Here is a 57,671-nt window from a genome sequence, read left to right on the forward strand (position 1 = left end):
AACGTCGCACGCCAGCCGAAGTGGCTGCCGATCCACGCACCGAGCGGCACGCCGAGCGCGACGGCGATCGTGATCCCGCCATGGACGGTCGCGAGCGCGCGCCCCCTGCGCTCGGGCGGCACGAGCGAGCCGGCGAGCGCATTCGCGCTCGGCATGTACAGGCCGGCCGACACGGCCAGCAGCACGCGCGCGGCCAGCAGCGACAGATAGCCGGGCGACGCGCAAGCGGCGAAATTGGCGGCGGTGAAGCACAGCAGCGCGATGATCAGAAAGCGCCGCCGATTGACGCCCGCGCTGACCGTCGTCAGGATCGGCGAGCTGATCGCATAGGAAAGCGAAAAGACGGTGACGAGCTGGCCCGCGGCCGCGAGGCTGATGGACAGATCCTTCGCGATGATCGGCAGCAGCCCCGCGAGCATGAATCCTTCGGTGCCGATCGCGAAGGCGCCCAGCGCCAGAAAATACAGCGATGCGTTCTGTTTCAGTTCGGCGGCTGACGCCATGAAATCGTCTCCCTGCTGATGAATCCGGAAAATGGGCGCGCGCCCGCCTGCCTCTTGCGCGAGCGCGCGCCGGGCGCGTTGCTTCAGCGCGCGGTCGACGGGCTGAACACGTCCTGGCCCGTCTGTACGTGGCTCCACGTGAACTGCGCGTTCGATTGCGCGAAATGCCACAGCGCGGTGATGGTCGGCACCTGGTTCTGCGTGCGGCACAGACCCGACCACGACGTCACCGAGCCGTAGCCGCCCCAGTTCACCGCGAACGACACCAGCGTGACGTTGTCCTGGCCGTTCTGCGCCGGCGCGGTGTTAGTCCAGCCGACCAGCGGGAATTGCTGGCCGCTCGTACCGGACGGCGACCGGTAGGTGCCGGCGATCGCGCCCGTCACCGGATCGACCGACTGGATGTTCATCGTCGAGCCAAGCTGGTTGCCCCACGAGCCGACCAGGCTCGCGCACGACTGCGCGCCGGCGGCCCAAGCCGTCGCCGGCATCATGCCCAGCACGAGAGCGGACGAGGACAGCGCACCAACGGTTGCGAGCGACATGAGCATCTTTTTCACTTTTGCATCTCCTTGGTCATGAATGTGCGGATCGTTTTCCCCGCTGCCGCTCCGCACGGACGGCAACGTTCGCCTGCAATTCGAGTGCGCCCGCCCGTCCCGGCCGGGCACACCGCACTGACATCAAGCCGCCGGCTGGACGAGCGCGAGCCGCGCCAGCACGACGTCGACCACGCTGCGGGGCGCGTCCTTCATGAAGTAATGCCCGCCGTCGATCTCGCGCACGTCGACCGCCCCCGCGAAGTGCCGCCGCCACGCGTCGATCTCGGCGGCGGTGACGACGTGGTCGTGCGTGCCGCCGAGGATCGTCGCGGGGACGGTCAGCGGCGCGCGCGCCGCGTGCGCCTCGTGTGTGTAGGAGTTCAGCAGCGCGATCTCGGCCCGCAGGCTGGGCAGGAAGACGTTCAGCAACTCCCTGTCCGCGAGGACCTGCTCCGGAATGCCGCGCAGGCGCTTCAGCCCTTCGATGAATTCCGCTTCCGGCAGGCCCGCGATGTCGCCGACGGGGTTGTGCAGGTGCGGCGCCGGATACGCGGCCAGGAACAAGTGCTCCGGCGCGGGCGCCCCCGCGTCGCGTAACGCATGTGCGAGACCGAATGCCAGTAGTGCGCCGAGGCTGTGTCCGTAGATCGCGTACGGCGCGTCGAGGCGCGGCAGCAGCACATCGCGCAACGCGTCGACCAGCTCCGGATAAAGGGAATGCGCCGCTTCGGCGTGGCGCGGCGGTCGGCCCGGCAGTTGGAGCGCCTGCAACTCGATCTCGTCGGGCAGGTATCGGACCCAGCCGGAAAACACCGAGCCCAGACCGCCCAGGAACGGGATGCAGAAGATCCGCAGGCGTGGTGCTCGCGACGGTCGCGGCACAAGAAACCACTTGCCCGCGTCCACCGCCGGCGGCGGCACGGCAACGGGCAGCGCCTGCGGCGGCGCGTCGGACGGACGGTCCGATGCGCCGAGCTGCTGCGTCAAGAACTCGGCGAGCGCGTCGACTGTCGGATGACGCCACAGCACCGCGGACGACAGCGGCAAGCCCACTTCGCTCTCGATTCGATTGCGCAGTTCGAGGCCCGTCAGCGAATCCAGCCCGGCCTGCGGAAACGTCATCGTGGGCGTGAGCGCAGCTTCCGACACCCGCAGTACCGCAGCGGCATGTCGGCGCAACAAGGCTTGGATCAGTTCGCGCCGCATTGCCGGCGGCGCAGCCTTCAGGCGCGCCTGCGCCGCGCCGCTGCCGGGTTGCGTAGCGGCGCCGTCGCGCACCATGTCGAAGCGAGGTTGGACCGCCACCGCGGGCGATGCGTCGAGCCAGCGCGCGGCATCGAACGGGAACACGCCGACCACCGGCTCGTCGCGCTTCATCAGCATGCCGAGGTAGCGGTGCGACTCGCCCGTCGTCAGGCTGGCCGCGCCGCGCTCCGCTAGGCGCGCGCCCCGTTCGTCGCTGGCCGCCGCGAGCCCGGCGTCCGAGAACGGCCCCCACTGTAGGCTGAGCGCCGGCAGGCCTTGCGCGCGTCGCCACGCGGCGAGCGCATCGAGGCACGCGTTCGCCGCGGCATAGCTCGTTTGCGACGGCGAAGGCAGCAAGGCCGCCGCCGACGAATAGAGGACGAAATGATCGAGCGCACGCCCGGCGGTCAGCTCGTGCAGGTGCCACGCGGCGTCGGCCTTCGGGGCCAGCACGCGCCGGTATGCGTCAGGCGTCTGGGTGTCGACCAGCCCGTCGTTCAACACGCCGGCCAGGTGATACACGCCGCGCAGCGGGCCGAAATCGGCATCGATCGCGTCCAGCTCGCGGGCAAGGTCCGCGCGCGAGGCCACGTCGATCGCGACCGTCCGCACTTCGGCGCCCTGCCGCCGCAATTGCTCAGCCTGGTCCTGCGCCGCCGCACCCGCGGCCGAGCGCCCCATCAGCACGATCCGCCGCGCGCCGTTCTCGATCAGCCACCGGGCGAGCGCCGCGCCGAGGCCGCCGGTGCCGCCCGTGATCAGGTGCGTGCCGCGCAGCAGCGGCGCGGGCCCGCTCGGCTCGGCGACGAGAAGCCCGGGATCGTGCATGGTCAGTGCGAGCTTGCCGACGTGCTGCGCCGCCGCCATTTGCTGAAACGCCTCGGCGGCGCGAGACACCGGCAGCACCGTGGTGGGCAGCGGTGCGAGCTCGCCCTGCGCGAACGCCGCCAGCACCCGCCGGAACAGCGCGGCGAACTGCTCGGGCCGCTCCCGTTGCAAGCCGCCCAGGTCGATCGCCACGAAGCGCAGCCGCTTCTTGAAGTGGCGCATCGACAGCCGGCCGTCCTCGTAGATGTCGCGCTTGCCCAGTTCGAGGAACCAGCCGTCGGCGGCCAGCACCCGCAGGTTCTGCTCGATCGCCGCACCCGCGAGCGAATTGAGCACGACGTCGACCCCACGCCCGCCGGTTGCATCGAGCGTCGCGCGCTCGAAGGTCGCGTTGCGCGAATCGAACACATGCCGCACGCCGAGCTCGCGCAGCAATTGGCGCTTGGCCTCGCTGCCGGCTGTTGCTATCACTTCCGCGCCGAGCGACAGGGCAAGCTGCACGGCAGCCAGCCCCGTGCCGCCCGTCGCCGAATGGATCAGCACGCGTTGTCCCGCGCGCAACGACGCCACCTCCTTCAGCGCGTACCAAGCGGTCATCGATGCGATCGGCAACGCGGCCGCCTGAGCCGCCGATAGCGTGTCGGGCTGCGGCGCCACGAGCGCCGCGTCGACGCACGCGTGGCTCGCGAAGCAATGCGCACCGATCGCAACGACCCGCTGCCCGACCCGCACATCCGATACGCCTGGGCCAACGCGCGACACGACTCCGGCGCATTCGCTGCCGAGCGAGACGGCGCGCTCGCCGTCGGCGAGGAAGAAGCCCATCGCACGCATCACGTCCGCGAAATTGAGCGCGGCCGCGTCGATTTCGATTTCCACTTCGCCGGCCTGCGGCTCGACGCGCGGCGTCGCCCGCAGCTTCATCGAACCGAGCACGCCCGGCCGGTCGATCTCGACGCGATAGGGTTCGCCGGCCAGCCGGCCGACCGGCTCGCGCTCGTCGCCGAGCGGCCGGCGCGCGAGCCTGCCGACCCAGCGCGCTGCGCGCAGCGCGATTTCCGTTTCGGCGGACCCGCCGGCAAGCTCGTCGGCCAGCCGATCCGCCTGCATGTGTGCATCGCTTGCATCGACGTCGATGCAACGCATGCGCCATTGCGCATGCTCTGCCGAAAGCGCGCGCGCCAGGCCCCAGAGGCCGGCATCGCCAAGCGCTGCGCGGGCCGGCGCACACTGGCCGGCGACGGCCTGCGCGCCGGCCGAGACGAAGCTCAAGCGCGGCGCCTCGCGGCCTTCGAATGCGGCAAGCACGGCCTGTACGAGGCCAAGCGCATCGATGCTCGCCCGGATCGTCGGCTCGCCGTCGTCGTCGCCCGCGAGCGCACGCTCGACGCTCTCGCCGATCCAAACAATCGAGCGCGTCCCGTGCCCCTCCGACTCCGCCCATGCGCGCAGGACGGTTGCCGGAAACGGCGTCCCGTCGCCGGGCGTCCAGCGCAGCAGCGCAGCGCCGCCGAGACGCGCCTGTAGCCGCTCAAGCCAGGCGACCGTTGCGTCGCGGCAAGCGGCGACGATCAACCAGTCGGATGGTTCGGCTTGGGCGTCGGCCGGCAACGGCTGCTCGATCCATGCCTGGCCGTGCAGCCAGCGGCCCTGCGCGGGCAGCGCCGCATCGGCGCGATCGGGACTCAGCGCGCGCAGCCCGACGATCCGCGCGACCACACGGCCTGCCGCATCCCACACGACCAGATCGGCAGTCGATGCATCGCCGTCGAGCATGCGCACCCCATGCACCCAAGCGGGCGTGCCCGCGCCGGCGGCGATTGTCACCCGCTCGACGGAGACCGGCACCCGGGCCGGCTCGCCGTGCCGGCAGCCGAGCCACGCAAGCCCATGCAGGCAGGCATCGAGGCTGAATGCGTCCGGCTGTGCGGCGCCGCCGTCGGCCAGCTGCGCGACGAACGCGTCGTCAGCCCACCAGAGCCGCTCGACGCAACGGAACCGCGGGCCATATTGCAGCCCCATCCCGTCGAGCGCGTCATACAGCGTCGCGCCGTCCACCTCGTCGCGCATACGCGCCTGCACGTCGGCCAATCCTGACTGGGCGCCGTCATCCGCCGCGCCGCTTAGACAGGCCACGCGGCCGCCCGCATGCTCGACCCAGCGGTCGTCGCGCTCGCTGTCGCGGCTGCTCACGCGCCAGCCGGCCGTGTCGGGCGACTCGTCGACCAGCACGAGTTGTACAGGCCTCGGCTCGGTGGCGTCATCGGACAATGCAAGCACCTGTCGGAACACGACATCGGTGACCGCCAGATCCTGCTCCGGCCAGCGCACCTGCGCGGCCTGCAACGCCAGCCGCAGGAACCCCGTGCCCGGCAGCAGCGCGCTGCCGTCGACGCGATGCTGCGCGACGAGCGGATGCCCGATGCTTAGCCCACCGTCCGCCACCATGGTGCCGGCCTGGCCCGCGATCGCACGCGCGGCGCCGAGGATCGCATCGGTATGTCCGTCCGCGCCCGCCGCACGCCGATAGGCGGGCAGCGGAAACTCGACATGCTCCCAGCTGCGCGGCGGGATTTCAGCGACCCGGCCGGGCGCGCGCTCGACGTCGAAACGCGCACCGTGCGCGAACAGCCGGCCCGCGGCCAAGCGCGCCGTGCGTTCCTGCGGCGCGTCGTCGTTCATTGCGCACGCAACGCAGCCGTCGATGCCCGCCTGCGCCAGCGCATCCTCGATGGAAGCGCTCAGCGCCGGACGGGGGGAAATTTCCAGGAACAGCCGATAGCCGCGCGCGATCAGTTTTTCGAGCGTCGGGTAGAGCAGCACGGGTTGCCGGAGATTGGCGGCCCAGTACTCGGGCGTGAGCGTCGCGCCGTCGATCTCGTCGGCCGTCACCGTCGAATACAGCGGGATCTGAGCCGCCCGCGGCGAGATACCGGCCACCCCGGCCTTCAGCGGCGCGAGCAAGGGCTCCATGAACGCGCTGTGCGACGCATAGTCGACCCGCAGCCTGCGGCAAAACACGCCGCGCGCCTGCCACGCGCCGACGAGCGCGTCGATCTCGGCTTCCTCGCCGGACACGAGCGTCGATGCGGGACCGTTGTAGGCAGCGACGGTTACGGCGCGGCCCTCGGCCGCGATCTGCGCCTCAACCTGCGCGCGGCTCATCGCAAGCATCGCCATCGCGCCGCCCTTCGCCGTGACGCCGAGACGGCTGCGCTCGCACATAATGCGCGCGGCATCGTCGATCGACAGCGCGCCGGCAACAGCCGCCGCGCTCACTTCGCCCATGCTCTGCCCGACGACCGCGTCGAAGCGCACGCCGAGCGCACGCATATGGGCGGCCAGCGCAACCGCGACCGAGAACAGCAACGGCTGGACGGTCGCCACGTCGAGCGCCGCGAAGGCCGCTTCGCCGGCGGCAAGCGCGTCGTGCATCGCGCGCCCCGAATGGCGCTCGACCGCCTGCGCGCATTCGTCGAACGCACGGGCGAACGCGGGGCTCGTCGCCATCAGCTCGCGCCCCATCCCAACCCATTGCGCGCCTTGCCCTGCAAACACCGCGACGACGCCGCACTCGCCGGGCAGCCGCTCGCCGCGCACGACCTCCGTGGGCGCCGCGCCGTCCGCGAACGCGTTCAGCTGCGCCGCGAGTTCGGCGGCGTCGCTCCCCGCGACTGCGATGCGCAGCGCGCCGGGATTGCGCCGCGCGCGCGCCGTGTAACAGAGCTCGCGCCACTGCGCGGGCGCAGCGGCGAGGCGGCGCGCGAAGCGCCGCGCCTGGTCGCGCAACCCCGCCTCCGAGGCTGCGCTCAAGAACACGGCATCGACTTCGCCGGGCAGGAGCACCGAGGCCTCGGCGGGCGGCGGCTGCTCAATGAGCGCGTGCGCGTTCGTGCCGCTGAAGCCGAAGGAGCTGACGCCCGCAATGCGGCTCCCGGACGGGTTGAGCGGAAACGGCGTCGGCGCCGTCGGCACTTGTAGCCGCTCGGCTTCCCAGTCGAAATGCGGATTGAGTCCGTTTAGATGCAGGTTCGGTGGAATCGTCGCGTGCCGCAGCGCGAGCATCGCGCGCAGCAGGCCGGCCAGCCCCGCGCCCGCTTCGAGATGCCCGATGTTGGTCTTCGCGGAGCCGACCCACAGCGGCGACGCGCGATCGATGCCATAGGCTGCCGCCGCAGCGGAGAGCTCGATCGGATCGCCAAGCTCGGTCCCGGTGCCGTGCGCCTCCAGATAGCCGACGTCGCTCGGGTTCAGCTTCGCGCGCGACAAGCACCCGCGCAGCAGCTCGGTCTGCGCGAGTCCGTTCGGCGCGGTCAGCCCGTTGCTACGGCCGTCCTGGTTTAGCGCCGTCTCGCGCACCGAAGCGAGGATCCGGTCGCCGTCGCGCAGCGCGTCGCTCAGGCGCTTCAGAACCAGCACGACGCAACCTTCGCCGCGCACGTAGCCATCAGCGTCCGCCGAAAACGCGCGGCACCGGCCGCTCGGCGACAGCGCATTGAGCTTCGCTAGCGCCACCGAGGATTCCGGGCCGGCACTCACATGCACGCCGCCCGCAAGCGCAATGCGCGTCTCGCCCTTGCGCAGCGCCTGGCATGCCAGGTGGAGCGCGACCAGCGACGACGAGCAGGCAGTATCGATACTGAGCGCCGGCCCCTGGAACCCGAACGTGTAGGCGAGCCGCCCGGACGCAGTCGCGAGCGACGCACCGGTTGCGGAGTAGGTGTCGGCGGACTCGGTCGCGAACCGATGCACGAAATCGTTCGCGCAGATCCCGACGTAGACGGCTGTGTCGCTGCCGCGCAAGCCGTCGATGTCCAGCCCCGCGTGGTCGAGCGCTTCGTACGACACTTCGAGCAGTTGCCGCTGCTGCGGCTCCATGCGCTCCGCCTCCCGTGCGGAAAGGCCGAACGCAGTGGGATCGAAAAGGTCCGCGCCGTCCAGCACGGCCATCGCGTCGCTGTAGACCTTGCCCGCCGCATTGCGATTCCGGTCGACGAGGCCCGGGGCGTTCCAGCGGGCCTGCGGCAGTCCCGACACAGCATCGCCGCCGCTTGCCAGCAACGCCCAGTAACTGTCGAGATCGACGACGCCGCCCGGCAGCCGGCAAGCCGCCCCGACGATCGCGATCGGCTCCGAGCGCTCGCGCTCGACCGCCTCCAGCTTGAGCCGGCTGCGTTCGAGCGCCGACAGCGCGCGCAACAGCGGAGAATCAGCACCCGATACCGTCATCACAGATGTCCTTCCAATGCAGAGATTTCCCGTTCTAGCCGGGCGACCAGTTCGTCCGCGGACAGCTCGGTCCGCTCGGCCGGCGCGGCCTCGGCCTGCTCATCGCGGCGCGCGGCTGGCGCCGATGCGGCCGCTGCGACCGTCTTGCCCGACTCGTCCGCCAACGCGGCGAGATGCGCGGCGAGCGCCTCGATGCTCGGGTAGTCGAACGCGATCGTCGGCGCAAGACGCCGCCCTGTGAGCGCGCATAGCTCGTTGCGCAGCTCCATCGCCATCAGCGAATCGAGGCCCAGGTCGCGCAACGACATCTGCACGTCGAGCCGCGTCGACGACCGAGTGCCCGTCACCTTGCGCACCGCCTGCTCGACCAGCGTGCGCGGATCGACGTCGCGTCCCGGCATGGCGGCCGCCGGCAACGGCGCGGCCGCAGAATTGCCCACGTCCGCCAGCAGCGACGGGCGCACGGCGCGCACTTGCGCGACCTTCGCCCAGTCGGCCGCGATCACCGCGACCTGGCTATCGGGCGCATTTAGCAGCCGCGCGAGGCTGGCCATGCCGCTCGCCGGTTTCAGCAGAAGCTGGCCTTGCGCGCGCAGCCGGCCCAACGCGGCGGCCTCCATCGAGCCCGCCATGCCCGCCCCGCTCCAGCCGCCCCAATTGACGGCGAGGCCCGGAAGGCCGAGGCGGCGGCGGTACTGGACCAGCGCGTCGAGATAGCCGTTGGCCGCTGCGTAGTTGCCCTGGCCCGCTGAACCGAGCGCCGACGCGATCGACGAGTAGACGACGAAGAAGTCCAACGGCGCCCGAGCAGTCCGCTCGTGTATCAAGCGCGCACCGTCCGCCTTGGGCGCGATCACGCGGACGTAGCGCGGCTCGTCGAGCGCGCTCAGCGGCGCGTCGTCGAGCGTGCCGGCGGCGTGCAGCACGCCCCGCAGCGGCGGCCAGCCGTCCGCGAGCGCGGCGAATACGCTGTCGACATCCGCCTCGATGCCGACGTCGGCAGGCATCCAGCCGCACCGCACACCGCGCGCCGACAGGCGTTCGAGCAGCGCGTCGAGCGCTGCGCTGCGGGTACGGGAAGCGAGCATCAGGTGCCGGGCGCCGCGCTCGACGAGCCATTGCGCGGCGTCACGGCCGAGCGCGCCGCTGGCGCCGGTGACGAGGTAGGTCGCGCCGGCCGGCAACGCATCGGCGTCATCGTCGGCGATGCGAAGCACGACCTTGCCCACGTGACGGCCCTGAGCCATCGTGCGGAACGCCGTGCGCGCGCCGTGCAGCGGATGGAGCGTGCGCGGCAGCGGCTGCAACTCGCCGCGCGCGAACATCGCCTGTAGTTCACCGAACAGCGCTTCGATCCGCTCGCCCGGCACGTCGGCGATGTCGAACGGCAGATAGCGTGCGCCCGGACGATATGCGGCGACGCGCTCGGGCTGCCAGATCTCCGCCTTGCCCATCTCCAAGAAGACGCCCGACGGGCCGAGTGCACGCAGGCTTTCCGGGATGAAGTCGCCGGTCAGCGCGTTGAGCACGGCGTCGACGCCCTGGCCGCCGGTTCTCGTGAGAATCTCGTCGGCAAAACCCAGGCTGCGCGAATCGAAGCGATGCTCGACGCCCAGCCGCTCCAGCATGGAGCGCTTGCCCGCGCTCGCGGTAGCGAACACTTGCAGGCCCATCCGTTGCGCGAGCTGAACCGCCGCGAGGCCGACGCCCGTGGCGGCGGCGTGAATCAGGATGCGCTGTCCGCGCGCGAGACCGCCGAGCGTCGTCAGCGCGTAGTGCGCGGTCAAGAAAGCGACGGGCACGGTGGCCGCCGCGTCGAACGACCAGTCGTCGGGCATCCGCGCCACGTAGCGAGCGTCGACAACCGCATGCGACGCGAAGCTCCCGTCGGCCATCGCCATGACGCGGTCGCCGACTCGCAGCGTCGTCACGCCCTCGCCGATCGCAGTAACCACGCCACTCAGCTCGCCGCCGATTCCGCTCGCGCTGACCGGCAGTTTCCCGAGCACGCGCAATACGTCGCGGAAATTGAGGCCGGCGGCGCGCACCGCGATCGCGACCTCGCCGCGTCCCGGCTGCGGCGTCTCGCAGGCAACCAGCGCCAGCGACTCCAGCCGGCCGTCGGCCGCCGCCGCGAGCCGGTATGACGCCGCGGACGGCAAGGCCAAGCGGTCGTCGCCGGCGGCCACGCGCAGCCGCAACGCATAGCGGCGCGCACGCAGGCAGACATCGGTCTCGCCGTCGGCGCGCCATAGCTCCGGCCACAGCGCGTCCGCCGCCGCGTCGTCGGGCAGGCCGCGCGCCAGGTCGACATTGGTGCAGCGCAGGTCCGGGTACTCGATCGCGAGCGTGCGACCCAGCGCCGCGATCGCGCCAGCCGCCGGCACGCCCGGCTCCGGATCGTCGGCCGGCGACCATGCGCCCGCAGTCACGAGCCAGAGCTTGAACTTCGGCGCCAGCGGCGCAGCGGCGAGTACGCCGGCCAATGCGCCGACGCGCGCGGCCACGCCGGCGATTGCCGTGCTGCCCGCCGCGACGTCTAGCTCCGGCACGACGCGCAGCGCACCCCGCAACGGACCGGGCGCCTCGCGCAATGCCGCGGCGATCTCGTCGCGCCCCGCCGCCTCGTCGAGGCGCATGAGCGTCACGCCGGCACCGCCGCGCGCGAACCTTGCCTCGAGCGCGGCGCAGCGCGCGGGCGTGCCGACGAACAACCAGACGCCCGCCGGATCCTCCGACCCAACGGCTGCGTCGACCGGCGTCCATTCGATCGCGTGCTCGGTCGGCTCCGCCCCCTCGGGTGCCGCATCGAGCGCCGGCTGCGCGAGGCGACGCAGCGTCATGCCGCGTACCTCCATCACCGGCGCGTCGTCGTCTGAGAAGAGGCGCAGCGTCGCGCGGATCGTGTCCGGCTGCGCATCGCTATCGCGGTCCAGCCAGACGGCCACGCGCGACGCGGCAAACGGCCGGGCGTCGCGCGACAGTACGACCTCGTCGAACGCTAGCGGAACAAAGGCTCCGTCGCGCTGCTGATAGACGAGGCATGCGGCGGTCGTCTGGAGCGCGGCGTCGAGCAGGCCGGGATGCACCGCAAGCCCGTTCGTCGTCCCTTGGTCAACCAAGGTCGCCTCGGCGCGACGCGCGCCGTGGCGCACGTCGGCAAGCGCTTGAAAACTGCCGCCGTAGACCAACCCGCGCTGTGCAAATTGCGCGCGCAGCGCATCACCGCTCAGTTGCCCGACGAGCGCGTCGTCATCGGCCGCGAACGGCGGCGCGCCGGTTTCCTGCGCGACCGGCGCCAGTTCTCCGCTCGCATGCTCGGTCCAACCCGCACCGGCGCACGCGGCATCGCCTCGACTGTGAATCGCGAAGCGCCGCGCACCGTTCGCCTGCGCGGAGACGACCAGCTGGATCACGCGAGTCTCATCTTCCGCGAGGCGCAGCGGCGCGCTCAAGACCACATCGCGCACGCCGGTCGCGACCCCGTCGCCAAGCGCATCGCACGCTTCGAGCGCGAGGCTCAGGTAGAAGCTGCCCGGCACGAGAATCGCGCCGGACAGCCGATGATCGCGCAAGAACGCGTGGCTGCGCGCGCTGCAACGCTGCTCGAACACGATCGTGCCATCCGCGACATCCACGCGCGCGCCGAGCCCGGACGCTGCGATGCCGACGGCACCGCCTGAGGTCTCGGCATCGTCCGGTTCGACCCAATAGCGCTTACGTTGGAACGGATAGGTCGGCAACGCGACCTTAACCGGCTGCTCGCCGCGATGCAGCGACGCCCAGTTGAGTGCCGCGCCGCGCACGTACAGCGCCGCCGCACTCTCCAGCATCTGCTCCACCTCCCCGCGCCCCGGACGCAGGCTCGCCAGCGACACTACTTCGCTGTCCGGCGCGAGCGTCTGCCGCGCCAGCACCGTCAGCGTCGGACGCGCCCCGATCTCCAGCACCACGTCCACGCCCTGCTCCGCCAGCGCCTCGATCCCAACGCCGAACCGCACCGGCGCACGCGTGTGCTCCACCCAGTACCCCGCCGTCGCCACTTCCGCACCCGCCACCGCACCGCTCACGTTCGACACCAGCGACAGCTGCGGCGCCGACAGTGGCGTCGCCTTCAGCACCTGCTCGTACGCCTCCAGCATCGGCTCCACCAGCGGCGAGTGAAACGCGTGCGAGCCCGGCAGCAACTCCGTGCGCACACCTTCCTGCGCCAGCTGCGCACGCAGCGCCTCGATCTGCGCCAACGGCCCCGCCACCACCTGCTGCGACGGCCCGTTCAGCGCAGCCAGCACTAGCGCGACTCCCTGCTTCGCCAGCCGCTCGCGCAGCGGCGCCTCCTCCAGCATCACCGACAGCATCGCCCCGCCTTCGCAACGGCTCATCATCAGCCGTCCGCGGCTCGCCACCAGCTTCAGCCCAGCCTCAAGCGTCAGCACGCACGCCGCCTGCGCCGCCATGTACTCGCCCAGGCTATGTCCCATCACCACCTGCGGCGTCACGCCCCAGCTCTCCCACGTCCGGCGCAGCGCATATCCCAACGCGAACAGCGCCGGCTGCGTGTAATCCGTACGATCCAGCAGCGCCGTCGATGCCCCGTACAGCACCTCCAGCAGCCCCACTTCCAACTCGCTTTCCAGCAGGCTCGCGCATTCGTCCAGCGCCGCACGGAACACCGGCTCGCGCTCATAAAGCTCGCGCCCCATGCCCGCGTATTGCGAGCCCTGGCCCGTGAACAACATCGCCACTCGCGGCCGGCGGTTCCGATACACCCCACGCAACAGCGCCGGCTGCTCGCCGCCCTCGCCGAACGCGCGCAGCCTCGACGCCAACTCCGCCCGGTCGCGCACCACCCACGCCGCACGTTGCTCGAACGCGCTGCGACCGGTGTTTGCCGTGTAGCAGATCGACGCCAGATCCGCCGAGCCCTGCTCGACGAACGAGGCATAACGCGTGGACAGCGCACGCAACGCTTCCTCGCTGCGTGCCGACAACGTCAGCACTTGCGCGCCGCGCCCCGCCACCGCCGCTTCGCGCGTCACCTCCGGCGCCGATTCCAAAATCGCGTGCGCATTCGTACCGCTGAAGCCGAACGAACTCACGCCGATCATCTTCAGCGGCACGTCGTTTTCCGTCAGGCGCGTCGGTACCGCGAGTCCGCTGCCGGTCCAGTCGAAGCGGGGGTTCGGATTCGTGAAGTTGAGGCTCGCCGGTACCTGCTGGTGTTGCAGCATCAACACCGACTTGATCAGCCCCGCGATCCCCGCGGCGGCTTCCAGATGGCCGATGTTGGTTTTCACCGAGCCGACCAGCAACGGCCGCTGCGCGGCGCGCCCGCGCCCGTACACCTTCGACAGCGCGGCCAGCTCGATCGGGTCGCCGAGCGGCGTGCCCGTGCCGTGCGCCTCGACATAGCCGATCGCGTCGGCCTCGACGCCGGCATCCTTCAACGCGGCTTCCAGCAGCCGCTCCTGCGCCCGGCCGTTCGGCACGGTCAACCCGCTGCTCGCGCCGTCATGGTTGATGGCCGTACCGCGAATCACGGCCAGGATTCGGTCGCCGTTCGCGCGCGCGTCGTCGAGGCGCTTCAGCACGATTACCCCGGCCCCTTCGCCGCGCAAATAGCCGTCGGCCGCCGCGTCGAACGTATGGCAGCGGCCGGTTGGCGACAGTGCCCGGATCTTGCAGCAGAACACCGTGGACAGCGCCGACAGCATCAGCGCGACGCCGCCCGCGAGTGCCATGTCGCATTCGCCCATCCGCAAGCTCTGGCACGCCTCGTGGACCGCGACCAGGCTCGCCGAGCACGCTGTGTCGACGAGCATCGTCGGCCCCTCGACACCGAGCACGTAAGCGAGCCGGCCCGCCGCGATGCTCGGCGTGTTGCCGAGCCCCGCATACGCATCGACGCGCCGCGGGTCGCGGCCGAACGCGAGCCGCTCGTAATCGTGCCAGCTCACGCCCATGAAGACGCCGCACGATGCTCCCCGCACCGCGCTCGGCGCGATCCCGGCATGCTCGAGCGCTTCCCAGCCCACTTCGAGCAACAGCCGCTGCTGAGGATCGAGGGACACGGCCTCGCGCTCCGAGATGCCGAAGAACGCCGGGTCGAAGCCGTCCACCGCGTCGAGGAAGCCGCCGCGCCGCACGTACATCTTGCCCGGCGCCTCCGGATCGGGATCGAAGAAGTGCTCGACGTCCCAGCGGTCCGCCGGAATCTCCGTCGTTACGTCCCGGCCGTTCGACAGCACGTCCCAGAACGCATCCGGGCCCGCGACGTCGTGCGGAAAGCGGCAGCCGATGCCGACGATCGCGAGCGGCTGGCGCTGGGCCCGCTCGAGTGCCTCGACCCGCTCCCGCGCGAGCTTGAGCGCCTGCGCGATCCGTTGCTGCGTTGTAGTCACCAAGATGCCCCCATGTCTATGCGCGTGACGCTCAGCGGCGCAGCGACGCCTCGAGGCGCGCCAGTTCCGCGTCGATGTCGTCGGCCTCGTTCGCTTCGTTCGCTTGGCCCGCCGCCGGCACCGGCTCGTCCGCCACCGGCGCGCGTTCCGCCTTCAGCCGCTCGAACAGGAAGTCGGCGCCGAGCTCGACGTTGCCGTAATCGAACGCGAAGGTCGCCGGCAACGACAGCCGCAAGTCGCGCTGCACCTTGCTGCGAAACTCCACGGCGGCCAGCGAATCCAGCCCGAGCTCGAGGAAACCGCGCGTCGGCGCGACCTCCTCGGCGGTGCGGCCGAGCATCACCGCGATCTGTGCCTGTAGATAGGTCGACAGCGCGTCGTGCAGGGCCGGCAGTGGCAGCGCATCGAAGCGGTCGCGCTCGTCGTGGGTCGCGGCAGGGGCGGCGTCGGCCGCCTCCTTCGGGAGCCAGTCGGCGAGTAGCTTGCGCACGCCTTCGGACGGTTCGGTCTGCGCATAGCGCTGCCAGTCGTCGTTGCCGATCACGACGGTGGCCACGTCGGCGCGCCGCGCCGCTTCGACGTGCTTGAGGAGCTCGTCCGGCGACAGCGTCTGGAGGCCGCGCGCGGCCGCCTTGTCGCGATGCGTGCGATCGAGCGCGGCCGCCATCCCGACTTCGGCGAACGGCCCCCACTGGATGCTGGTCGCCGGCAGCCCGAGGGTGCGGCGGGCACCGACGAGCGCGTCGAGGTACGCATTCGCCGCCGCGTAGTTGCCCTGTCCGGCGGTGCCGAGCAGCGCGCTGATCGACGAGAAGCAGACGAAGCAGTCGAGCGGCGCGTCGAGGCTCAATGAATGCAGGTTGAACGCGCCTGCGACCTTCGCGTGGAACGGCACCGCAAACTCCGCCCAGGACTGGCCGCCCAGCACCCCGTCGCGCAGCGCGCCGGCCGCGTGGAAGATGCCCTTCAGCGGCAGCGGGCCGGACAGCACGGTCTCGTGCCATGCGGCGCGCAGCGCCGCGAGATCGGCGACGTCGCAGCACGCCAGGTCGACTGTGCAGCCCTGTTTGCGCAGCGCGTCGATCGCGGCGGCCGCCGCGGCGTCGGGGGCGCGGCGCGACATCAGCACGAGCCGTTTGACGCCGGCCTGCGCAAGCTGCTGCGCGAGGCGCAAACCCAGTCCGCCCAACCCGCCGGTGATCAGGTAGCTGCCGTTCGGCTCCAGCGGCGGCGCGTCCCTGCGCGCCGGCTTTGCGCGTCCCAGGCGGGCGGCATGCACGGCGCCGTCGCGAATCGCGAGTTGCAGTTCGTCCGGCGCGGCGTGCAGCAGCGGCGCCAGCGCGGCAGCCGAGTCGGCGGTCGCGGGATCCAAGTCGACCGTGCGGCACCCCCATTCCGGATGCTCGACGGCGACCACGCGCGCGAGCCCCGCCAGCGTCGCCTGTGCCGCGCGCTCGACGTTCAGCGTGCCGCCCAGTTCTTGCGCGCCGCGGGTGACGAAGCTCAAGCGAGCCGGTCTGTCGAGCTGCCCCAGCGCACCGACGAGTGCGAGCGCACCACCGCATAGCTGCGCCTGGATGGCGAGCGGATCGGCCGGCGCGTCGGCGCCGGCGCTAAGATCCAGCGCGCGCAGATCCACGATATGCAGCGTGCCCTTGCCCGCACGCGCCAAGACCGCGCGCAGCGTGTCGCGCCATGCCGCCTCGCTCGCCGGATCGGCCAGCGGCACGGCCAAGTCGTCGCCGGTGTGCGACGCCGCATCGACTCGCAGGCAGCGCGTGCCCGTGCCGCGTAACCGGGCGGCCAGCGCCGCACCGGTTCCCGCGCCGTCGCCGACAACCAGCACGCAGTCGTCGGCCGGCAGCGGCGAGCTCGCCGCGCCGTCGAGACGCTGCCAGCGGGTCGCGAACAGGCGATCCGTTCCATCACCCTGCAACAGCGCGTGCACCGCTCCCCCATGCAGGCGGCGCACCTCGAAGCCGCGCACGTGCGCGATCACGCGCCCGGAGTCCTCGAACACGCGGATATCCGCGGTCACGCCGTTCTCCTCGCCCTCGCCCTGCCGGACGATCCGCGCATGGACCCACAGCCGGTCCGTGGTGGGGCGTCCGTACAGACGATAGCTGTCGATGCTGAACGGCACGTAGATGTAGTCGGTCTTAAGCAGCTCCTCGGTTGCGAATTGCCAGCAACTGTTGAGCAACTGGAAGCCGGATTCGACGAGGCCGGCGTGGAACGGCCCGTCGATCGGTTCGAGCAGCGCCGGCAAGCGCGTGCGGCACAGCGCCTCCGCATCGCCGCGCCAGATCTCGTCGATCCAACGGAACGAATTGCCCGTGTCCATGCCGGGAATCCACACTTTCGAATAGAAATCGGCGCCCGACAGGTAGTCCGCGCAGCGCGCCTTGACCGCGTCCAGCTCCGATGCGTCCGGGGCCGGCGGCAGTGCGCGCGGGCCGCGAATACTGCGTGCCTCGACATGCAGGGTCCACGCCGCGTCGTCGGCGGGATCGCGTTGCGGCGCGAGCGTGACCATCTCGATCGCATGCGACTGGCCGGCCGCCGGCCGCATCACGATCTGCACCGTGCGCCGTCCCGCCTCTGGCATGACGAACGGCCGCAGGAACAGGATTTCGTCGACAATGCAGCCGGCTTCGCCGTAGACCGCCTCCGCGGCGGCCAGGAACATCGCGATATGCGACGCGCCGGGCACCACCATCGCGCCGAACAGGCGATGGTGGTCCACATAGGCGGGCCAATCCGGACGGAATTCGGCCTCGAAGCGGACCTCGGCCGAACGCGGCAGCTTCAGACGCCGGCCCAGCAGCGTGTGCAGGCCGCCTTCGTTGGACGCCGCGTGCCGGTGCGCGGACGCATCGGCGTGCTGGCTCGCGTCGACCCAATAGCGCTTACGTTGGAACGGATAGGTCGGCAACGCGACCTTAACCGGCTGCTCGCCGCGATGCAGCGACGCCCAGTTGAGTGCCGCGCCGCGCACGTACAGCGCCGCCGCACTCTCCAGCATCTGCTCCACCTCCCCGCGCCCCGGACGCAGGCTCGCCAGCGACACTACTTCGCTGTCCGGCGCGAGCGTCTGCCGCGCCAGCACCGTCAGCGTCGGACGCGCCCCGATCTCCAGCACCACGTCCACACCCTGCCCCGCCAACGCCTCGATCCCAACGCCGAACCGCACCGGCGCACGCGTGTGCTCCACCCAGTACCCCGCCGTCGCCACTTCCGCACCCGCCACCGCACCGCTCACGTTCGACACCAGCGACAGCTGCGGCGCCGACAGTGGCGTCGCCTTCAGCACCTGCTCGTACGCCTCCAGCATCGGCTCCACCAGCGGCGAGTGAAACGCGTGCGAGCCCGGCAGCAACTCCGTGCGCACACCTTCCTGCGCCAGCCGCGCACGCAGCGCCTCGATCTGCGCCAACGGCCCCGCCACCACCTGCTGCGACGGCCCGTTCAGCGCAGCCAGCACCAGATCTCCGCGCAGCTCCGCCAGCCGCTCGCGCAGCGGCGCCTCCTCCAGCATCACCGACAGCATCGCCCCGCCTTCGCAACGGCTCATCATCAGCCGTCCGCGGCTCGCCACCAGCTTCAGCCCAGCCGCAAGCGTCAGCACGCCCGCCGCCTGCGCCGCCATGTACTCGCCCAGGCTGTGGCCCATCACCACCTGCGGCGTCACGCCCCAGCTCTCCCACGTCCGGCGCAGCGCATATCCCAACGCGAACAGCGCCGGCTGCGTGTAATCCGTACGATCCAGCAGCGCCGTCGATGCCCCGTACAGCACCTCCAGCAGCCCCACTTCCAACTCGCTTTCCAGCAGGCTCGCGCATTCGTCCAGCGCCGCACGGAACACCGGCTCGCGCTCATAAAGCTCGCGCCCCATGCCCGCGTATTGCGAGCCCTGGCCCGTGAACAGCATCGCCACTCGCGGCCGGCGGTTCCGATACACCCCACGCAACAGCGCCGGCTGCTCGCCGCCCTCGCCGAACGCGCGCAGCCTCGACACCAACTCCGCCCGGTCGCGCACCACCCACGCCGCACGTTGCTCGAACGCGCTGCGACCGGTGTTTGCCGTGTAGCAGATCGACGCCAGATCCGCCGAGCCCTGCTCGACGAACGAGGCATAACGCGTGGACAGCGCACGCAACGCTTCCTCGCTGCGTGCCGACAACGTCAGCACTTGCGCGCCGCGCCCCGCCACCGCCGCTTCGCGCGTCACCTCCGGCGCCGATTCCAAAATCGCGTGCGCATTCGTACCGCCGATGCCGATCGAACTCACGCCGGCCACGCGCACGCCGCCCTCGGGGCGCCACGCGCGCAACTGCGTATTGACGAAGAACGGGCTTGCGTCGAACGCAATGTCCGGATTGGTCTGCGTGCAATGCAGACTCGGCGGGATTTCGCCGTGAAATACCGTGAGGACCGCCTTGATCAGTCCGGCGACACCCGCCGCCTGATCGAGGTGGCCGATGTTGGTCTTGACCGAGCCGATCGCGCAGAAGCCGGTGTCCTCGGTCGACGCGCGGAATGCCTGCGTCAGCGCGGCGATCTCGATCGGATCGCCGAGCGGCGTCGCCGTGCCGTGCGCCTCGACGTAACCGATCGTGCGCGGATCGATGCCGGCCGCCGCGTGCGCCTCCATGATCGCGGCCGCCTGGCCGTCGACGCTCGGCGCGGTGTACCCGACCTTGCCCGAGCCGTCGTTGTTGATCGCCGTCCCCTTCACCACCGCGTAGATACGGTCGCCGGCCGCGAGCGCATCGTCGAGCCGCTTGAGCACGACCACGCCGGCGCCGCTGCCGAATACGGTGCCCGCGCCCTGCCGGTCGAATGCGCGGCAGTGGCCGTCGGGCGACGCGACCATCCCTTCTTGGTACAGGTAGCCGATGCGATGCGGAACATGGATGCTGACCCCGCCGGCGAGCGCCGCGTCGCACTCGCCGCGCAAGAGGCTTTGCGCGGCCAGGTGCACGGCGACCAGCGAAGTCGAGCAGGCCGTCTGCACGTTGACGCTCGGGCCGCGCAGGTTCAGCCGATAGCTGACGCGCGTCGGCAGGTGATCCTTCTCGTTGCTGATGCGGATTTGGAAGGCCGCCGCGGGCGCCGAGTCCGATTCGAGCGGCGCGAGCACCGACTTGTGATAACCGCTCGCGTCCGTGCCGGCAAATACGCCGATCCCCTCGCCCTCCTTCTGCGGATCGATGCCCGCATCTTCCAGCGCCTGCCACGCGCATTCGAGGAAGATGCGCTGCTGCGGATCGAGTAGCTCGGCTTCGCGCGGACTCATGCCGAAGAAGGTCGCGTCGAACAAATCGATGTCCTCGAGCACGAAGCCCGCGCGCACGTAGTTCGGATCGGCGAGCAGCGCGGACGAGACGCCCGCCGCGCGAAGTTCGGCCTCGCTGAATTCCGTGCGCGATTCGACGCCTTCGCGCAGGTTGTGCCAAAACGCGTCGACGCTCGATGCGCCCGGCACCCGCACGCCGATCCCGACCACGGCAACGCTCGCCGAGCGCACCGGCGTCTCGCCCCGGCTGCGTCCGCGCGGCTGGCCGGCGGCGCCGGCCGGCTGGCCGTGCGCGTCGAGATAGGCGGCCAGCCCGGCCACCGTCGGACTGCGGAAGAACTCGACGCGCGGCACACGTAAGCCGAAAGCCTGCTCGATCTTCTGCTGCATTTGCAGCAGCAGCATCGAGTGGCCGCCGAGATCGAAGAAATTGACATCGACGCCCACCTCAGGCGTGCGCAGCACGTCGCACCAGATCGCCTGCACGCGCTCGAGTGTCGAGCCGTGCGCCGCGGCATGCGGCGCGGGCGATACCGCACGCGCCAGCGCCGGCAGCGCTTTACGGTCGACCTTGCCGTTGTCGGTCAGCGGCACCCGCTCGATGGACACGAACGCCGCTGGAATCATGTAGTCAGGCAGCGTGCGACGCAAAGCGTCGCGCCACTGCGCGGAGCGGTCCGCGGCCGCGCCGTCGTCGTGCACCACGTAGGCGACGAGCCGCTGGTCGTGCTCATCGAGGCGTTCGACGATGGCCACCGCCTGGCGCACGCCCGGCAGCGCAGTCAACGCGGCCTCGACGTCGCCCAGCTCGATCCGGAAGCCGCGCAGCTTCACCTGGTTGTCGAGCCGTGCGAGCCAGCGGATCGCCCCGTTCGCGCTCGCCCGCACCAGGTCGCCGGTGCGATACAGCCGAACCGTGCGATCGCCGTCGAGCGTCGCATCGACGAACCGCTCCCGCGTCAACGAATCGCGGCCGTGGTAGCCGTCGGCGAGGCCCGCACCGCCGATGTACAGCTCGCCCGCCACGCCCGGCGGCACCGGCGCGCCATGCGCGTCGAGGATATGCAAGTGCACGTTGCGCAGTGGCGCGCCGATCGCCACGAAGCCGTGATCGCGCACCTCGTGCCAGGTCGCCCAGACGGTTGCCTCCGTCGGTCCGTAGACGTTGCAAAGGCGGCCCACGAGCGGACGCAGTGCGCGCGCGAGCGGTTCGTCGAGGGCTTCGCCGCCGCACACGGCGGTCAGGTCGGGCTTACCGCGCCATTGGGCGGCGACTAGCATCCGCCAGGTGGCCGGCGTCGCTTGCAGCACACGTGCCTGTGCCGCGTCGATCCGGCTCGCCAGTGCCATCGGGTCCGCCGTTTCCTCGCGGGTGGCAAGCCACACGCGCCCGCCGGCGACGAGCGGCACGAACAGTTCCGCGAACGCAATGTCGAACATCGGTGTGGTCACGGCCAACCACGTTTCGCCGGCCTGCAAGCCGCTGCGTTCGTGCATCGCGAGCAGCAGGTTGACGGCCGCGCGATGCGCGACGCGCACGCCCTTGGGCTGTCCCGTCGAGCCAGACGTATAGATCAGGTAGGCGATCGCGGACGGATCGACATCGCAAAAGTCGGCGCCCGCGCCGTCGCCGGGTGCGCCTTCCAGCAACTCGTCCAGCGTCACCTGCGCACGCCCCTGCGCACTGTCGGTCGCCGCTTCGGCGATCACAAGCCGGACGTCGGCGTTCTCCAAGATGAAATCGCGTCGCGCGGCCGGGTAACCGGGGTCCAGCGGAACGTACGCGCAGCCGGCCGTCATCACGCCGAGCAGTGCGCTGAGCAGATCGACGCGACGCTCTACGCACACCGCCACGCGCTCGCCCGGCTGGACGCCGCGTGCACGAATCGCAAGTGCGACCCGCGCCGCGCGTTGCATCAGTTCGCGATAGCTCAGCCGCTGCGTCGCCGTCTCGATCGCAATCGCGTCCGGCGTGCGCGCGGCGGCCGCGCGGATCAGCGCGCTGACCGTCAAATCGGGAATCTCCGCCACCGGGCCGCGCAGCGTATCGCGCCATGCGGCGAGCGCATGCGCCGGCCACAGCGGCAGCTCGCCGACCGGCGTGTCCGCCGCGTCGTGCATCGCCGTTGCCGCGCCAAGCCAGCTCGTCAGCATGCCCGCGATCGTCGCGGTTTCGTAGCGATCCTCGTCGTACTCACACGCGAGCGACAGCGCGTCCGCGCGGCGGATCAGCACGAAATTGAGCTCGCTCTCGACGAACAATGCGTCGGCATCGTCGAGCGCCGCCTCGGACAATGCCGCTTCGGCGAGATCGACAGACAAGCCGGCGAACGACACGGTCACCGGAGCAGGCGCGCGCTCGGCGTCGTGCGGCGCACGCTGGTCGAGCGCGCCCCGGGTCGCGCGCAGCAGCATGTCGGCTGGCGCGTCCGGCGCGACGTCGAGCGTCACGCGCGTTCGCACCGGTTCGCCCTGCGCGTCGTCGTACGTGATCAAGTCGAGCGGCACGCTGCGCTGATCCGCGTAGCGGGCGAGCGTCATGCCAAGCGCAGCAAGCCAGAGCGTCGTCTCCGCATAACCGTCGTGCCGCGCGCGCGCGCCGGCCGCCTCCGCCGTCGCAGCGGGCACGGCCATGTCATGTCGCATCCGGCGGTAGCGGGGCGTGACCGGCGCGGGATAGTCGCGCGGTAGGTCGAGCGGTACGGGCGTGATCGTGTGTGCGTTCATGGTCGTGTCGTCGTTGTCTTCAAGCCGTAAGCGTTGCCAGGTAATTCCCGATCACCAGCGCGTCGAGGCGCGCCTCGCGGAACGTCTCGACGGCCTCTTGCGCGGTCCGAACGATCGGCTGGCCGCGCACGTTGAAGGAGGTATTCAGTAGGATCGGAATGCCCGCCGCATGCTCGAAGGCTTCGAGTAACTGATAAAAGCGCGGATTGCGGTCGGCAAATACCGTCTGCACACGCGCAGAGCCGTCGCAGTGCGTAACGGCCGGCAACGCGTCGCGGTGCGCGGCCTTCACGCCCGTCACGTACAACATGTGCGCGAAGGTCTCCACTTCGCCCGCCTTGACGTCGAAGAACTCCGGCGCGCGGTGCGCCAGCACGGCCGGCGCGAACGGCCGGAAGTCCTCGCGCTTTTTCACCAATGCGTTGACGCGCGCACGCATCGACGCAGAACGCGGATCGGCGAGGATGCTGCGGTTGCCGAGCGCGCGCGGGCCGAACTCCATCGCGCCTTGAAACCAGCCGACGATCTGCTCGCGCGCCAGCAGGTCCGCCGTCACGCGCGCCAGCTCGGCCGAGTCGTCGAAGCGGCGCACCTCGAGCCACGGCTTGTCGAGCGCCGCGCGGATCGCGCCGTCGTCCTCGTGCGTGCCCCAGAACGGCATGCTCATCGGCTGCATCACCGCATCCGCGTCATGCTCGCTCTGCACGTAGAGCGCCGCGCCGAGCGCCGTGCCGTCATCGCCCGAAGCAGGCTGCACGAAGGTGCGCTTGAACAGCCGGCTGCGCAGCACGACGCCGTTCGCCGTACAGTTGAGCGCGACGCCGCCCGCCATGCACAGGTGGCGCGCGCCGGTGCTCGCCTTGAAGGTCCGCAGCGTGTGCAGCGTCGTGTTTTGCAGCACGGCCTGTAACGCGGCCGCGAGATCCATATGGGCCTGGGTGATCGGCTCGTCCGGCAGGCGCGGCTTGCCGAACAGCTCCTCGATGACCCGCGACGACGCGCGATAGGTCGCCATCTCGAGCGGCGTCTCGTTCAGTTGCAGAATCGGTATCGTGTAGAAGCCGTCGTCCTGTAGCCGCACGAGCTCGCTCACCTGCGCAAAGTACGGGCGCGGGTCGCCATACGGCGCCAGTCCCATCACCTTGTACTCGCCCGAGTTGAAGCGAAACCCGAGGTGCAGCGTGAACAGCCCGTACAGCACGCCGAGCGAATGCCGGTGCGACACGCTCGCGACCTGCGTGAGGCGGCCGTTGCGGCCGGTCCAGATCGATGCGCTCTCCGTCTCGCCCATCCCGTCGGAGACGAACACCAGCGCGTCGTCCATACCGCTCGGGTAGTAGGCGCTGGCCGCGTGCGCGAGATGGTGCGGCACCTGCACGAACTTTTCGTCCCACGGCCCGTCGCCTAAGCGTTCTCGCAGCACGCTCAGTTGCGCGGCGCGCGACTGGACCTGCTCGAACTCGGCGTCCGCATCGCCCGTCTGCGCGAGCGATGCGGCGACCGCGTCGTAGGCGAAGCCGTGCGCGATGCGATCGACCTGATCGAGCCGCAGGCCGGCTTGGGCCAGCACTGCGTCGATCGCACCGGCCGGAAAGCGCTCGATACCCTTGTGGCCCGTGAAGCGCTCTTCCGCCGCCGCGCCGACGATGCCGCTCGGGCCGACGAGCGCCGCGGCGGCGTCCAGCCCTTGCGTGATGCGCAGTTCACGGCGCTGGATATCCGGGTAATGCTGCTCGCGAAACGAAATAGCGCGGTCCAGCCCGCTAATGCCAAGGACATGCATGACGGCCCCTCTAAAGAAATTCGGATGGTGTCGGGTCGACGCGGACGCTCGGTCAGCGCGCACCCAGTCTCGTGATCAGATGCTCATCGCGCTCGAGCGTCGGGTTAGGCGTCGTCGGCAGCCGGTCGCCGACGAACACCGAGCCGGCGCTCCGCTTGCCTGCGGACGTCCAAACGCCGTCCGACGAAGTGTCATGACTCATTTGAACGATTCCGTTGATTGAATTGAAAATGGGCGGCCGTCAGTTCCGCCCGGTGCTAAGCACCACCTTTCCGGCCACCTTGCGCTGGCGCAGCAGCTCGATAGCGTCCGCCGCCTCCGACAGTTCCATGACGCGCGACACGTGCGGTGCGAGCTTGCCGGCATCGAACCACCCGAACAGCGTGGCGAACGCCTCGCGCACCCAGTCCGGCCGACTCGCCCGGTAGTGCCCCCAGTAGAAGCCCATCACGTCGCAGTTCTTGACCAACAGGAGGTTCGCCGGCACGCGCGGGATCTCACCGCTCGCGAAACCGATGACGACGATGCGCGCCTCGGGCGCGACCACCCGCAGGCTGGCGTCGAACGCGGCCCCACCGACCGGGTCGTACACGACGTTCACGCCCTTCCCGCCGGTTAGCGCCTTCACCTGCTCGCGAAAATCGTCCCGGCCGGCTTCGATCACGTGGTGTGCGCCGTTGCGGCGAGCGGCTTCCCGTTTCTCCTCGGAGCTCGCCACCGCGATCACCGTGGCACCGAGCGCCCGACCCACTTCGACAGCGGTCAGACCGGTGCCGCTGCCCGCGCCGTGCACCAGCAGCGTCTCGCCCTCGCGCAGCTTCGCGCGCCAGGTGAGCGCGCCGTACGACGTACCGTAGGCGATCGCGAAACCTGCGGCGGTCGTGAAATCCATCGACGCCGGTATCCTGAACAGGTTCGCGGCAGGCATCACGACCTCGTCCGCGAAGCCGCCCCACGCAAGGATGCCCATCACCCGGTCGCCGACCGATACCGACGTTACGCCGGGTGCCGTTTCGACGACCGTGCCCGCAATCTCGAAACCGGGCACGAACGGCAGCGCGGGCTTGGTCTGGTAGCGTCCTTCGACGATCAGCGTGTCCGCGAAGTTGATGCCGCACGCATGCACGTCGACGCGCGCCTCGCCCGCCGCGAGCGGCGCCGGCGTCACGTCCCGCAGCGCTAGCGCCCCGGTGCCATCGTAGGCTTCACATACGATCGCGCGCATGGTCGAGCCCCGGACGGACATCTTGTTCGATGCCGGCCGTTGCGGCCGACAACATGGACTCCACCTGTTCCGCAGCCTCGAGCGCGCATCCCCACGACAACGTCACACCGGCCCCGCCGTGCGCGTAGTTGTGCAAGATGCGCGTGCCCGGTACCGCTTCGAGCCGCACGTTGCCGTGCCTGAACGGCCGCAGCCCGGCTCGCACCGGCTCGCCCGGATCGATCTCGACGTTCGCAAGTGCGGGCATGAACTCGATGCCCCGCCGGTACATCTGCCGGATCGGCTCGTGATTGTCGAGCCCGATGTCCGTGTTCCATTCGTCGGCTTCCGCGATCGCGCCGAGCACGATACGGTCCTCGCCGCGCGGCACGATGAACACGATCTCGTCCACGCCCGTCACGTGGTCGTGGGACACGCAATGCGCCTGATCGAGGCGCGGCATCTTGCTGCCGTCGTTCACGAGGCGGATCACGGCGCCGCGTAGCGGATACATCGGCTCGCCGCTCAACTCGCCCGCCCCAAGGCCTGCGCAGTTGACGATCGCATCGACGCCAAACTCCGCCTTCAAACGCTCCTCGTTCGCCTGCAAGTCGCCTTCGATCCGCTGCTGGACGACCCGGATGTCCTTTGCGATCACCTGCCCGAGCAGCCAGGCCATATAGACGTCCGTATCGACCATCGGCGCGAGGTGGCAATACGCGTCGACGAGTCCGATGTCCGGATTCACGCCGTTCTCGCGGATGAGCGCCGGATCGCGCCGGAAGCCCGGCACGTTCTCGCGGATCTCGTTCATCTTCTCGAGATGGAGCGCGTGCTCCTCGATGCGGTTGCGGAAATAGAAATTGACCGGACGGATATAGACACCGGTCGCCGGATCTGCCGCGAGCGTCTCGAACTTGCGGAACGAGACCATGCACCAGTGCTTCGAGCGCTCCAGCGAAACCTCGTCGTGGTGGTAGCCGCAGACGGCGGGCGGCCACTCCCACAGCGCGCCGGCCACGACCGACGTGATGTTTGGCGCGAAGTTCTCGCCGACGACCGTCACGCGGATCCCGCGGTTGTGCAAGCACAGCGCCGTCGTTAGGCCGGCCACGCCGGCGCCGATGACGAGCGCGCGCCCCTTCTCTCCATGTTCCCTCATGTCTTCTCCATAAATCGGTCACGCGACGCGACGTCAAGGCAACCGACAGGAAGTAGCAACGACGGGCGCGCCGCGCCCGCCGCACGGATTACTGCGGACGATCAGTCCCCGGCCGGGGCGCCCGCGCGCGGAACGCGCTCCCGGATCACCGTCGCAAGGCGCTCGATCTCTTCGTCGGGATGGCCCGCGCTGATCAGGACACGCAGGCGAGCCGTACCGCGCGGCACCGTAGGCGGACGGATCGGCGTCACGAAGAAGCCTTCGTCGGCAAGCATCCGCGATGCGCTCATCGTGGCCTCCTCGTCGCCGATGATGATCGGCACGATCGGCGTCTGCGGCTCGGGCATGCCAAGCAACGCCGCGAACGCCTTCGCTTTCGCGAGCGGCCGCCCGACCAGTCCAGGATCGGTGGCGATGATCTCGAGCGACGCGATGGTCGCGGCGACCGTCGCCGGAGGTTGGCCCGTCGTCAGTCCATAGGTGCGCGCGCGGTTGCGGATCAAGTCGATCACCGGGGCCGAGGCAGCGAGGTAGCCGCCGTAGCTGCCCACCGCTTTGCCCAGCGTGCCCATCTTGAGGGGCACGCGCGCGTCGCGCCCGGTTGCGAACGTTGCGCCGCGCCCTTGCCCCACCACGCCGATGCCGTGCGCGTCGTCGGACAACACCCAGGTATCGAAGCGTTCGCCAAGGGCGACCATCTCCTCGAGCGGCGGGATGTCGCCGTCCTGGGAAAACACGCCGTCGGTCAGCAAGATCGCCTTGCCATGCGCGTGCCGGTGCTCGCTGAGCAGCGCCTCGACGTGAGCGAGATCGTTATGCCGGAACGCGATCGTCCGGCCGCGCGACAACTGCGCGCCCGCCCACAGGCAGCCGTGCGCGAGTTCGTCGATGAGGATCAGGTCCTCCTTGCCGACGAGAGCCGGGACGATGCCCGAGTTCGCGAGGTAACCCGAGCCGAATATGCAGGCGGTCTCCGTGCCCATCAGAGCGGCAAGCCGCGCTTCGGCCTCGGCGAACAGCGGGTGATTGCCGGTCACGAGCCGCGATGCGCCGGCACCGGCCCCATATCGGCGAATCGCGGCGATCGCCGCTTCCTTCACCGCCGGATGCTGGGTGAGATTGAGGTAGTCGTTGCACGAGAACGAAAGCAGCCGGCGTCCACCGCGACGGATCCAGATTCCTTCACTTCGATCCGTTTCCGTCAGAGCGCGACGTAAGTTCGACGCGCTCAGCTCCGCGAGCTTTTGTTCTGCAAATAAATCAAGCGAATGAGTCACTGGGCCCCTCTCTTCCCGGTGTTCGGTTCAATGGACATGCGCGCCGCGCTGCCCGCGCGTCCGGCCAAAGGCGATGCCATACCCGCCGTCGGGCATTGCGCCCACCGGTGCATGTCAGTCGTCTGAATGCCGGCCTCGATTCGTCGGCGCACTTTCGGAAAACGCGGGTTACTTTGATGAAAACGAATACGCATCGATACACGCCTCCTTCCATCTCTTATTCATTTGTGACTGGCGTACCGACTCCGCAAGCGCGACTCATAGAGCGCCTCACATAGACGATGCCATTTTTTCTTTGGCGACTTGCACGCAAGACATTTTCGGATCCGATCGTTTTATGATCGCATCCTCACGAAAGCGCTTTTGCAAGAAAAGGAAAAAGCTGCCGCGGGACGTCAGGCGCCCACAGACACTCCGTTGAAATCACGCTTGTCGATCACATCAGTGTCACATTGCTCGGCAAGTTGCTTTTGGTATCTCTCAGGTTATTGATTTTTTGAATCGTCTCTTATCCGTGAACCGGTACCAGCAAACGAGAAACCTCTCGCCTCGGTCGCTGAATCCTGTCTGCATTGTTTCCGGATTGAAAAACAGGAAGGCATGCCCGAACGGCGAATTCAACGCCGACCGACAGACTCGGGGAGTTCTTCAACAGGTCATTGCAATAATGAATCGCCCTCTGCCAACAGTTGAAATGTTCGCGAACTGAAAGCTTATCGAGACGGCAAAGTAGCATACGGCTTTTTCGAAGTCAACCTTATTAGCATTGCCATGTCAGGCACTCATGCGAGGCCATAAAATTCAATACTTTGCGAATTTGACTTGATTGTGACTTCAATCGTGGACGATGGTATGCCGATTAGATAGACCTACTATAAATAATAGGTAATTGACCAAACGTTCAATTCAGACAGCGCCATTGACGCACTTGGACGATTCATTTCCTCCCGGCACCGGCTTCGCCGATTAGCTGCCCGTGCTACCGCTCCGGCTGCAATTGATCGGGGGCGGGCACCCCCGGCGGTAACGGCTGGCCCAACGCAAGGCGCATCGCCGCAATCTCCTGTTGCTGCTCGACGATGATCTCTTGCGCGATGCGTCGCAGGGTTTCATTGCGGCCATAACGCAATTCGGCTTGCGCCATATCGATCGCGCCCTGGTGATGCGGGACCATCATCGCGACGAAATCGCGATCGATGTCGCCGCTCGGCTTGACCTCCATGCCGGTCATCATAGTCGTCATGGCCTCGTCGTTTTCGGCGAGAAACGCCGCCTCTGCGTCGCCGGTAGCGACGTTTTGAGCCCACGCGAGGGCGGGCGCCATGCTCGTGGCGGAGAGGGCGATACCGATCGCAAGCGCACACGGCCGGAGAGACATACGGCAGTTCATTTGAGCCTCCTTCGAAAATGGAACAGCACGAATGAAGGCCAACACCACCCCGCCGCCTTTATTCCCACCGGCTCAAGGACTCGGTTGACGCGGTGCGCGCGCCGGGGCGGGAATAAACTCGGGCTACGTGTGTTCGCCTCTAGAAGGTGATGAGGCGCGGCGCCATCCCGGCCGCCGCGCAAGCACGCGCTTGGTAGACGAATGGATATCCGAAACGAACTGGCGGCGCACGTCCCGCGTCTACGCCGCTATGCCAGAGCCCTGCTGCACAATCGGGAACTCGCCGACGATCTCGTCCAAGACACGCTCGAGCGCGCATTGGACCGCGCCGCGCTATTTACGCCCGGCACCGATTTGCGCGCGTGGCTCTTCACGATCATGCACAACCTGTTCGCCAATCAGGCGCGCCGGGCGTCGGTGCGCGCCTTGCATGTGAGCGTCGACGACGAACATCTCGACGAACGCGAGTTCGCAGTGCCGGCGTCTCAAACGCGGTCGCTGGAAGTGAGGGACCTCGATGCCGCGTTGCAACGGCTGCCGCACGAGCAGCGCGCCGTCGTGCTGCTCGTGGGGCTTGAGGAGATGAGTTATGCCGAGGTGGCATCGATGCTGGACGTGCCGATCGGCACCGTGATGTCGCGACTGTCGCGCGGCCGCGAAAAGCTCAGAACGTTGATGACGGGCGCACGCCCCGTCGAAAAGCTACGGGTGGTGAAGTGAAAGACGAGACGAATGCAATCGACGATGCCGAACTGCATGCCTACGTGGACGGCGCATTGCCCGACGCACGGCGTATCGAGATCGACGCGCTCGTTGCCCGGCACCCTGATCTCGCCGAGCGCGTAAGCCACTACCGTTCGCTCGGTGCGCTGCTTCACGAGCGCTACGACCGCGTGCTGGACGAACCGATCCCGGCGCGTCTGCAAACCTCGCTGCACGGCAAGGCGCGCGGATCGATGCCGCACCGGTATCGCTGGATGGCGCTTGCCGCCACGCTCGTGCTCGGCATCGGCATCGGCGTCGGGGTCGATTCGGGGGTGCGCCACTTGTCGGACGGCACCTTCGCGCTCGCGAGCAACGACGCCGCGCACGCGGTAACCGCTCAGACGGGAACCGGCTTCGCAGAGCAAGCGGCCATCGCGCACGTCGTCTACATGCCCGCCGTCGATCGTGCGGCCGGCGCCGCCGAGCAAGACGAGCGTCAATTCGTACGCTGGCTGACGGACCGCCTGGGGACGAACATCCATCCGCCGTTGCTGTCCCGCGCCGGATTCGAGCTGACGGGCGGCCGCTTGTTACCGGGCGCCGAAGGACCGACCGCGCTGTTCATGTATCGCGATCAGCAAGGCGAGCGCGTCACCTTATGTATCGCGCGCCGCAAGCCGAGCACGCATGCAACCGCTTTCAAGCTCTATCGGGACGGCCCCGTGAACGTGTTTTACTGGGTCGACGGCGATTTCGGCTATGCGGTCTCGGGCGGAATCGATCGCAACGTATTGCTTGGGCTCGCACGAGCGGTGCATGAACAGTTGGAGGCCGGCACGGCGGGATAACGTCGGGCCGGTATTCGCCGCGCAAGGGATCGTTCTCGTTCCCTTTGCGCGGCCTCGCCCACGCTTGTTATAATTCGATCAACTTTCCGCTAAGAACGTAACGTGGTCGATAAGGTACTCGATATGCGGTACTCGATAGGCGGCCCTTCCAACGCTTAGCAAGCGCTTCTTCACAGAATCGATGCTCAAACCCGATCGCCTACGCGCGCTCGCCGATGCGCTCGCCAAACAAAGCGTCATGCGCTTGCGCGATGCCGCTGCCTTGCTTGGCGTGTCGGAAATGACGGTCCGGCGCGATATCTCGGCCAACCCCGAACGCTTTACCTATCTCGGCGGCTACATCGTCAGTGCGGCCAACGTGCCGAACGCGGCGGGCTATTCGCTCGAGCAGGAAGAGGATCACTTCGCGCCCGCCAAGGCGCAAGCGTCCGCGCACGCGGCTGAGCTCATCGCCGACAGCGAAACGATCTTCATCGATTGCGGTTCGACGCTCACGACGCTCGCGCGCCTGATCCCGGCGGACATCCAAATCACCGTCGTCTGCTACTCGCTCAATATTGCCGAGATTTTGCGCCGCATGCCCAACGTACGGATGATTCTGCTCGGCGGCGTTTATGTGCCCTCGTCCGATTCGTTCACGGGCGACGAAAGCCTCGAGATGCTCAGGCGCATGGGGATCAACAAGGCCTTCATCTCGGCCGGCGGGATCGACAGCGCGCGCGGCGTCACGTGCTGGAATTTCCACGAGGTGGCGATCAAGCAAGCGGCGATGGCGAATGCCGTGGAAAGCCATCTCGTCGCCGATTCGAGCAAGTTCGGCGTCGTCAAAGCCGTGCGATTCTCGCAGATCGACGCCTTCGACTCGGTCATCACCGAAAAGGGACAAGAGCGGCGTAAGCGCAGCGCGTAAAGCGCGCGGCGCTTCGAAATCAGCCGCGCCGGCGTAAGGCGAACAGCACGCCCGCGACGAGAATGAAGGCGCCGACGATGACCTTCTGCCAGGTGCTCGGCACGCCGACGAGAATCAACGTGTTATCGACAAGCGTCACGAGTGCGACGCCGAGCAGCGTGCCCAGCACGGTACCGCTGCCGCCGGTGATACGTGCGCCGCCGAGGATCACGGCGGCAATCACGTCGAGTTCGGACCCCACGAGATCGAACGGATTCGCGAGCCGATTGTTCGACACGTGCAAGATGCCGGCGATGCCCGCGAGCATCCCCGTATAGCCGAAGACGAACAAGTGCACGGCGCGCACGTTGTACCCGAGCCGCTGCGCGATCGTGAGACTGCCCCCCATCGCATAGACCGCGCGTCCCATCATCGTCCGATTGAGCACCCACCAGGTTACGACGGCCGCCGCCGCCAACGCGAGCACCGAGACGGGCAAGACCGCATCGAGACCGTCGACCGTGCGATACGCGAGCAGCGGAATGCGGCCGAAGCGATCCATGCTGTGCGGGATGTTCATGAAAAACGTCGTGCCGACGAACGTCAGCAACAGACCGCGATAAAGGTATTGCGTCCCGATCGTGACGATCAGCGACGGCGCCTTGAGCCGATGCACGAGCAAGCCGTTGACGAGCCCGAGCACGACGCCACCCACGGCCCCCGTCAGCAAGATGAGCCCGAACGGCGCATCGGGCCACCACGCGAAGACGGCCTTCGTGATCGAATACATCGTCAACGCCGCGATCGCCGTAAACGACACGTCGATGCCGCCCGAAGCGAGCACCACGAGCGTCCCGAGCGCGAACAGCGACGTCGTCGTCGCCGAATGGAGCAGATCGAACAGCGTCGCCCATTGAAGAAAACGCGGATTGATCGCCGCGACCACAATGCACGAGATTACGATTAGGCCGCCGGGCAGCCATTCGGGGCGACGCACGAGCTTGGTGCGCCAATCGGCGGGCCGACGCCGGCCGGCGATATCGACGGAATCGGTTGAACTCATCGTCTGATTCATATGTGTCGCATCCTTCGATTCAAGCCGCCTGCGCGAGCAGCGCGCGATAGAGTTCGGCTTCCGTCAGGCCGTGCGCCGCGTATTCGCCGGTGACGCGCCCCTTGCTCATCATCAAGATCCGATCGCAGTTTTGCAGCAACTCGGGGAAGTCGTCGCTGATCAGCACGATCCCGATGCCGCGCTCGGACAGCGATTGCATGATGCGATAGATGATGTCTTTCGAGCCCACGTCGACACCGACCGTCGGGCCGTGCAGGATCAGCACGCGCGGATCGATCGCCAGCCACCGGCCGATCAGGACGCGCTGCTGGTTGCCGCCCGAGAGCGATTGCACGGGCTTGTCGATATCGGGCGTCGCGATCTGAAGATCCGTCACCGTTTGCTGCGCCAACAAGCGGGCCCGCTTGCGATCCAACCCGCCGAAGCGGTCGCGCAAGCTCGAGATCATCGCCGTAACGACGTTGTCGCGAATCGACTTGTCGAGAAAGAGCCCTTCGCTCAGGCGGTCCTCGGGGACATAGCCGATCCGATACCGCTTCGCATCGGCGGGCGTGGCCAGCGAGATCGGCATGCCGTCGAGCGCGATCGAACCCGCGTCGGCCGGCGCGACGCCGGCCAGCGCTCTTGCCAATTCGTTGCGCCCCGAGTCGAGCAAGCCGGTTACGCCCAGAATCTCGCCGCGGCGCAACGAGAACGACACGTCTCGGAACTGCCGAGCGCGACCGAGCCCGCGCACGGCCAGCACGATCTCCGCGGCCTCGGGTGCCTGCGACCGGTAACGCGCGTGCGCCAATTCTCGGCCCGTCATCAACTCGCTCAATTGGGCTTTCGTATATTCGGCGATCGGCCCTTGCGCGACCTTGCGGCCGTCGCGCAGCACGATCACTTCACCGCCGATCGCATAGCATTCGTCGAGCTTGTGGCTGACGAAGAGCACGGTCACGCCTTGTGCACGCAAGCTCGCCAGGACCGCAATGAGATTGGCCACTTCCTTTTGCGTGAGCGAAGTCGTCGGCTCGTCCATGATCACGAACTTCGCTTCGCTTGCGATCACGCGCGCGATCGCCACGAGTTGCCGCGTGGCCAACGGCAGCGTTTCGACGATCGTCGTTTGGAACTCGCTATCGAACGGCAAGCCGACCGACTCCAGCGCACGCGCGGCGCGCCGCGCCATTTCGCGTCGATCGAACGTGCGCGCGAGCCGCCCGCCGTGCTCGGCCAACTCCGACGTGAGCGCGACGTTTTCCGCCACGCTCATGTTCGGCAGAAGCGAGAGATCCTGATAGACGGTCTCGATACCGGCCGCCAGCGCCTCGAGCGGCGTGAGCCGCGCATGGCGCTCGCCTTGCACGACCAGCTCGCCCTCGTCGGGCGGCTGCGCGCCCGAAATGATCTTGATCAGCGTACTCTTGCCGCAGCCGTTTTCGCCGAGCAGGTGATAGATCTGGCCGCGCTCGAACGTCAACGTCACGCCGCGCAGCGCGTAGACGCCGGTAAAGCGCTTATGTACGTCGATCACTTGCAGCAAGGGATTCGAAACCGCTTCGTCGTTCATCTCGTTGCGTCCGCTCGCATCGATATCCGCCCTAGGACGCGAGCGGCAGGCCGCCCGCGTCTTCGGAACATCAGAAGTTGTACTGCTTGTAGTTCGACTTATCCACGCTGACCCAGCCTTGTCCGCGCACGATGACACCCTTGCCCGGGCCTTTCGTCACTGTCACTTTCTCGTAGCCGGGCAAGCCGAGATTCATCCCCGTCTGCACCGTCTTGCCGTCGAGCAGCATCTTCGCGATCTTGTTCATCGCCAAGCCGGCGAGTTTCGGATCCCAGAACGCGATGCCGTTGATCGCACCGCTTTCGAGGTACTTGCCCGCCTCGGTCGGCAGCCCGGTGCCGAACACGCAAACCTTGCCGACGAGACCGGCTTCCTCCACCGCGCGCCCGATGCCGAGCACGTCGAGCGAGGACGAACCTTGGAAGCCCTTGATGTCGGGATGCTTGCGCAGCACTTCCTTCGCTTGCTCATACGCGCGCTCGCCGTCGTTGTTCGTCTCGATGTTCGTCTCGACGAGCTGCATTTTCGGGAACTTCTTCTTCGCGTTGTCGATGCCGCCGTCGGCCCATTGCACTTGCGAACGGCTGCCGAGCGAGCCCACGAACGTCGCCCACTTGCCTTCGTCGTGCATGCAGCTTGCAAGGCGGTCGTTGAGCGCGGCGCCGTAGGCGCTGTTGTCGAACGCCTCGACGTCGACCATCGTGTTCTTCTCGTTGTCGGCCTCGTGCGTCACGACCTTGATGCCGCGATCCATCGCCTTCTTCAGCGCGGGTTCGAGCGTCGGCGGATCGTAGGGCACCACGGCGATCGCGCTGACCTTCTTCGCGATCAGGTCTTCGATGATGCGCAACTGCTGTGCGGCATCGGCCTGACCCGGTCCCGTCTGATAGGTCGTGACGCCGGGGTTGTCCTTCGCGAACTGCTTCACGCCCTCGTCCATCCGATTGAACCAGCTAATGCCCGTCACCTTCACCACCGTGACGATCGTTTCGTTCGTCGCCGCGTGCGCGGCGAACATCACGCCCGCGCCGAGCGCGCAAGCGGCGAGCGCGAGGCTCGTTCGTTTCAGCTTCATCTGCGTTGTCTCCTTCCTTTTTCCTCGACGCCCCTTGTTTGCGCTGACGGATACCCGAGGCCAGATGTCCGTCGACTGCCGAATCTAACTCGCGATGCTCCTCACCCGCCCGTCTCGCGCTTGGCGCCCGGCGCGGCCGCGGCGCGCCCGAAGCGCACGATCGAGCGCAGGTGATCGCCGTCGGCAAATGCCAACGAGACGAGCAGCAAGAAGCCCCACGTGCAATCGCCGAAGAACTGCGAAACGCCGAGCAAATTGAATAGACTCGAGAGCAATTGCAGGACCGTCGCGGCGAAAAACACGCAGACGATGCGACCGTACCCGCCCGCCGGATTCACGCCGCCCATGACGGCGATGAGGATGGCGATCAAAAGGTAGGAACTGCCGTAGTCCCATTTCGCGCTCAGCGTATGCGACACGCTGACGAGCCCGGCAAGCGAGGCGAGCAAACCGCACATCGTGTAGGTGGCGATCAGCATGCGCTCGCAGCCGATGCCGGCGTAGAACGCCGCGCGCGGATTGGTGCCCATCAAGTAAAGCCGCAACCCGAACGGCGTGCGCTTGAGAAGCCAGCCGAGAATGACCACCGCCGCGATAAAGATGCAAAACGAAATCGGCACTTGGAAAAATGCGCCGTTGCCGATGTCGGCAAGGGGCTCGACATAGTCGACATGCACGGAGGCGCCGTTACTTAACGCCACGGCGAAACCCGTGAATACCAGTTGCGTGCCGAGCGTGCTCAAAATCGGCGTGAGCCGCAGCCGCGCGATGACGAGACCGTTGATCAAGCCCCCGATCAAACCCATCGTCACGACGACGACGCAAAAGAGCGTCGTGTAAAGCACCGGCGAATCGTCGCCGCTGACCCACTTCGGCACGAGGAGGGCTGCGATCATCGCCGACAGGTTGGCGAGCCCCACCCCCGACAGATCGATGCCGCCGTTGCCCGAAAGCATCGACAACATGATGCCGAGCGCGAGCAAGCCGACTTCGGGCAGTTGCGATCCCATCGACTGGAGATTGTCGATGTCGACGAATTGGCCGTGCGATAGCCACACGGCCACGATCACGACGAGCACGTTGACGCTGAGCAGAAAGTTCAACTGTCTGTCGCCGAACCACTTGCCGATTTCGAACGAGCCTTTCATGGACGATGCCCTCTTCGCGATGCGTGATGCGTGATGCTCGATGCTTGACGCTCAGTGCGTGCTACCTGCTCCTCGATGCTCGACATCCGCGGGAGCCTACCGGGCGAGCCGCTATGCGGAGACGGCCGAGCCCGCGCCGAGCAAGGCGTTGACTTCGGCCAAGCTTGGCATCGACGGCGCCGTGCCGGCTCTTGTCACCGAGATGCCGGCGAGCGCGCAGCCGAAACGGACGGCATCAAGCGGTGCATCGCCGCGCGCGAGCGCAGCCGCGAATCCGCCGGTGAAGCCGTCGCCGGCGCCGGCTGTCTCCACGACGCTCCCGCAGCGATATGCCGGCACGAGCACCGACTGGGTACGCGAGTGCAGCAGCGCACCGGTCTCGCCCAGCGTGACGATGACCGCGCCCGCGCCTTTATCGAGGAGGATATTCGCGGCGCGGCGCGCGTCGTCGGCCGATGCGATCGCCACGCCCGTCAGCGCGGTCGCCTCGGTTTCGTTCGGCGTGACGTAGTCGCACAGCGGGAAGATGTCGTCGGGCAGCGGCAGGGCCGGCGCCGGATTGAGCACCGTTTGCACGCCGTGCTTGCGCGCGATTTCGAGCCCCCTGCGCGCCGCCGCCACGGGTTGCTCCAACTGCGTGACGAACACCTGGGCCGCGGCGATATCCGCTTCGATCGCTTCGGCATCTTGCGCGCCAAGCGTCCCCGCCGCGCCGGCCGCCACGATGATCGCGTTCGAACCCGTTTGCGCATCGACGAAGATGTGCGCCGCACCCGTCGCCATTCCATCGACGACCGTCGCGCGTGCGGCGATGCCTTCGGCCCGCCACGTTTCGCGCGCGATCGCCCCGAAGGCGTCGTCACCTAGACGCGTGCAAAACACGACCTGCGCGCCCGCGCGCGCCGCCGCCACGGCCTGGTTCGATCCCTTGCCGCCCGGCCCCATCGCGAACGCGGAGCCCGCGATCGTTTCGCCGATGACGGGCATGCGCTCGGCCCGAAATGCGAGGTCGGTGACGTAGATGCCGAGGATGACGACGCGCCCGCTCATTTGCCGCGCTCCGCGCGCTGCACTTCACTCGGGGCGTCGGGGGCAAGGATGACGCCCTTCGCAAACACGAAGCAGCCGTAGCCGCGCGTTTCGCCCGTTGCGATGACGCAATAGGCCTTGCGGGCGCGCGCATAGAACGCGTGTCGTTCGATCGGGGCGAACGGTACCGAGCGGCCCTCGGCGTGGTCGACCTCGGCTTGCGCCTCGCGTTGGACGTTGGGGATCGCGTGCGGATCGCCGACGACTTCCATGCGCATCGCCGGCGCCTGAACGAAGGTATCGAGCGGCAGCACCGAGAGCACGGCGCGCACCGCTTGCGCCGAATCGGCGCCGTCGATGCGCAAGAGCTTACCGAGCACGGTTGCACGGGCCACCGAATCGGCCGGAAAGTTGGCGTCGCAAATCACGACTTCGTCGCCGTGGCCCATCGCGCGTAGCGCATGGAGCACGTCCGCGTTCAGCAGCGGGTCGAGATGTTTCAGCACGTTGTCTCCTTTCTTTAATCGTTCGTTATTCGGCGCCGCGTTGCGCGCACCGCATGCGGGCGAGGCACGTCAGTCGCCGTACGGAATCCATATATTCTTAACTTGCGCGGCATGACGCAAGAAGGGCATTCCTTCAGCAGATCGATCGAACCAATCGAGGCGACGACCGTAATCGACGAACGTTCGCTTCAAATTGCCGATCGACTCGCTCTCGACGAGCGTCGAATGCCGCGCGAGGCCGAAGCACCACAGGGCGTCGACGTCGTCGTGCTTGGCCAGCGCCGGCAGCAACGTATCGCGTGCGCCGGTGACGATATTGAGCGTTCCCGCCGGAACGTCCGATGTTTCGACGACTTGATACAGATCCGTGGCCATCAACGGGCACGCCTCGCTCGGCAATGCCACCACGCGATTGCCGAGCGCGAGCGCCGGCCCGATCAGCGAGATCAGCGCAAGCAGCGGCGCTTCGTCGGGGCACGCGATCCCGACGACGCCCAGCGCTTCGGGCATCGCGAGCGCAACGCCACGCAGCGGCGGCGTATGAACGGCGCCGTCGTATTTGTCGGCCCATGCGGCGTACGTGAAGAGCCGAGCGATCGACGCGTCCACCTCGCGCTTGGCCGCCCCGGCATCGCATTGCGCGCGGCGCTCGAGCTGACCGGCAAATTCCTCGGCGCGCGCCGATAGGTTCTCGGCCAGGAAGTAAAGCACCTGGGCACGGGCATGCCCGCTCATCTGCGTCCACTTCGTCGCGGCGCGCGCCGCGGACACCGCATCGCGCACGTCCTTGCGATTGCCGTCCGCGATTTCGCCGACCAGCGCGCCGCTAGGCGCATGGACGGCGCGCGAATTGCCGCCGTCGGCACGCGTTTGCTTGCCGCCGATGAAAAGCTTCGCCGTCCGATCGACGAAAGCCGCGCCGGCAACACGATCGGCAAGCCGCTCGTCTGCCTCGGCACCGCGCGACTTTTCCGCCGAGGCCTCGCGCAGCGCGCCCTTGCCCCAGGCGGCGGGCTTCAGATATTCATAGGCGCCCTCGCGCCCGCCTTCTCGACCATAGCCCGATTCGCGATAGCCGCCGAAGCCGACGCTCGCATCGAACAAATTGGTCGCGTTGACCCAAACGACGCCGCAAGCGAGCTGCGGCGCGATATCGAGGGCACGCCCGATCGTCTCGCTCCATACGCTGGCGGCCAAGCCGTAGCGCGTGTTGTTGGCGAGCGCGACGGCCTCCTCCGGCGTGCGGAAACTCATCGCCGTCAGCACGGGCCCGAAGATCTCCTCCTGCGCGAGCGTGCAGGCCGGCGCGACGTTGGTGACGAGCGTCGGCGGGTAGTAGGAGCCGCCGGCGTTCGGCAACGCGACTTCGCTCGGTTGCCAGACGTCGCAGCCTTCACGGCGCCCCGTTTCCACGAGCGACTCGATCCGCGCGAGCTGCACGGGATCGACGATCGCGCCCATGTCGATCGTCTTGTCGAGGGAAGGTCCCACGCGCAGCGTCGCCATGCGACGCTTGAGCTTGGCGATGAAACGCGCCTCGATGCCCTCTTGCACGAGCAAGCGCGAGCCCGCGCAGCACACTTGCCCTTGGTTGAACCAGATCGCGTCGACGACGCCCTCGACGGCGCCGTCCAAATCGGCGTCCTCGAACACGATGAACGGCGACTTGCCGCCCAGCTCCAGCGTCAACGACTTGCCCGAGCCGGCCGTCACGGCACGAATCGAGCGCCCCACTTCGGTCGAGCCGGTGAACGCGATCTTTTGCACGTCCGGATGTTCGACGAGTGCGGCGCCCGTACGCCCGTCGCCGGTGACGACGTTGAGCACGCCGTCGGGTAGCCCGGCTTGGCTGGCCAGTTCGGCAAACAGCAGCGCCGTGAGCGGCGTGTACTCGGCCGGCTTGAGCACGACACAATTGCCGAGCGCGATCGCGGGCGCGACCTTCCACGCGAGCATCAGCAACGGAAAATTCCACGGCACGATCTGACCGATGACGCCGAGCGGCGCCCAACCGGCGAACTCCGTTTCCTGCAATTGCGCCCAGCCGGCGTGATGCAGGAAGTGCCGCGCGACGAGCGGCACGTCGAGGTCGCGCGTCTCGCGGATCGGCTTGCCGTTGTCGAGCGCCTCGAGCACCGCGAACAAACGGCTGTGCCGCAGCACCATGCGAGCGAGCGCATACAGATGCCGCGCGCGACCGGGGCCGCCCAAGGCGAGCCAAGCCGGCTGCGCCGCGCGGGCGGCAGCCACCGCCGCGTCGATATCGGCGGCGCCGCCTTGCGCGACTTGTGCCAGCGCCTCGCCGGTGGACGGCGCGTGCACCGCGAGGCGCTCGCCCGATGCGCTCGCGCGCCAGGCGCCGCCGATGAAATGGCCGAACGCGGCGTCGTGCCGCTCAAGCCAGGCGCGGGCAGGTTGATCGTCCTCGGGGGCCGGGGCGTAGTCCATCGTCTGAAAGTATTGCGCAACGCTCATCGCGGATCGCTCACGCTACGGGGTGACGGTTGAAAGCCGAATAGCGGCCGGTGACGTGATGCTCGAGCTGGCGCTCGATATCGGCGAGCAGGCTCGACGCGCCGATCCGAAAGAGCGACGGCTCGAGCCATTCGCGCCCCAGCTCTTCCTTCATCAGCACTTGATAGGCGAGCGCGGCCTTGGCGGTCGATACGCCGCCCGCGGGCTTGAAGCCGACGAGCGCACCCGTGCGCTCGCGGAACTCGCGAATCATCCGCACCATCACGAGCGAGACGTCGAGCGTGGCGTTCACGCTCTCCTTGCCCGTCGACGTCTTGATGAAATCCGCGCCGGCCATCATGCAGACCATCGAGGCCTTCGCGACGTTGACCAACGTGCGGATGTCGCCGGTGGCTAAGATCGCCTTCAGATGCGCGGCGCCGCAGGCGGCCCGGAATTCGCGCACTTCGTCGTAGAGCGCGCGCCAATTGCCGGTGAGGATGTGCTCGCGCGTGACGACGATGTCGATCTCCGCCGCACCGTCGGCCACCGATGCTTCGATCTCTTTGAGCTTGAGCGGATGCGGGTTCAGGCCGGCCGGAAATCCAGTCGAGACCGCCGCCACGGGAATGCCCGTCCCGGCCAGCGCGTCGGCGGCGGCCGCCACGAAGCGGTGATAGACGCAGACGGCGCCCGTCGCAATCGAATCGGGCGGCAGGCCCAGCGACTCGATCAAATCGGCGCGCACCGGACGGCGCGCCTTCGCGCAGAGGCGCCGGACACGCCCCTCGGTGTCGTCGCCGCTCAATGTGGTCAGATCGATGCAGGTGATCGCCTTGAGCAACCAAGCCGCCTGCGCATCCTTCTTGACGGAGCGGCGCGCGGCCAGCGTGGCAGTGCGCCGCTCGACGGCCGACGAGTTGACACGCAAGCCGTCGATCCAGGCAGCGTCGAACGGCACGCCGCGATTGCGCACGTCGTGCGCAAAAGCGAGACCGGGCGGGACGACGATCGAATGAGTTGAGGCGTCGGACATAGGCACGGGCGTTGTGCAACGCACAACATCCCCTGATGGGTTGTTTCCATCGATCCTATTCCGATGAAACGATCGTGACAATACGCCGTTACAATTTTATCTAATCGCCCGGGTGAGTCCCACGGCAGGCGGCGGCACCTCGATCACGCGGCCCTACCGATCTTGTTCGGTTTTCATCACCCGGCCCACAACATCGAGAAAGTGCGCGAGATCGGGCGTGCTTTTGACGGGGTCTTTCGCTGCGTCGTCCCATCGGCGCAGCAGCACGGCTTCCTCGGCAAACGGCTTCTCGATGAACGCTCGCGCCTGTTGCGCGTCGAACACGCCGCCTTGCAACGCGAGGCTGCGCACCGAATCCGCCGACAGCCGCGCGGCATATCCGCCATCGACCGCGCATAGATAGCGCTTCGCGTCGACATGCAGCCGGATCGGTTCAAGCACGCTATCCGGCAGCACGGGCCGCAGAAACGGCAAGACGAAGTATTGATGGCGATCGTCGATGCCGCGCTCGCTCGGCGTCTGCCCTTGCAGGTTCAGCAGATGCCCGAGATCGTGCAAGAACGCCGCGGCGACGAGCGTGCCGGGCGCGCCCGCTTCCTGCGCCAGCGCCGCGCTTTGCAGCGCATGCTGCAATTGGGTAACGGGTTCGCCGCTATAGGCAATCTCGCCGTGGCGTTCGAACAGAAAGCGAATATCGCCGAGACTCAATGCCATCGCGTCACTCCCAAGGCAGCGAAAACGTCTTCACGTTCGTGAAGCTTTTCATCGCTTCTTGCACGCCTTCCTTGTAGCCGAGGCCCGAATCCTTGATGCCGCCGAACGGCGTCAGCTCGATGCGATACCCGGGCACTTCCCATACGTTGACGGTGCCCACGTGCAATTCGTTGACGAAGCGCGCAATCCAATCCTGCCGGTTCGTGCAGAGCCCGGACGACAAGCCGAACGGCGTGCCGTTGCTCAAGGCGATCGCCTCGTCGATCGAGTCGAACGTCATGATGGGCGACACGGGGCCGAAGGTCTCCTCGCGCACGAGCGTCATAGACGGCACGACCCGATCGAGCACGGTCGGCGCATACGACGCGCCGTCGCGGCGATGGCCCGCGAGCAGGCGCGCGCCCGCTGCGATCGCTTCGTTCACGCGCGCCTCGAACGTGCAGGCCGCCTGCTCGTCGATGACGGTTCCCATACGGTTGGCCGCATCGAACGGATCGCCGTACGTCCAAGCCCGCGTCATCTGCACGACGCATTCGGTGAATGCATCGGCCACACGCCGATCCACGAGCATCCGTTTGACCGCCGTGCAACGCTGCCCCGAATTGCGATAGGAACCTTGCACGGCCAATTGCGCCGCACGTTCCACGTCGGCATCCTCGAGCACGATCAGCGGATCGTTGCCGCCCAATTCCAGCACCGTGCGCCGGTAGCCGGCCCGGCTCGCGATATATTTGCCGATCGCCACGCCGCCCGTGAACGTAACGAGCGAAACGAGCGGGTGCGAGATCAGCGTGTCGGCGATTTCGCGCGGATCGCCTGTGAGAACTTGTAGCATCGGCGCGGGCAGCCCCGCTTCATAAAGCAAGTCGGCCAGCCACAACGCCGAAAGCGGCACCTTCTCCGATGGCTTGAGTACCACGCGATTGTTCGTCGCGATCGCCGGCGCGACCTTATGCGCGACTTGGTTCATCGGATGGTTGAACGGTGTAATCGCGACGATCACGCCCGGCAGCGGCTCACGTTGCGTGAACACGCGGCGGCGCTTGCCGTGCGGCGTCAGATCGCAAGAAAAGCTTTGCCCGTCGTCGTGCAGCGCCTCGAGCGCGGCGAACTTGAACACGTCGGCAACGCGGCCGATCTCGTAGCGCGAATCTTCTTTCGACAGGCCCGATTCGAGCGAAATCAAATCGGACGCAGCCTCGGTGCGCTCGCGCAACAGGGCGGCCGCGCGCTCGAGGATCTGCGCTCGCTCGAAACGCGTGAGCGTCGGCCGGTAGGCAGCCGCATATTCGAACGCGGCGCCGACGTCCTCGACGCTCGCAAGCGGCACCGTCCCCACGCGCAGCCCGCTATACGGATCCAATACGTCGAACGTGCGCGCTCTTGCCGCGCGCTCGCCGCATAGGCGCAACGCTTCGGCGCGAAATGCATCGTGATCGTGGACCGCTGTGTCGAGCCGGGCGTTCATGCTTGCCTCGCGTGATTGAGGGCGATATCGAAGACGTCGAAATTGCGCAAGCGACGCCCGTCGAATAGCCGATCGATCTGCTCAACGCGCCGATTGAACGCGAGCGGCACCGTTTGCTCCGAGAGTCCGCCGTGCGAACGCAGCGGCACGGTGAGCCCCGAAAGGTCGTGGGCGGCGCGGCGCGAGCCGATCGTCACATCGCGACGCGAGACGACGACGATATCGCCGATGCGTTCGGGCATCAGTTCGAAACGCTCGCTCGCTTGCGCGTTGCCGATCGCCAACTCGATCCCGTCGAGGGCGCCGATGCGCGCGATCGCAGGTTCGATATCGGCAGGCTCGCTCAGATAAACCGTAGCGAACGAGCCGAGCGCGCCGTGATGGACGACATACGGATCGGTGATCGGCAACACGACGCGCGAGCGCGACGCGCCGAGCCAGCCGTCCAGTTCGTCCTGCAAGTAGACGACATTGGGCTCGCCCGTCTTCGGATCGTGCTTCGCATTCATGCCGTGATCGGCCGTCAGCCCGATCGTCCAGCCCAGTGCGTCGAGCCGCGCCAGATAGCCGTCCATCATCGCGTAGAACGCATTGGCGCCTTCGCTGCCCGGTGCGCATTTGTGCTGCACGTAGTCGGTGGTCGATAGGTACATGAGGTCCACCTCGCCGCGCTCGGCCAAGCGCACGCCGGCGGCGAACACGAACTCGGAGAGCCCGGCGCTGTAGACATCGGGCACCGGTAATCCGGTGAGTCCGCAGGCATCGTCGATCCCGTTTTCGGCCAGCGTGGTGCGGTCGGCCTTCTCGGCGGAGAAGCAGATGCCCTCCAATTGCCAACCGAGCAGACGCCGCAGCTTGTCCTTGGCCGTCACGACGGCCACGCGGGCGCCGGCTTGCGCTGCTGCGGCGAGCAGCGTGCCGGCGCGCAAATAGGCCGGATCGTTCATCATGACTTCGGCGCCCTCGCCATCGTTCGCGCGCGGATCCCAGAAGTAGTTGCCGCAGATGCCATGAATCGAAGGCGGCACGCCGCAGACGATCGAAAGATTGTTGGGGTTCGTGAACGAGGGCATCACGCAATCGGCGCGCATGGCCGTGGCGGCGTCGCCGGCGAGCAAGCGCGCGATGAACGGCGCCGCGCCCGAGGCCGCGGCGGCCTCGAGATAGTCGAACTCGCAACCGTCGACACAGACGACGGCCACCGGCCGCGCGGCGAGCCCTCGCAAGTCGTACGCGCGCCCGTTCACGTGGATGATGGCGCCGTCATCCGGCCGTTCATTTGCCTGCTGCATTGCGTTCCTCGTTTTCAAAGTATTCGTCGCCGCGTCGAGCCACGCGCCCGACAGCCGTTTGTCTCGCACGCGCCAATCCGCCTTCCACATGCGCATGCATCGCCGCCGCCGCGGCCTCGCCGTCGCGCGCCGCCAGCGCCGCGACGATCTCGCGGTGCTCGGCCAAAGAGCGTTGCGCCGCGTCGTCCGTCACCGCCAACGCCGCCCGGCGAAACAAGTTGAGTTCGCCGACCAAGCGCCGATACGTCTCCGCGAGCTTCGCATTGCCGACCTGCGCGACGATCGCGTCATGAAACGCGATGTTTTCTCGCGCATAGGCACCGCGATCCGCCGCCGCGAGTGCCGCCTGCATCCGCTCGAGCGACGCCGAAAGCACCGCGATTCCGGCAGCGCTTATGCGCTGCGCGAGCATCCGGCACGCGGCCTCCTCCAGCACGGCCCGCACGGTGTAGATCTCCGCCGCTTCCGTAAGCGTGACCGTCCGCACGAACACGCCGCGATTCTTGTGCGTTTGCACGAGCCCGATTTGCTCGAGTGCCCGAAACGCTTCCCGCACCGGGCCGCGCGACACCTTCAGACGTCCGGCCCAATACGCCTCGTTCAGCTTCTCGCCCGGCGCAAGGCGCCCCTCGACGATTTCCCGCTCGAGCGCATCGCGAACGAGCGCCGTCAACGAATGGCGCCGCACTACCTCGATCGAATTCAGCTCCATATTAATCATCAATTCGCCACATTTTGCCACATTTGCGGACGTGCGTCGTGGCTCGTAGCCAGACGCGTTCAATGGGTGAAAGCGGCCTTTAGCGCGCGCGACGCTTGGGCAGGCGCGCCGCGATAAGCGAAAGCGCCGCGAACGAAGCGACGAGCAGGATCAGCGACAGCGCCGAAGCCGGTAGGTAATAGCCGCGCTCGACTTGGCCGACGACGACGATCGGCACCGTCGAAAAGCCCGGCGGATAGACGGTGAGCGTGGCCCCCAACTCGCCGAGCGATAGCGCAAAGCCCAAGGCGAGACTGGCTCGCATCGCGGGCACGAGCTGCGGCAGCACGACGCGTCTGAGCACCATGGCAGGCGGCGCGCCGAGGCTCGCGGCCGCTTCGCGCAACACCGTCAACTCGGGACGCAGGGCGGCGGCCGCGCACCGATAGCTGAACGGCAGCACGAGCGCGAGTTGCACGAGCACGACGATCGCCGGCGAACTGGAAAGATCGAGCGGCGCCTTGTGATAGGCGATCAGTACGCCGAGACCGAGTACGACGCTCGGCACGCCGTTGGGCATCATCGTCACCGCATCGACGATCGCGCCGAGTCCGCGCCGCGTGCGTCCTTCGAGCGCGAGCGCAAGCCATAGGCCAAGGACGGTGCCGAGCACCGCGACGGAAAAGCCCACCTCGAGGCTCGCGACGACGGCATCGAAATCGTCCGAGCCGAGCCGCTCGAACCAGCGCGTGCTGAACCCGGTCGGAAAGATCGTGCCCGACCAGTGCGCGGCGATGCTCGATAGCGCGACGACTACCACAGGCAGCACGAACAGCCAGATGCAGAGCAAGGCGGCTAACGCCGTCGCGGCGATAGCGGCCACCCGCGCAAACATCCGTCGCGGTGCGCGCTGTTGGCCGGCGAAATCGCCTTGCGCGGGGTGTTCCATCCGAGCCGCCATTATTTCGCTCCCATGGCTTGCCGGCGATCGACGACGCGATAGAGCGCATACAGCGAGAGCGACATCGCCAACATGACGACGGCTCCGGCAGCCGCCGTCGGCAAGTCGAGATCGACCGTGGCCGAGCTGTAGATCGCCACGGGCAGCGTGACGAGATGCGCGCTCCCGAGGACAAGCAAGATACCGAATTCGTTAAGCGTGAGCAGGAAGCACAGGATCGTGCCGGCCGCGATGCCGGGCCACGCCAGCGGCGCCACCACGCGCCACGCCACCATGAAGCCGTTCGCCCCGAGACTGCGCGCGGCCTCGAGCAGCCGCATATCGATCTGCGCGAACGAGGCAAGCGTCGGCCGCACGACGAACGGCGCGTAAAAGACGACTTCCGCGAGCACGATGCCGCCCGCGCCGAACAGGAAGTCGAGCGGCGGTGCGTTCAGGTGAAAGAGCCGCTGCAATGCGATGCTGACGGAGCCTTGCGAGCCGTACAAAAAGATCAGGGTGAACGCGACCAGGAACGACGGGAACGCGACGAACAACTCCAAAAAACGCGTGATGATCGCGGCGCCCGGAAACGGCCTGAAAAAGAGCAGCGCGGCAAGCGCCACGCCTAACGCGGATGCGATACCGGCGCTCGCGAAGACGATTCCGAGCGTCGTGCCGATGACGCCGCTCGCGTCGGGGTTCGAGAAAAAGGTCGTGTACGCATGCAAGCTGCGCTCGCCGTGGGGTCCGGTCAGGCTCAGCAATACGAGCCGCGCGAGCGGGTAAATGACGAGCGGCCCCAGCACGACGAGCGCGACGAAAACCAGATGCAAGTTCGCGCGCAGGTCGCGTCGCCGAGTATGCGCACGATGGGCTTTCTCGTGCGCGAGTTGCGCCGCCTTTTGCGATTCCGTCATCGCCACCGGCGCCGCGACCGCGTCAAGGTCGAACGAGGACGACATGATCCACCTCATAGTCCAGCGAAACGCGAGCGCCTTTCTCGGGCGTCAAGCCGTGTCCGCGCGCGGCTGCGACGAGCACGGGCGTCTCCGGCATCGCGTCGAGCAGCACCGACACCGACAGCGCCGGACCGTACCAATCGACGGAAACGATCGTTCCATGCAGATGGCCCTCGCCGAGCGGGACGAGGCGCAGGCTTTCGGGACGTAGACACGCGAGGCGATCGCGTTCGCCGTACCGCGCATCTCCGATCGGGAACGCAACGCGCGGCGGCAGCAGATTCGCGGCGCCCAAGTAACGCGCGACGAACGCGTCGGCGGGCGCATCGTAGAGCGCTTGCGGCGTGCCGATCTGCGCAATGCGCCCGTCGCGCATCAAGAGCGTGCGGTCCGACAGCACGAGCGCATCGTCCTGATCGTGCGTGACGCAGACGATGGTGAGATTCGGCAGCCGTTCGTGCAGCGCCTTCAGCTCCGAGCGCACCGACGCGCGCAAGTTGGCATCGAGCGCCGAGAGCGGCTCGTCGAGCAAGAGCACGTCGGGCTCGATCACGAGCGCGCGCGCGAGCGCCACGCGTTGCTGCATGCCGCCCGAGAGCTGGGCGGGCATGACGTGTCCCGCGTCGGCGAGTTGCACGAGTTTGAGCGCATCGGCGACGCGCCGCGAGATGTCGACCGCGCTCGTGCGTCGAGCACGCAAGCCGAAGGCCACGTTCTCGAAGACGCTCAAGTGCGGAAACAAGGCGTAATTCTGAAACAACAGGCCGAGATTGCGCCGATGCGCGTGCTCGTAGGTGAGTTCGCGGCCGGCCACGAACAGGCGGCCGGCCACGAAATCGGCCTTGACGAATCCGGCGATGAACCTGAGCAGCGTGGTCTTGCCGCAGCCGCTGCGCCCAAGCACGGTCAAGAACTCGCCGCGTCCGATCGACAGCGACAGATCGTCGAGCACGGTACGCGAGCCGAAGCGCACGGTGAGCCGCTCGATCTCGATTCCCCCCGCCTTCGCCGCAAGCGTGTCGCCCTGCGCGCCCGAGAAGCGCGGATCCGCGCTTCGATAAGCCAGTCCCGCGCCGTTCACCGGATTCATCTCCACTTGGCTTCGCTTATTGCGGTTTCACGACTTCGATCTGCTTACCCGTATTGCCGATGACGTCGCTCTTCCAACGCGCCGTCCAGTCGGCCTTCTTGGCCATGACTTGGCTCCAGTCGACAGGAATCAGCTTCACGCCCGAAATCGCTTGCTTGACGGCCTCGCCGTTCTTGCCGCTCAGCTTCACGTCGGTGCGGCCCGGGATGCCGAAAATGTCGGGCACCTTCGATTGCACCTGCGTCGACATCAAATAGTCGATCAGCTTCTTGCCTTCGGCCTCGTTCGGACCGTTCTTGATCAGACCGATCGCATAGGGCAACTGGAACGTGGTCGGCTGCGCGCCGGCCTTCGCCGACAGGAAGATCGGCTTGAGCGACAGGCCGCCGTTAGCTGCGTCGTCGAGATCCATCTGCAAGTCGCCGTTGGCCACCGCGATTTCGTTGCGCGAGAGGAGCACGTCGAGATAGCCCGTGCCCTTCGTGTGGAACTTGGCGCTTTGTTCGAGCTTCTTCAAATAGTCGAACGCCTTGTCTTCACCCATGAGCGACGTCGTCAGGATGATGACGGCCATGCCGTCGCCGGCCGTCGCCGGATTCGAGTAGGCCACCTTGCCGCTGTAGTCGGCATGCAGCAGATCGTCGAAGGTCTTCGGCTGGCTCTTGACCGTGTCCGGATTGATCGCGAACGAGAAGTAGTTGTTGACGAACGTCGCCCAGGCACCGTTGCCGGCTTTGGCGATCGTCGGCACGTTCTTGTAGTTCACGCTCTGATACGGCTGCAACAGGCCACCTTGATCCGCCTGCTGAATGAACGGCGGCAGCGTCACGATGACGTCGGCCTTGGGCGAATCCTTTTCCACCGTCGCGCGGTTCACGACCTCGCCGCTGCCCGCCGTGACGATGTTCACCTTCACACCCTCCTTCTTCTCGAAGGCGGGCAGCACGTCCTTGTACAGATTCTCCAGGCCGTCAGCCGTGTACAGCACGACGGCATTGGCGGCGTGAGCCGGCAGGGCAAGCCCCTCGAACAAGGCGGCGGCGGCCACGGCCGCGAGCAGGCGTGCGAGGCCGGCCTTCGTGCGCGGGGATTGGCTCTGTTTCATGTCGATCTCCAAAGGTGTGAAGCCAAATGTTCGGGCGATGCCATGGGCCCGCCCGTGTAATGGTGAAAGCCGGGGCCGCTCGGCGCTGGCCGCGCGGCCGATTTCACGACGCAACATCCGAATTGCAGATTGCCGACAATCCGTCGAGCGGGGCGCGTCTCGCGCCGCCGGGCCCATCGATCGGCGACGCAAGATTCACAGGTTTTAGTGACAGTGCGATGACGGAACGCCACAAATCCACGTTTTGACACAATTTGCCAATAAAGTGCAAACTAGCCGCACGTCGAGCGCTCGTCCGCTCGTGCCCGTTCGCCCTTTTTTGGAGACTGTCCGATGTCCGCCCCCTCCCCGATCCTGCTTACGCCCGGTCCCCTCACGACCGCACCGGCCACCCGCGAGGCGATGCTGCGCGACTGGGGCTCGTGGGACGGCGAATTCAATCGGATGACGGGCAGCGTCTGTGCCGATTTGCTCGCGCTCGTGCAAGGCGAGGCTGAATACGTCTGCGTGCCGATGCAAGGCAGCGGGACGTTTGCCGTCGAAGCGGCGTTGGGTACGCTCGTGCCGCGCAACGGTTGCGTACTCGTCGCGCACAACGGGGCCTATTGCGCGCGCATCGTCCGCATCCTCGAACGCATGGGGATCGCTCACGTCACGTTGCCGCTCGGCGAGGACGAGGCCGCCCGCGCCGATGCGATCGAAGCCGCGTTCGCCCGCGAGCCGCGCATCACGCACGTGGCGCAAGTTCATCTGGAAACGAGCGCGGGTTTGCTGAACCCGCTGGAGGAGATCGCCGCCGTCTGCGCGAGGCACGGCAAGCGACTCATCGTCGATGCGATGAGTTCTTTCGGCGCAGTGCCGATCGACCTGCGTGCATCGGGGATCGATGCGCTCGTCTCGGCAAGCGGCAAGTGTCTGGAAGGCGTACCGGGGATGGGCTTCGTGATCGTGCGGCGCGCACTGCTCGCGCAATGCGCGGGGCGCTCGCCGTCACTAGCGCTCGACCTGCACGATCAATGGCTCTACATGGAGAAAACGACGCAATGGCGCTTCACCCCGCCCACGCATGTCGTCGCGGCGCTGCGCTGCGCGCTCGACGCATTCGTTGCGCAAGGCGGTCAAAGGGCCCGCGCGGCGCGTTATGCGCGCAATCGCGCGACGCTGATCGAGGGGATGCAAGCGCTCGGCTTCAAGCCGTTTTTGCCGGCGGCCGTGCAATCGGACATCATCGTCACGTTTCATGCGCCGCGCGACCCGGCCTGGCGATTCGCCGATTTGTATGCCGCCGTGCGCGAGGCCGGCTACGTTCTTTATCCGGGCAAGCTCACCGAGCTCGACACGTTCCGCGTGGGCTGTATCGGCGCCATCGACGAGCAAGCCATGCGCGGCGCGGTCGCCGCGATCGGCCAAGCGATCGACCGGCTCGGCATCCGTGTGCGTTAGTGCGGGCGGCGCGCGCCCGCACGCGTTCAGGCCGTGACGATTTTCGGGCCGCGCGCAGCAATGGCTTTGGCGAGCGGCCGTGCCGGCGCGCGCTCGGTCACGACATAGCCGGCGAGCTCGATGCCGTCCACCCGAACCGGCGTCACGCGCCCGAACTTCGAATGATCGGCGACGACGATCGCCGTGCTCGCCGCGCGCAGCATACGGGCGCGCACTTCCGCCGCCATCCGGGTGTAGTCGGTGAGCGCGCCTTCGGCCGAAATGCCGCCCGCGCCCACGAACGCGAAATCCGCATGGTATTGGCTCAGCTGCTGCACCGTATCGAGGCCGAAGACGGCGTCTTCGATATCGGACAGCTCGCCGCCGAGCAACGTGATGCGGTTCTCGTTGCGACGGCCGAGCAGCAGCGCGATGCGCCAGTCGTTGGTATAGACGGACAAGCGCCGGCGCCCCATCAACGCACGCGCAACGGCTTGAGTCGTGCTGCCCGAATCGAGGATGACCGACGCGCCGTCGGGCACGAACTGCGCGGCGCGCTCGCCGATCGCTCGCTTCGCGCCGGCGTTCTCGGCCTCGCGCACGTCGAGATCGGGCTCGCGCCGGTCGGTGCTGAGCGCGCCGCCGTGCGTCGTAACGACGAGGCCGCGCTGCGCGAGGACGAGCAGATCGCGGCGGATCGTTTCGCGGGAGACGCCGAGCTCGCGGACGAGTTCGGCGACGGTCAGCGCGCCGTCCTTGGTCAGGCGCGACAAGATGTGTTGGTGACGTTGTTCTGCGAGCATCGCGCCGAAGACGCCGACGAGCGGCGGGGTTAGGACTTGAAGGGCGTAAGACGCGCGTATTGTAGTACGCGCGAGCGCCGATCGACGCCGACGCACGGACGGCCGAGCCCGTTCTCGTTCAAACCAACAGCGGCGCGGTGCGCTCCGCGACGAACTCCATGAACGCGTGCACCTTGCGCGACTTGCGCCGGTTGAGCGCGTAGACGAAATGAATGCCCGCCGCCTGCAAGCTGCTCGCGATCGGATGGTGCGGCAGCAATTGGATCAACTGCCCTTCGGCGAGCGCATCGCGTACGAGCCAATTGGGCAATTGCGCGATGCCGGCACCGGCTAACGCGGCCGACAGCAACACCTCGACGTCGTTGGCCGCCAAATCGCCTTGAGGCAGGAAATCGAACGTCTCGCCGCGCTCGGGCTGCCCGAACGACCAAACGACGCGCTCTCCCGAACGCCGGTAGCGCAAGCAATTATGACCGGCTAGATCGTCCGGCGCGGCCGGATGCTCGCGGCCTTCGAGATAAGACGGATGGCAACACAGGACGCGCCGATAGCGGCCGAGCGCTCGGCTAACGAGGCTCGAATCGCCGAGCGCGCCGATACGGATCGCGACGTCGGTGTCTGTTTCGACGAGGTCGACATAGTCGTCGGTCAAGGACAGCTCGAGCGTCATCTTCGGATAAGCCTTCAAAAAGGCCGGCACGAGCGGCGCGAGCAAGCGCTTGCCGAATACGCGCGGCGCGCTGACCTTCAATTTCCCGCGCGGCTCCACGCCATGCGCGGCGATGTTCTCGTGCATGGCATCGAGATCGGCGAGCAGCGCGTCCACTTGCTCCTTGTAGGCGCGCCCCGTCTCGGTCAGCGAAAGGCGGCGCGTACTGCGCGTAAGCAGTTTGACGCCGAGATGCGTCTCGAGCGCATCGACGTGGCGCGACACGCTCGAGGTGGCGACGCCCATAAGTTCGCCGGTATCGGTGAAACTGCGCGTCGAGGCTACGCGCTGAAACACGCGCATTGCAAAAAGCAAGTCCATGCTGGGCCCTAGGGTCGTTTCGGAATGCGCCCGAGGCCGGCGGGCGCCGGCCCGAGCCTGCCGCTCATCGTTCGAACTGCTGCACCGCCGGCACCGCCTTCGTGGCTTCGAACTCGACGACCTGATACTGGGCCACGCCCTCGCGATAAAAGGGATCGTCGGCGAGGATCGCATCGAGCGCTTCGCGCGCCATGCGGGCCGCGACGATGACCCCGCCGATGCGCGGCACTTGGGGCCCCGAGGCGATGAAGTGTCCGGCCTCGTAATGGCGATCGAGATAGGCACGATGCTCGGCGATGTGCCGATCGATCACTGCGAGCGGTTGCAGGTAATGCAGCATGACGACGAACATGACGATTCCTTGATGCTAAAAGGTGGGACTCATCAGCGAGTCAAACGGTCAGAACGATCTTTCCGAGTAGGCCGTGCTCGAGTAGAGCCTGCGCGTGAGCCGCTTGCGCGAGCGGCAGCACGTGCGCAACGTGCGGATTCACGCGGCCGAGCTCGGCCAGCGCGAGCACGGCATCGAGGTCGCGCCGCCCGCTGCCGCGACACCCAAGCACCTCCAGCCGCTTCGTGAAGACCGCTTTCAAATCGAGCGTCGCTTCGCTGCCCGTCGTGACCCCGCCGAGTACGAGGCGTCCGTCCATCGCGAGCGCCGCGACCGCATGCTCGAAGGTCGCCGCCCCCACGTGCTCGAATGCGAGGTCGGCGCCTCGTCCGCCGGTGGCTTCACGCACGGCATCCGGCATGTCCGGCCCCGGCTCCACGACCGCATGGGCGCCGCGCTCGATCAGCGCCGCGTGCAACGCGCGCTTGCGGCTGACGGCAATCACACGGGCGCCCGCTTCGTGAGCCAACTCCACGGCGGCATGCCCGAGCCCGCCGTTCGCGCCGAAGACGAGCACCGACTCTCCCGCTTGCAACCGGCCGCGACGGAGCATCGCCGCAGCCGTTGCATAGGTCAAGCCGAAACTCGCTGCGCGCACCCAATCCATCGAGGCCGGTAACGGGATGGCGTTACGCGCCGGGAGCCGAACGTACTCGGCATACCCGCCGTCGATCGTCGAACCGAGCGTGCCGAATTGCGCGCATAGATTATCGTCGCCGCGCAAACAGTGGGCGCAATGCCCGCAAGAGAGGATCGGCGCCGCGAACACGCGCTCGCCGATGCGCTCTGACGGCACCTGCTCGCCCACGGCGACGATTTCGCCGGCCAGGTCGGTGCCGGCAATCCGCGGCAATGGAATGCGGAAGACTTCGCCTTCGCGCAATAGAAGATCGAGGCGATTGACGCCGACCGCGCGCACACGAACCAGTACGTCCTGCGGGCCGGGGGCCGGTGTCGGCACGTCGCCGAGATAGAGGGATTGCGGGGGACCGTAACGGTCGATGCGGACTGCGAACAAGTGGCCTCCTACGCAAGTGGGCTCATGAAGATGAGCGCCACTTTAGGAGGAGGCGGGCCCCGCATAAATCGGCGGCGCCGGGCAACAGCTTTGCGCCCGGCGCAAAAGTCTCGGGACGAGACGTGCGACTTGCGCGACTTATCTACGCCTCGATTCGCTTGCGCGTAACGCCGAGCAATTCCGCCATTGCGGCGCGCGCCGCTTCGGGCCGGCGCGTGCGGATTGCATCGAACACGGCCGTATGCTGATTCAGTGCCGCGTTGAAAACGTCGGCGCGCTTGGCGTTGAGCCGGAGTTGCGCTTCGAGCGTCCGTTCGATCAGCGGGCCGAGCGGCATCAAAAGCTCATTGCTGCAAGCGGCCAAGATGCCGAGGTGAAAGTGCAAATCGGCCCGCACCCATTCGTCGACGTTGCGCGCCGCGACCATCGAGGCATGCGCGCGTTCGAGGCTCTCGATCGTTTCCGCCGTATAGGCGCGCGCCGCCAATTCCGCCGCGTAGGGCTCGACCATTTCGCGCACCTCCTGTAGCTTTAGCGCGAACGCGAGCGGGGGGGCCACGTGCGAATACCATTCGAGCAAATCGGCATCGAGCAGATTCCAGGCGCTGCGGCGCCGCACGCGGGTGCCCACCTTCGGCCGCGACTCCACGAGCCCTTTCGAGGTCAACGTGCGAAGCGCCTCGCGCAGCACCGTCCGGCTCACGCCGAACGATTCCATCAGTTCCGCCTCGCGCGGCAGTAAGGCCCCGGGCGCGTAATCGCCACGCAAGATGGCCGTCGCCAGCATGTAGGCGACACGCCCATGCAGATCCCGTTGAATCATTGTTCTCCCTGTCGTTTTCACCGCTGCCGGACACTTGCCTCATCGGCTCTGTGCCGATTATCGCGGGCCGAGGGCAAAGCGCAAACCGTTCAAGCTCCGCGCCGTCGCATTTTCGCTATTGCCCGAATAAATACTATTAATAGTACTTCAAGTCGTTTTGATGTACGATCGCGGATACGGATACTTGCACGTGCCGTCGTTGCCGCGCGGCAGTCATTGACGATAAGGAGGAGGTTGTCCCCATGAAGATCACGAAGCTCGAGACGTTCGTCGTCCCGCCCCGGTGGCTGTTTCTCAAGATCGAGACGGACGAAGGGATCGTCGGGTGGGGCGAGCCTGTCGTGGAGGGCCGCGCCCATACGGTCGAAGCGGCCGTGCACGAACTGTCGGACTACCTCGTCGGCAAGGATCCCCGTCATATCGAAGATCATTGGCAGGTCATGTACCGCGCAGGCTTTTATCGCGGCGGCCCGATCATGATGAGCGCGATCGCCGGCATCGACCAAGCGCTCTGGGACATCCTCGGCAAGCATCACGGCGTGCCCGTGCACGCCCTGCTCGGCGGCGCGGTGCGCGATCGTATCAAGGTCTATTCGTGGATCGGCGGCGACCGCCCGCACGATGTGGCCAATAACGCGCGCGCCGTCGTCGAGCGCGGCTTCAAGGCGCTGAAGATGAACGGCTCCGAGGAAGTGCAGATCGTCGACACGTACGACAAGGTCGAGCAAGTCATCGCCAACGTGGCGGCCGTGCGCGAAGCGGTCGGACCGCACGTGGGCATCGGCGTCGATTTCCACGGCCGCATTCATAAGCCGATGGCCAAGGTGCTCGCGAAGGAACTCGATCCCTATAAGCTGCTGTTTATCGAGGAGCCGGTGCTCTCGGAGAACGTCGAGGCACTGCGCGACATCGTGAATCAAACGAATACGCCGATCGCGCTCGGCGAGCGGCTCTATTCGCGCTGGGACTTCAAGTCGATCCTTGCCGGCGGCTACGTCGACATCATTCAGCCCGACGCCTCGCATGCGGGCGGCATCACCGAGTGCCGCAAGATCGCGTCGATGGCCGAAGCCTACGACGTCGGTCTCGCGCTGCACTGCCCGCTCGGGCCGATCGCGCTCGCGGCCTGTCTGCAACTCGACGCCGTCAGCTACAACGCGTTCATCCAGGAACAGAGCCTCGGGATTCACTACAACCAAGGCAACGATCTGCTCGACTACCTGCACAACCCCGAGGTCTTCAAGTACGAGGACGGCTTCGTCGCCATCCCGCAAGGCCCTGGTCTCGGCATCGAGGTCGATGAAGCGAAGGTGCGCGAGATGGCGAAGGTGGGCCATCGTTGGCGCAATCCGGTTTGGCGGCATGCGGACGGCAGCGTCGCCGAGTGGTGAGGCTCGATGGGCGCATCGCGCCCATCTTTCGGTCACGCGCTAGGCGACTACCTTGCGCGATGCGCCGTAACAGTCGTGTTCACATCCGTAACGTTCCGGGCGAAAAGCGGGCTTTTCGCGCCGCGACCGATCGCGGCGCACCGCCCGGGCACATCTCCGAAACCCTTCTCCGATAAGCCTGCCGCCGCCGCCTCGCATGCTCGGCCGCACCCTATGGCTCGCTCCTTGCTTTTCGCTTGCGCAAAACGAAAACGCCAAGGAGACGGAGATGGGGCAATTCATACCGGACTACTTGATCCGCGAGCAAGCGGCGGTCGGCGCGCTCGTGCTATTTAGCGCACTACGTGTGCTCGCCGGGTTCGCCGCATGCAGCCGAGGCTGGCCGATCGCACTCGTCGAACGATGCGCGATCGGGGTCGCTGGGCTCTACTGCGCGCCGCAGCTCGTCGACGTGCTAGTGCATCCCTACGTCATGCACGGGTCCTCGGCCGAGTTGGAAGGCAAGGTCATCGGCTCGACGATCGCACTGTTCTTTTCGCCCATTCTCAGTCACAGGCTCGGCTATGAATGACCATCGCGCAATCTCGGGCGTCTGCTTGCTCGCACCGCGCC

General features: G+C 67.4%; 38 protein-coding genes (1 of these 38 running past the window's edge). 6 read left to right on the forward strand and 32 right to left on the reverse strand.

Translation table 11 applies throughout. The annotated features are described in order from the left end of the window. The 11 genes from AB1286_RS08715 to AB1286_RS08765 all read right to left on the reverse strand — a co-directional run. On the reverse strand, positions 1-503 hold the beginning of the coding sequence (locus AB1286_RS08715; protein ID WP_430362894.1) for an MFS transporter. 757 nt of this gene lie to the left of the window's left edge; only the first 503 of its 1,260 coding nucleotides appear in the window; its start codon is at positions 501-503; its stop codon lies off the left edge, out of view. Between the two features lie 83 nt (positions 504-586). Then, on the reverse strand, positions 587-1,063 hold the full coding sequence (locus tag AB1286_RS08720) for an avidin/streptavidin family protein (protein WP_430362895.1): 477 nt from the start codon (positions 1,061-1,063) through the stop codon (positions 587-589). A gap of 123 nt (positions 1,064-1,186) precedes the next feature. Further along, complete coding sequence (locus AB1286_RS08725; protein WP_430362896.1) at positions 1,187-8,347, reverse strand: SDR family NAD(P)-dependent oxidoreductase; 7,161 nt, start codon at positions 8,345-8,347, stop codon at positions 1,187-1,189. Next, complete coding sequence (locus AB1286_RS08730; protein WP_430362897.1) at positions 8,347-14,748, reverse strand: type I polyketide synthase; 6,402 nt, start codon at positions 14,746-14,748, stop codon at positions 8,347-8,349. The genes AB1286_RS08725 and AB1286_RS08730 overlap by 1 nt, the downstream gene beginning before the upstream one ends. Before the next feature lie 31 nt (positions 14,749-14,779). Continuing rightward, positions 14,780-22,774, reverse strand: a complete 7,995-nt coding sequence (locus AB1286_RS08735) for an amino acid adenylation domain-containing protein (protein WP_430362898.1) — start codon at positions 22,772-22,774, stop codon at positions 14,780-14,782. 19 nt (positions 22,775-22,793) lie between these two features. Continuing rightward, entirely contained in the window at positions 22,794-24,557 is a 1,764-nt protein-coding gene (locus AB1286_RS08740) for a carbamoyltransferase family protein (protein ID WP_430362899.1), read from the reverse strand. 52 nt (positions 24,558-24,609) lie between these two features. Further along, positions 24,610-24,759 (reverse strand): hypothetical protein, encoded by a 150-nt coding sequence (locus AB1286_RS08745; protein WP_430362900.1) that lies wholly within the window; start codon positions 24,757-24,759, stop codon positions 24,610-24,612. A 39-nt stretch (positions 24,760-24,798) separates the two neighbouring features. Then, positions 24,799-25,782, reverse strand: coding sequence for an NADPH:quinone oxidoreductase family protein (locus AB1286_RS08750; RefSeq protein ID WP_430362901.1), 984 nt, complete (start codon positions 25,780-25,782; stop codon positions 24,799-24,801). Then, positions 25,763-26,923 (reverse strand): FAD-dependent oxidoreductase, encoded by a 1,161-nt coding sequence (locus tag AB1286_RS08755; RefSeq protein ID WP_430362902.1) that lies wholly within the window; start codon positions 26,921-26,923, stop codon positions 25,763-25,765. Before AB1286_RS08755 ends, AB1286_RS08750 begins: the two co-directional genes overlap by 20 nt. A 101-nt stretch (positions 26,924-27,024) precedes the next feature. After that, entirely contained in the window at positions 27,025-28,200 is a 1,176-nt protein-coding gene (locus AB1286_RS08760; RefSeq protein ID WP_430362903.1) for an aminotransferase class I/II-fold pyridoxal phosphate-dependent enzyme, read from the reverse strand. A 979-nt stretch (positions 28,201-29,179) separates the two neighbouring features. Next, positions 29,180-29,578, reverse strand: coding sequence for a DUF305 domain-containing protein (locus AB1286_RS08765; RefSeq protein WP_430362904.1), 399 nt, complete (start codon positions 29,576-29,578; stop codon positions 29,180-29,182). A 213-nt stretch (positions 29,579-29,791) separates the two neighbouring features. Here AB1286_RS08765 and AB1286_RS08770 point away from each other — a divergent pair, with 213 nt between their 5' ends. From AB1286_RS08770 to AB1286_RS08780, 3 genes are all read left to right on the forward strand, one after another. Further along, a complete protein-coding gene (locus AB1286_RS08770; protein ID WP_430362905.1) occupies positions 29,792-30,310 on the forward strand; it encodes a sigma-70 family RNA polymerase sigma factor in 519 nt (172 codons plus the stop codon). Beyond that, a complete protein-coding gene (locus AB1286_RS08775; RefSeq protein WP_430362906.1) occupies positions 30,307-31,143 on the forward strand; it encodes an anti-sigma factor family protein in 837 nt (278 codons plus the stop codon). Before AB1286_RS08770 ends, AB1286_RS08775 begins: the two co-directional genes overlap by 4 nt. A gap of 181 nt (positions 31,144-31,324) precedes the next feature. Beyond that, positions 31,325-32,053 carry a DeoR/GlpR family DNA-binding transcription regulator gene (locus AB1286_RS08780; protein WP_430362907.1) on the forward strand — a complete coding sequence of 243 codons (729 nt, stop codon included), beginning with the start codon at positions 31,325-31,327 and terminating at the stop codon, positions 32,051-32,053. Between the two features lie 19 nt (positions 32,054-32,072). On the opposite strand, the gene AB1286_RS08785 is transcribed toward AB1286_RS08780, so the two are convergent. The 16 genes from AB1286_RS08785 to phnS all read right to left on the reverse strand — a co-directional run bounded on the left by AB1286_RS08785 (position 32,073) and on the right by phnS (position 50,181). After that, positions 32,073-33,095, reverse strand: coding sequence for an ABC transporter permease (locus AB1286_RS08785; protein ID WP_430365018.1), 1,023 nt, complete (start codon positions 33,093-33,095; stop codon positions 32,073-32,075). A 31-nt stretch (positions 33,096-33,126) separates the two neighbouring features. After that, complete coding sequence (locus AB1286_RS08790; protein WP_430362908.1) at positions 33,127-34,662, reverse strand: sugar ABC transporter ATP-binding protein; 1,536 nt, start codon at positions 34,660-34,662, stop codon at positions 33,127-33,129. Positions 34,663-34,732: 70 nt separating this feature from the next. After that, positions 34,733-35,737, reverse strand: coding sequence for an autoinducer 2 ABC transporter substrate-binding protein (locus AB1286_RS08795; RefSeq protein WP_430362909.1), 1,005 nt, complete (start codon positions 35,735-35,737; stop codon positions 34,733-34,735). A gap of 101 nt (positions 35,738-35,838) precedes the next feature. Next, a complete protein-coding gene (locus tag AB1286_RS08800) occupies positions 35,839-36,885 on the reverse strand; it encodes an ABC transporter permease (protein WP_430362910.1) in 1,047 nt (348 codons plus the stop codon). Between the two features lie 111 nt (positions 36,886-36,996). After that, the gene (rbsK, locus tag AB1286_RS08805) at positions 36,997-37,935 is read right to left on the reverse strand and encodes a ribokinase (RefSeq protein WP_430362911.1); all 939 of its coding nucleotides are present in this window, start codon (positions 37,933-37,935) and stop codon (positions 36,997-36,999) included. After that, entirely contained in the window at positions 37,932-38,420 is a 489-nt protein-coding gene (locus AB1286_RS08810) for an RbsD/FucU family protein (RefSeq protein WP_430362912.1), read from the reverse strand. Before AB1286_RS08810 ends, rbsK begins: the two co-directional genes overlap by 4 nt. A gap of 69 nt (positions 38,421-38,489) precedes the next feature. Next, the gene (locus AB1286_RS08815) at positions 38,490-40,895 is read right to left on the reverse strand and encodes an aldehyde dehydrogenase family protein (RefSeq protein ID WP_430362913.1); all 2,406 of its coding nucleotides are present in this window, start codon (positions 40,893-40,895) and stop codon (positions 38,490-38,492) included. 10 nt (positions 40,896-40,905) lie between these two features. After that, complete coding sequence (gene deoC / locus AB1286_RS08820) at positions 40,906-41,910, reverse strand: deoxyribose-phosphate aldolase (protein ID WP_430362914.1); 1,005 nt, start codon at positions 41,908-41,910, stop codon at positions 40,906-40,908. A 153-nt stretch (positions 41,911-42,063) separates the two neighbouring features. Beyond that, a complete protein-coding gene (locus AB1286_RS08825) occupies positions 42,064-42,624 on the reverse strand; it encodes a phosphonate degradation HD-domain oxygenase (protein ID WP_430362915.1) in 561 nt (186 codons plus the stop codon). Between the two features lie 4 nt (positions 42,625-42,628). Continuing rightward, positions 42,629-44,092, reverse strand: coding sequence for a phosphonoacetaldehyde dehydrogenase (gene phnY / locus AB1286_RS08830; protein WP_430362916.1), 1,464 nt, complete (start codon positions 44,090-44,092; stop codon positions 42,629-42,631). Next, entirely contained in the window at positions 44,089-45,384 is a 1,296-nt protein-coding gene (gene phnA / locus AB1286_RS08835) for a phosphonoacetate hydrolase (protein WP_430362917.1), read from the reverse strand. Before phnA ends, phnY begins: the two co-directional genes overlap by 4 nt. Further along, positions 45,368-46,096, reverse strand: coding sequence for a phosphonate utilization associated transcriptional regulator (locus AB1286_RS08840; RefSeq protein ID WP_430362918.1), 729 nt, complete (start codon positions 46,094-46,096; stop codon positions 45,368-45,370). The genes phnA and AB1286_RS08840 overlap by 17 nt, the downstream gene beginning before the upstream one ends. 88 nt (positions 46,097-46,184) lie before the next feature. Next, complete coding sequence (gene phnV / locus AB1286_RS08845) at positions 46,185-46,979, reverse strand: 2-aminoethylphosphonate ABC transport system, membrane component PhnV (protein ID WP_430365019.1); 795 nt, start codon at positions 46,977-46,979, stop codon at positions 46,185-46,187. Between the two features lie 65 nt (positions 46,980-47,044). Beyond that, positions 47,045-47,989, reverse strand: coding sequence for a 2-aminoethylphosphonate ABC transporter permease subunit (gene phnU / locus AB1286_RS08850; RefSeq protein ID WP_430362919.1), 945 nt, complete (start codon positions 47,987-47,989; stop codon positions 47,045-47,047). Then, positions 47,967-49,076, reverse strand: coding sequence for an ATP-binding cassette domain-containing protein (locus tag AB1286_RS08855; protein WP_430365020.1), 1,110 nt, complete (start codon positions 49,074-49,076; stop codon positions 47,967-47,969). Before AB1286_RS08855 ends, phnU begins: the two co-directional genes overlap by 23 nt. 16 nt (positions 49,077-49,092) lie before the next feature. Then, positions 49,093-50,181 carry a 2-aminoethylphosphonate ABC transporter substrate-binding protein gene (gene phnS, locus AB1286_RS08860; RefSeq protein ID WP_430362920.1) on the reverse strand — a complete coding sequence of 363 codons (1,089 nt, stop codon included), beginning with the start codon at positions 50,179-50,181 and terminating at the stop codon, positions 49,093-49,095. Positions 50,182-50,514: 333 nt separating this feature from the next. Here phnS and AB1286_RS08865 point away from each other — a divergent pair, with 333 nt between their 5' ends. After that, entirely contained in the window at positions 50,515-51,624 is a 1,110-nt protein-coding gene (locus AB1286_RS08865; protein ID WP_430362921.1) for a 2-aminoethylphosphonate--pyruvate transaminase, read from the forward strand. A 26-nt stretch (positions 51,625-51,650) separates the two neighbouring features. On the opposite strand, the gene AB1286_RS08870 is transcribed toward AB1286_RS08865, so the two are convergent. The 5 genes from AB1286_RS08870 to AB1286_RS08890 all read right to left on the reverse strand — a co-directional run bounded on the left by AB1286_RS08870 (position 51,651) and on the right by AB1286_RS08890 (position 55,668). Then, positions 51,651-52,406 (reverse strand): DeoR/GlpR family DNA-binding transcription regulator, encoded by a 756-nt coding sequence (locus tag AB1286_RS08870; protein WP_430362922.1) that lies wholly within the window; start codon positions 52,404-52,406, stop codon positions 51,651-51,653. A 118-nt stretch (positions 52,407-52,524) separates the two neighbouring features. Further along, entirely contained in the window at positions 52,525-53,436 is a 912-nt protein-coding gene (locus tag AB1286_RS08875) for a LysR family transcriptional regulator (RefSeq protein WP_430362923.1), read from the reverse strand. Between the two features lie 64 nt (positions 53,437-53,500). Beyond that, positions 53,501-53,788, reverse strand: a complete 288-nt coding sequence (locus AB1286_RS08880; protein ID WP_430362924.1) for a YciI family protein — start codon at positions 53,786-53,788, stop codon at positions 53,501-53,503. Positions 53,789-53,828: 40 nt separating this feature from the next. After that, positions 53,829-54,845: an alcohol dehydrogenase catalytic domain-containing protein gene (locus AB1286_RS08885; RefSeq protein WP_430362925.1), complete on the reverse strand. Its 1,017-nt coding sequence runs from the start codon at positions 54,843-54,845 to the stop codon at positions 53,829-53,831. A 142-nt stretch (positions 54,846-54,987) separates the two neighbouring features. After that, the gene (locus AB1286_RS08890) at positions 54,988-55,668 is read right to left on the reverse strand and encodes a FadR/GntR family transcriptional regulator (RefSeq protein ID WP_430362926.1); all 681 of its coding nucleotides are present in this window, start codon (positions 55,666-55,668) and stop codon (positions 54,988-54,990) included. A 242-nt stretch (positions 55,669-55,910) separates the two neighbouring features. Here AB1286_RS08890 and dgoD point away from each other — a divergent pair, with 242 nt between their 5' ends. Both dgoD and AB1286_RS08900 read left to right on the forward strand, forming a co-directional pair. Beyond that, entirely contained in the window at positions 55,911-57,059 is a 1,149-nt protein-coding gene (gene dgoD / locus AB1286_RS08895; RefSeq protein WP_430362927.1) for a galactonate dehydratase, read from the forward strand. A 268-nt stretch (positions 57,060-57,327) separates the two neighbouring features. After that, positions 57,328-57,630 carry a hypothetical protein gene (locus AB1286_RS08900; protein ID WP_430362928.1) on the forward strand — a complete coding sequence of 101 codons (303 nt, stop codon included), beginning with the start codon at positions 57,328-57,330 and terminating at the stop codon, positions 57,628-57,630. The last annotated feature ends 41 nt before the right edge of the window (positions 57,631-57,671 follow it).

It is taken from the genome of Trinickia sp. NRRL B-1857, assembly GCF_050470685.1.
GTDB lineage: Bacteria > Pseudomonadota > Gammaproteobacteria > Burkholderiales > Burkholderiaceae > Trinickia.

Bases quoted from the DNA above. Each gene is read 5' to 3' on its own strand.
- rbsK (WP_430362911.1), bottom strand. From the start codon at position 37,935: ATGAGCGGGCGCGTCGTCATCCTCGGCATCTACGTCACCGACCTCGCA.
- AB1286_RS08880 (WP_430362924.1), bottom strand. From the start codon at position 53,788: ATGTTCGTCGTCATGCTGCATTACCTGCAACCGCTCGCAGTGATCGAT.
- AB1286_RS08750 (WP_430362901.1), bottom strand. From the start codon at position 25,782: ATGCGCGCGATCGTATGTGAAGCCTACGATGGCACCGGGGCGCTAGCG.
- AB1286_RS08735 (WP_430362898.1), bottom strand. From the start codon at position 22,774: ATGAACGCACACACGATCACGCCCGTACCGCTCGACCTACCGCGCGAC.
- AB1286_RS08785 (WP_430365018.1), bottom strand. From the start codon at position 33,095: ATGAGTTCAACCGATTCCGTCGATATCGCCGGCCGGCGTCGGCCCGCC.
- AB1286_RS08865 (WP_430362921.1), top strand. From the start codon at position 50,515: ATGTCCGCCCCCTCCCCGATCCTGCTTACGCCCGGTCCCCTCACGACC.
- AB1286_RS08770 (WP_430362905.1), top strand. From the start codon at position 29,792: ATGGATATCCGAAACGAACTGGCGGCGCACGTCCCGCGTCTACGCCGC.
- AB1286_RS08840 (WP_430362918.1), bottom strand. From the start codon at position 46,096: ATGGAGCTGAATTCGATCGAGGTAGTGCGGCGCCATTCGTTGACGGCG.
- AB1286_RS08815 (WP_430362913.1), bottom strand. From the start codon at position 40,895: ATGAGCGTTGCGCAATACTTTCAGACGATGGACTACGCCCCGGCCCCC.
- AB1286_RS08870 (WP_430362922.1), bottom strand. From the start codon at position 52,406: ATGCTCGCAGAACAACGTCACCAACACATCTTGTCGCGCCTGACCAAG.
- AB1286_RS08900 (WP_430362928.1), top strand. From the start codon at position 57,328: ATGGGGCAATTCATACCGGACTACTTGATCCGCGAGCAAGCGGCGGTC.
- AB1286_RS08740 (WP_430362899.1), bottom strand. From the start codon at position 24,557: ATGCATGTCCTTGGCATTAGCGGGCTGGACCGCGCTATTTCGTTTCGC.
- AB1286_RS08875 (WP_430362923.1), bottom strand. From the start codon at position 53,436: ATGGACTTGCTTTTTGCAATGCGCGTGTTTCAGCGCGTAGCCTCGACG.
- AB1286_RS08890 (WP_430362926.1), bottom strand. From the start codon at position 55,668: ATGATTCAACGGGATCTGCATGGGCGTGTCGCCTACATGCTGGCGACG.
- deoC (WP_430362914.1), bottom strand. From the start codon at position 41,910: ATGTCCGACGCCTCAACTCATTCGATCGTCGTCCCGCCCGGTCTCGCT.
- AB1286_RS08755 (WP_430362902.1), bottom strand. From the start codon at position 26,923: ATGAGGGAACATGGAGAGAAGGGGCGCGCGCTCGTCATCGGCGCCGGC.
- dgoD (WP_430362927.1), top strand. From the start codon at position 55,911: ATGAAGATCACGAAGCTCGAGACGTTCGTCGTCCCGCCCCGGTGGCTG.
- AB1286_RS08795 (WP_430362909.1), bottom strand. From the start codon at position 35,737: ATGAAGCTGAAACGAACGAGCCTCGCGCTCGCCGCTTGCGCGCTCGGC.
- AB1286_RS08825 (WP_430362915.1), bottom strand. From the start codon at position 42,624: ATGGCATTGAGTCTCGGCGATATTCGCTTTCTGTTCGAACGCCACGGC.
- AB1286_RS08780 (WP_430362907.1), top strand. From the start codon at position 31,325: ATGCTCAAACCCGATCGCCTACGCGCGCTCGCCGATGCGCTCGCCAAA.
- phnV (WP_430365019.1), bottom strand. From the start codon at position 46,979: ATGTTTGCGCGGGTGGCCGCTATCGCCGCGACGGCGTTAGCCGCCTTG.
- AB1286_RS08725 (WP_430362896.1), bottom strand. From the start codon at position 8,347: ATGACGGTATCGGGTGCTGATTCTCCGCTGTTGCGCGCGCTGTCGGCG.
- AB1286_RS08765 (WP_430362904.1), bottom strand. From the start codon at position 29,578: ATGTCTCTCCGGCCGTGTGCGCTTGCGATCGGTATCGCCCTCTCCGCC.
- phnU (WP_430362919.1), bottom strand. From the start codon at position 47,989: ATGTCGTCCTCGTTCGACCTTGACGCGGTCGCGGCGCCGGTGGCGATG.
- AB1286_RS08800 (WP_430362910.1), bottom strand. From the start codon at position 36,885: ATGAAAGGCTCGTTCGAAATCGGCAAGTGGTTCGGCGACAGACAGTTG.
- AB1286_RS08790 (WP_430362908.1), bottom strand. From the start codon at position 34,662: ATGAACGACGAAGCGGTTTCGAATCCCTTGCTGCAAGTGATCGACGTA.
- AB1286_RS08745 (WP_430362900.1), bottom strand. From the start codon at position 24,759: ATGAGTCATGACACTTCGTCGGACGGCGTTTGGACGTCCGCAGGCAAG.
- AB1286_RS08855 (WP_430365020.1), bottom strand. From the start codon at position 49,076: ATGAATCCGGTGAACGGCGCGGGACTGGCTTATCGAAGCGCGGATCCG.
- phnA (WP_430362917.1), bottom strand. From the start codon at position 45,384: ATGCAGCAGGCAAATGAACGGCCGGATGACGGCGCCATCATCCACGTG.
- phnY (WP_430362916.1), bottom strand. From the start codon at position 44,092: ATGAACGCCCGGCTCGACACAGCGGTCCACGATCACGATGCATTTCGC.
- phnS (WP_430362920.1), bottom strand. From the start codon at position 50,181: ATGAAACAGAGCCAATCCCCGCGCACGAAGGCCGGCCTCGCACGCCTG.